We start from the raw sequence: 57,671 nt of genomic DNA on the forward strand, positions 1-57,671 counted from the left end.
ATTGCCCGCGTGCTGCACAACGACCCGGCCACCGGGGTGATGCGCCACGCCGACGCGGGGTACGACATCGCCATTGACTGCGCCAACGAGCAGGGTTTGAACCTGCCGATGATTAACGGCTAAGCCGTATGTTGATGACGCGCGTGCGCAGGCGTGGATGCGTCCCCCTGCGAGCACGTCAGCCCACAATAAAAACGTCATTTATCAACACGCGTGAAGGAGTATTAACGTGCTTGAGTTAAACCTGATTCCCGGCCAATTGAGCCTTGCCCAGCTGCGTGACATTTATCAGCAGCCAGTGGCCCTCACGCTGGATGAAAGCGCATCGGCGCAGATCGATGCCAGTGTTGCGTGTGTTGAACAGATCCTTGCGCAAAACCGTACCACCTACGGTATCAACACCGGTTTCGGGCTCTTGGCATCGACGAAAATCGCCAGTGATGACCTCGAAAACCTTCAGCGTTCTCTGGTGTTGTCCCACGCTGCGGGGATTGGCGAGCCGATCAGTGACGACCTGGTGCGCTTGATCATGGTGCTCAAGGTCAATAGCCTGAGTCGCGGCTTCTCGGGTATTCGCCGCGTGGTGATCAACGCATTGATCGCCCTGATCAACGCCGAGGTGTATCCGCACATTCCGCTCAAGGGATCCGTGGGTGCATCGGGCGACCTGGCGCCATTGGCGCACATGTCGCTGGTGCTGCTGGGCGAAGGCAAGGCGCGCTACAAAGGTGAGTGGCTGGACGCACGCACTGCCTTGAAACAGGCCGGTCTGGAGCCGCTGACGCTCGCTGCCAAAGAAGGGCTGGCGTTGCTCAATGGTACGCAAGTGTCCACCGCATTTGCGTTACGCGGCTTGTTTGAAGGCGAAGACCTGTTTGCCGCTGCCATGGCCTGTGGCGGCCTGACGGTTGAAGCGGTGTTGGGTTCACGCTCGCCGTTCGACCCGCGCATTCACGCAGCGCGTGGCCAGCGTGGGCAAATAGATGCAGCAGCCATTTATCGCGACCTGCTGGGTGAAAGCAGCGAAGTGTCGCTGTCCCACAAGAACTGCGACAAGGTCCAGGACCCGTACTCGCTGCGCTGTCAGCCGCAGGTCATGGGCGCTTGCCTGACCCAGTTCCGTCAGGCGGCCGAAGTGCTGGGCATCGAAGCCAATGCGGTTTCGGATAACCCGCTGGTGTTCGCCGAGCAGGGCGACGTGATTTCCGGGGGTAATTTCCATGCCGAGCCCGTGGCCATGGCTGCCGACAACATGGCGCTGGCCATCGCTGAAATTGGCTCGCTGAGCGAGCGTCGCATCTCGCTGATGATGGACAAGCACATGTCGCAATTGCCGCCGTTCCTGGTGGCCAATGGCGGGGTCAACTCCGGTTTTATGATTGCTCAAGTGACCGCCGCCGCGTTGGCCAGCGAGAACAAGGCGTTGTCCCACCCCCACAGTGTCGATAGCATTCCGACGTCGGCCAATCAGGAAGACCACGTGTCTATGGCTCCTGCTGCGGGCAAGCGTTTGTGGGAAATGGCTGAAAACGTGCGCGGTGTATTGGCTGTTGAGTGGCTGGCGGCCTGTCAGGGGCTCGACTTGCGCGATGGCCTGAAAACCTCTCCGAAGCTGGAAATCGCACGCACCACGTTGCGTGAAAAAGTGGCGTTCTATGAAAAAGACCGTTTCTTCGCCCCTGACATTGATGCAGCCATGCAATTGCTGGCGTCGCGTTGCCTGAACGCGCTGGTGCCTGCGCGGATTCTGCCAAGCCTGTAATCACGTCGCCGCAGAGGGCGTTTAGCCCTCTGTGCGGTGGTGTGCGCCGACAAAAATAATTAAGGACGCGCGAAATGCACAAGCAAGCTCAAGGTTTGAAGCGCGGGCTGACGGCTCGCCACATCCGTTTCATGGCGCTGGGTTCAGCGATCGGGACGGGTTTGTTTTACGGTTCGGCGGCGGCCATTCAGATGGCCGGCCCAGCGGTTTTGCTGGCGTACCTGATAGGTGGCGCGGCCGTGTTCATGGTTATGCGCGCATTGGGCGAAATGGCCGTGCGCGATCCGGTTTCAGGGTCGTTTGGCCATTACGCCAGTACTTATTTGGGACCGATGTCGGGGTTTATCCTTGGCTGGACCTACGCATTTGAAATGATCATCGTGTGCCTGGCCGACATCACGGCGTTCGGCATTTACATGGGGTTCTGGTTCCCCGACGTGGCGCGCTGGATCTGGGTGCTGGGCATCGTGCTGCTGATTGGCGGCCTGAACCTGTGCAGCGTCAAAGTCTTTGGTGAGATGGAGTTTTGGCTGTCGCTGCTCAAGGTTGCCGCTATCGTCGCGATGATCCTGGCCGGTTTCGGCATCATGCTGTTTGGCATCGGCAGCGCGGGCAGTGCAGACGCCGCAGCTACCGGGATCAGCAATTTGTGGTCGTTCGGCGGGTTTATGCCCAACGGCGTAGGCGGGTTGATTGCCTCGTTTGCCGTGGTGATGTTTGCCTTTGGCGGTATTGAAATCATTGGCATCACAGCTGGCGAGGCCAAAGACCCGCAACGTGTCATCCCGAAAGCCATCAATGCTGTGCCGTTGCGTATTTTGCTGTTCTACGTGCTGACCCTGTTCGTGCTGATGGCCATTTACCCTTGGACGCAGATCGGCAGCCAGGGCAGCCCGTTTGTACAAATTTTCGACAGCCTGGGCATCAGCTCGGCAGCGACGATCCTGAACATTGTGGTGATTACAGCGGCGGTGTCGGCAATCAACAGTGACATCTTCGGGGCGGGTCGCATGATGTTTGGCCTGGCCCAGCAAGGCCAGGCACCCAAAGGCTTCGCGCAGATCTCGCGCCATGGCGTGCCGTGGATGACTGTGCTGGTGATGGGTGTGACGTTGCTGGCCGGTGTGGTGCTGAACTACCTGATCCCGGAAGACATCTTCCTGGTGATTGCCTCGATTGCGACGTTCGCCACGGTGTGGGTGTGGCTGATGATTCTGGTCACGCAAATCGCCATGCGCCGCTCGATGACGGCCGAAGAAGTGGCACAGCTCAAGTTCCCGGTGCCGTTCTGGCCGTATGCTCCAATCGCGGCCACCGTGTTTATGGTGTTTATCTTCGGCGTGTTGGGCTATTTCCCTGACACCCGTGCGGCACTGATTGTGGGCGCAGTCTGGATTGCATTCCTGGTCGTGGCGTACCGGTTGTGGGTAAAACCGTTGGCTGCGCATGCGGTCAAACCCCAGCCTGAGTTGTCCTGATCCCAACGATTAACTGCGGAGTGAGTGAATGAAAACGCTTTGGCAACACTGCAATGTCGCAACCATGGCCGGTGGTGCGTACTCGATCATTGAGGACGCAGCCATTGTTACCTGTGAAGGCTTCATTGAGTGGATCGGCCCTCGGTTGCACGCTCCGCAAGGTGCGTACAGTCACACCTATGGCCTAGAAGGTGCGTGGGTGACACCGGGGCTGATCGATTGCCACACGCACACGGTGTTTGGCGGTAACCGCAGCGGCGAGTTCGAACAGCGCCTGCAAGGCGTGAGTTATGCCGAAATTGCGGCAGCAGGGGGCGGAATCGCCAGCACTGTGCGTGCAACCCGTGCAGCCAGCGAGGAGGAATTGTTCGCCAGCGCACGTCAGCGGCTGATGTGTTTATTGCGCGAAGGGGTGACCAGCGTCGAAATCAAATCCGGCTACGGCTTAAGCCTTGAAAGCGAGCGCAAAATCTTGCGGGTGATTCGCCGCCTGGGCCAAACGCTGCCGGTCACGGTACGCAGCACCTGTCTGGCGGCGCATGCGTTACCGCCGGAGTTCAAGGACCGCGCGGACGACTACATTGACCTGATCTGTAATGAAATGCTGCCCGCGTTGGCGGCCGAAGGGTTGGTGGACGCGGTGGATGCGTTCTGTGAATACCTGGCGTTTTCCCCGGCGCAGGTGGAGCGTGTGTTCAAGGTTGCGCAGGCCTTGGGATTGCCGGTCAAGCTGCATGCAGAGCAACTGTCGTCGCTGCACGGTTCCAGCCTTGCAGCACGTTATCAGGCGTTGTCGGCGGATCATCTGGAGTTCATGACCGAAGAAGACGCCATGGCCATGGCCGCGTCCGGTACGGTCGCGGTGCTGCTGCCGGGTGCGTTTTATTTCCTGCGTGAAACCCAGCTGCCGCCGATGGAAGCTCTGCGCAAGCACGGTGTGAGCATCGCCATTGCCAGCGACCTCAACCCCGGCACCTCGCCTGCGTTGTCATTGCGTTTGATGATGAACATGGCCTGCACGCTGTTTCGCATGACGCCTGAAGAAGCGTTGGCCGGCGTCACGTTGCACGCGGCCACGGCGCTGGGCATGGGCGAGACCCATGGTTCGCTGGAACCGGGAAAAGTGGCCGATTTCGTGGCCTGGAACATTGATCGTCCGGCGGATCTGGCGTACTGGCTGGGTGGCGATCTGGACAAACGTGTCGTGCGCAACGGCGCCGACGTAGTGCTTTAGGAGAAAGGCGTGTGGAGAAGGTTCTGACATTCAAACAAGGCCGCGTGCCATTGCTGATCAGCATGCCCCACGCGGGGCTGTGCCTGATGCCTGCGGTCCAGGCCGGGTTGATCCCCGAGGCGCTCAGCCTGCCGGACACGGACTGGCACATCCCCAAGCTCTATGAGTTTGCAACCGAGCTGGGGGCCAGCACGCTGGCGGCCGAGTATTCGCGTTTCGTGATTGACCTCAACCGCCCGCAGGACGATGCGCCGATGTACGTTGGCGCGACCACGGGTTTGTTTCCGGACACGCTGTTTACCGGAGTGCCGTTGTTTCGCGAAGGGCTGGCGCCTTCAAAGACAGAGCGGGCCACGTACCTTGAGCAGATCTGGAAGCCCTATCACCAGACCTTGCAGCAAGAGCTGGCGCGGCTGAAGGACGAGTTTGGCTATGCATTGCTGTTTGATGCGCACTCGATCCGTTCATTTATCCCGCACTTGTTTGACGGCAAACTGCCGGATTTCAACCTGGGAACATTTAATGGCGCCAGTTGTGATCCGCAACTGGCCAGCGATCTGGAAGCAATTTGCGCGCAGCACCCTCAATACAGCCATGTGCTGAACGGGCGCTTCAAGGGAGGGCACATCACCCGCCATTACGGGAACCCGGCTGCCAACATTCATGCCGTGCAACTGGAGTTGGCCCAGAGTACGTATATGGAGGAGTTTGAACCGTTTGATTACCGCGAAGATCTGGCGAAGCCCACGCAGGTGGTGCTGAGGCAATTGCTGGAGCGGATTATTGCGTGGGGACAGGCGCGCTATGGGCGTGCCTGAATTCACAGGGCCTCAGCCACAAGCATCAGGAAGATAGACGGGGTTGGGGAGCGCGGCAGGGAAACGCCGCTGATCTTCAACCCTTGTTTCTATAAGGACATGCTCATTGCCGCGAATCGGGTTTATGATGCCGGACGGCAACATTTTTGAAGTCCCCCCAGGGATGACCTCAACCCCATGGAGTGCGCAATGCAGACCTTGTTCCCGCAGATCAAACCCTACGCCCGGCACGATCTGGCTGTCGATGAGCCGCATGTTCTTTATGTCGATGAAAGCGGCACGCCAGATGGCCTGCCGGTGGTCTTCATCCATGGGGGCCCGGGCTCGGGCTGCGATGCCAACAGTCGTTGTTATTTCGACCCCAACAAGTACCGCATCATCACGTTCGACCAGCGCGGGTGCGGGCGCTCCACACCGCACGCCAGCCTTGAAAACAACACCACGTGGGATTTGGTCGCCGACATGGAGCGTATTCGCTCGCATCTGGGGATCGACAAATGGGTGCTGTTCGGTGGTTCGTGGGGCTCTACGCTGGCACTTGCCTACGCCCAAAGCCACCCGGACCGAGTGCATGGGCTGATTCTGCGCGGAATCTTTCTGGCCCGGCCACAAGAAATTGAATGGTTCTACCAGGCAGGGGCTAGCCGACTGTTTCCCGATTATTGGGAAGACTACCTGGCGCCTATCCCTGAAGACGAACGCCATGATTTGCTCTCGGCTTATTACAAGCGCCTGACCGGCAATGATCAGATCGCGCAACTGCACACCGCCAAAGCCTGGTCGACATGGGAAGGGCGCACGGCCACCCTGCGGCCCAATCCGCAGGTAGTAGACCGTTTTTGTGAGACCCAGCGCGCGTTGTCGATTGCGCGCATTGAATGCCATTACTTCACCAACAACGCCTTCCTTGAACCCAACCAACTGATTCGCGACATGCACAAAATCGCGCATTTGCCCGGTGTGATCGTGCATGGCCGTTATGACGTGATCTGCCCGCTGGATAACGCATGGGCGCTGCACCAGGCCTGGCCGGACAGCGAGCTGCAAATCATCCGCGAAGCAGGGCATTCGGCCACTGAACCTGGTATTACCGATGCACTGGTCAGGGCCACCGATGAGATGGCGCGTCGTTTGCTCAACCTGCAACCGGATGAAGCATGAAGGGGCTTTTACAACGGGTTACCGGCGCGCGGGTTGACGTGGCGGGGGAGACAGTCGGTTCGATTGATCAGGGTTTGATGGTGCTGGTGGCCGTCGAACCCGGCGACACCGAGGCCAATGCCGCCAAGCTGTTGCACAAGCTGCTCAATTACCGCGTGTTCAGCGATGCCGAAGGCAAAATGAACCTGTCACTGATGGATATCGGTGGCGGTTTGCTGCTGGTGTCTCAGTTCACACTGGCCGCCGACACCAAAAGCGGGCTGCGGCCGAGTTTCTCTACGGCCGCGCCGCCAGGCCTGGCCGAGTCGTTGTTTAACCACCTGCTGGACGAAGCAAAGCGGTTGCACACGAACGTGGCATCAGGACAATTTGGTGCCGATATGCAGGTCCATTTGGTCAATGATGGCCCTGTGACATTTCTGCTACAAACCTAAAACCCTGAAAAAACGCGTTTTCGTCAGAAAACAGGGTTTTTTAAGCACAAATACTTGCTGACACTAGATGCGTTGTAACGCGGCCTACTAGATAATCGCGCGCTACACAGAGACTAATCCGATGCGTTCGGGGAATCATTCATTCCTTTGAAGGTCGGAACAGTGCTCGCCAACCCGGCATTCAATCGCTGGCGGTTGGTTTCATCATCTGTATTCGGCGAGGTTTGCTCGTGATTGTTAGTCCCTTTAATGCACCAAAAAAGTCTGCCAAGCGGTTACGCAACGCACTGGTGACGGGCTCTGCGCTCTTTTGCTTGTTCGGTGCGGGTCAACTGTGGGCATTCAGTCTGGATGACGTGGCGGCGGAGGCTAAAACCCTCGCCGAGCAGAAGTACCAGGCTCCGCGCAGCAATCTGCCTAACGAATTCCGCGACATGAAGTTCGCGGACTACCAGAAGATTCGTTTCCGCAACGAGAAAGCGCAGTGGGCTGACGACAAAACGCCTTTCAAATTGTCGTTCTATCACCAGGGCATGCATTTCGACACACCGGTGAAAATCAACGAAGTCACCGCCACCAAGGTGGAAGAGATCAAGTACGACGCCAGTCGTTTCGATTTCGGCGATGTGCAATTTGACCCTAAAGCCACCGAGAACCTCGGTTGGGCAGGCTTCCGTGTCCTTTATCCACTGAACAAAGCCGATAAGCAGGACGAAGTCCTGACCATGCTCGGCGCCAGTTATTTCCGTGTTGTCGGTAAGGACCAAACCTACGGCCTGTCGGCCCGTGGTCTGGCGATCGACACGGCCTTGCCGTCCGGCGAAGAATTTCCGCGTTTCACCGAGTTCTGGATTGAACGCCCGAAAGCCGGTGACAAGCACTTGGTGATTTTCGCCCTGCTGGATTCGCCACGTGCGACCGGCGCATATCGCTTCACACTGCGCCCGGGTGTCGACACGGTGGTCGACGTCAAAGCGCAAATGTTCCTGCGTGACAAAGTCGGCAAGCTGGGCATCGCTCCGTTGACCAGCATGTACCTGTTCGGCGCCAATCAGCCGTCGAAGGTCCTCAACTACCGCCGCGAACTGCATGACTCGTCGGGTCTGGCCATTCATGCCGGTAACGGTGAGTGGATCTGGCGTCCGCTGAACAACCCGAAACATTTGTCGGTGAGCAACTTCTCGGTTGAAAACCCGCTGGGCTTTGGCCTGCTGCAACGCGGCCGTGATTTCAGCCATTACGAAGACCTTGACGACAACTACCACAAGCGTCCAAGTGCCTGGATCGAGCCACAGGGTGACTGGGGCAAAGGTACGGTGGACCTGGTCGAAATTCCGACCGCTGACGAGACCAACGACAACATCGTTGCTTTCTGGAGCCCGGAAACCCAGCCTGAGCCGCTCAAGCCTTTCGATTTCGCCTATCGCCTGCACTGGACGATGGACGAAGCCGCCCTGCACCCTAAAGACAGCGCCTGGGCCCAGCAAACGCTGCGTTCGACCGGTGACGTCAAGCAGTCCAACCTGATCCGTCAACCGGACGGCAGCGTGGCGTACCTGATCGACTTCGAAGGCCCGTCCCTTGAGAAGCTGCCTGCAGACGCCGCCGTACGCAGTCAAGTCAGCGTGGGCGACAACGCCGAGCTGGTGGAAAACAACCTGCGCTACAACCCGGAAACCAAGGGCTGGCGTTTGACGCTGCGCCTGAAGGTCAAAGACCCGGGCAAATCCACCGAGCTGCGTGCCGCGCTGGTCAAAGACGAAGAGCCTGCCCCGGCGGCTCCGTTGACCAAGGCTGAAAAAGCCGCCGCCAAGGCTCAGGAAAAGAAAGACCAGCAAAAAGCCAAAGACGCCAAAGCGCCTGCGGCCGAGGCTGCCCCTGCCACCCCAGCGCCAGTCAAGACTGAAAAGGTTTTGACCGAGACCTGGAGCTACCAGTTGCCAGCCGATGAGTAATGCTCAAGCACAGTCAGTCTCGCTCAGCGAGTACCTGGCGCACCTTCCGCTGAGCGATGAGCAGCGCGCCGAACTGGCGAACTGCGCATCCTTCGAGGAGTTGCATGAGCGCCTCTCGGCCCGTCCTGACGCGAACACCGCCGAGGCCGCTCAGGCGTCGGTGGGTTCGCGCTTGAAGCTCAGCACGGCTCAAGCCCTGGAAGACGCCGAAATGCTCGGCGTCGATGCCAGTGGCCGGGTCATGCTCAAGGCCACGCCGCCGATTCGTCGTACCAAAGTGGTGCCCGAGCCGTGGCGCACCAACATTCTGGTCCGTGGCTGGCGGCGTCTGACCGGGCGCAGCAACCCACCCGCACCGCCGAAAGATGAACGCGTGTTGCCCAAGGCGCGCTGGCGTACGGTGGGGTCTATCCGCCGTTATATCTTGCTGATCCTGATGCTCGGCCAGACCATCGTCGCTGGCTGGTACATGAAAGGCATCATGCCGTACCAGGGCTGGTCGTTTGTCGATCTGGACGAAGTGATTCATCAGCCGTTGCTGCAAACCGCGCAACAGGTGCTGCCGTATGCGCTGCAAACCAGCATCCTGATTCTGTTCGGGATTCTGTTTTGCTGGGTGTCGGCGGGTTTCTGGACGGCCCTGATGGGTTTTCTGGAACTGTTGACCGGTCATGACAAGTACCGCATCTCGGGCGCCAGCGCCGGCAATGAGCCGATCCCGCAAGACGCCCGCACCGCCTTGGTCATGCCGATCTGTAACGAAGACGTGACCCGCGTGTTTGCCGGTTTGCGTGCGACCTACGAATCAGTGGCGGCCACCGGTGACCTGGACCGTTTCGATTTCTTCGTCCTCAGTGACAGTAACGACCCCGACATCTGCGTGGCTGAACAGCAAGCCTGGCTTGACGTGTGCCGCGAGACCGAAGGCTTCGGGCGGATTTTCTATCGCCGTCGCCGTCGCCGTGTGAAACGTAAAAGCGGCAACCTCGACGACTTCTGCCGTCGCTGGGGCGGCGATTACAAGTACATGGTGGTGCTCGACGCGGACAGCGTGATGAGCGGCGAATGCCTGACCAGCCTGGTGCGCTTGATGGAAGCCACGCCGGACGCGGGCATCATTCAGACCGCGCCACGGGCGTCGGGCATGGACACGCTGTATGCGCGCATGCAGCAGTTCGCCACGCGGGTCTACGGCCCTCTGTTTACGGCCGGTCTGCACTTTTGGCAGTTGGGTGAATCCCACTACTGGGGCCACAACGCCATCATCCGCATGAAGCCTTTTATCGAGCATTGCGCCCTCGCGCCATTGCCGGGTAAAGGCGCGTTTGCGGGTGCGATTCTGTCCCACGACTTTGTTGAAGCCGCGTTGATGCGCCGTGCGGGTTGGGGCGTGTGGATTGCCTACGACTTGCCGGGCAGTTATGAAGAATTGCCGCCGAACTTGCTGGACGAACTCAAGCGCGACCGTCGCTGGTGCCACGGTAACTTGATGAATTTCCGTCTGTTCCTGGTCAAAGGCATGCACCCGGTTCACCGGGCCGTGTTTCTGACGGGCGTGATGTCATACCTGTCGGCGCCGCTGTGGTTCTTCTTCTTGCTGCTGTCGACAGCGTTGTTGGCGGTCAACACGCTGATGGAACCGCAGTACTTTATGGAGCCGCGTCAGTTGTATCCGTTGTGGCCTCAATGGCACCCGGAAAAAGCCGTGGCGTTGTTCTCGACCACCATCGTGCTGCTGTTTTTGCCCAAGTTGCTGAGCATCATCCTGATCTGGGCCAAAGGCGCGAAGCAGTTTGGCGGCAAGTTCAAAGTCACGCTGTCGATGCTTCTGGAGATGTTGTTCTCCATGCTGCTGGCGCCGGTGCGCATGATCTTCCACACCCGTTTCGTATTGGCCGCTTTCTTGGGCTGGGCCGCGACGTGGAACTCGCCACAACGTGACGATGACTCTACGCCCTGGAGCGAAGCCGTGCGCCGCCATGGTCCGCAAACCCTGCTGGGTGCGGCCTGGGCAGCGTTGGTGTTGTGGTTGAACCCGAGCTTCCTGTGGTGGCTGGTGCCGATTGTGGGCTCGTTGATGTTGTCGATTCCGGTGTCGGTGATTTCCAGCCGGGTGAAGCTGGGCCTCAAGTCCCGTGACGCCAGCCTGTTCCTGATCCCTGAGGAATATGCGCCGCCCCGTGAATTGTCGGCCACCGCCGAATACACCCACGAAAATCGTTACCACGCGTTGCACGACGGGTTTATCCGTTCCGTGGTGGACCCGCAGCAGAACGCGTTGGCTTGTGCACTGGCGACCTCGCGTCACCGTCAGGCCGAACCGATTGAGTGGTTGCGTGCCGAGCGGGTGCGTCATGCCTTGAAAGTGGGGCCTGGCGGGCTTAACAACAACGAGCGCATGGCGCTGCTGAGCGACCCTGTTGCTCTGGCACGCTTGCACGCGTTGGTGTGGGACGAAGGCCACGAAGACTGGCTCAATGCCTGGCGCGAGTCGATCGCCGCCGACCCTCATGCGCCGCTGTTGCCGTTACAACCGGCCGCCTGATGCAGACAAACCCCACTTCGGTGGGGTTTTTTTTGGTTATCGCACAGGCCATGGCGCTATGTTCAACAGCAATCGCGGATATATATCCCGATGCGCACAACGCTTTTCTTACGCAAAACCTTTGTGCTCCCTCTGCTCTGAGTTAGCATCCGTCTCCGAGTGGGCGAATGCCCGGCTGTGTTGGCTTTGAGTATCGGGCCCGCCGTTGGCCAACGCCTTTTTTAAGTAGTTTCCGGGGAGTTGATGATGAAGAAGTTTCTGTCGAAACTGATGTTCGGTGTCACTGCACTACTGGCGGTCAGCGCAGCCCACGCAGGCGCTATTGATGATGCGGTCAAACGCGGTACGTTGAAGGTGGGCATGGACCCGACTTACATGCCGTTCGAAATGACCAACAAACGCGGTCAGATCATTGGTTTCGAAGTCGACTTGCTCAAAGCCATGGCCAAGTCCATGGGCGTCAAGCTGGAGCTGGTTTCCACCGGCTATGACGGCATTATCCCGGCGTTGATGACCAATAAGTTCGACATGATCGGCAGCGGCATGACCCTGACTCAGGAGCGCAACCTGCGCCTGAACTTCAGCGAACCCTTCATCGTGGTCGGTCAGACCCTGCTGATCCGCAAGGAACTGGCTGACAAGGTCAAGAGCTACAAAGACCTCAACGATCCGCAATACCGCCTGACCTCGAAGTTGGGCACCACGGGCGAAATGATCGCCAAAAAGCTGATGTCCAAGGCCCAGTATCACGGCTATGACAATGAGCCTGAAGGTGTGCTGGACGTGGTTAACGGCAAGGCCGATGCCTTTGTTTACGACGCCCCTTACAACGTGGTGGCCGTTAACAAGTTCGGTGACGGCAAACTGGTGTTCCTCGATCAGCCCTTCACCTACGAGCCGTTGGCCTTCGGCCTGAAGAAAGGCGACTACGACAGCATCAACTTCATTAATAACTTCCTGCACCAGATCCACGAAGACGGCACCTACGATCGTATCCATGACAAGTGGTTCAAAGACACCACTTGGCTCAAGGACATGGAATAAACGCGGTCTCCTGTAGTCGCTGCCCAAGGCTGCGATAAGGCCCGAGGGCCTTCTGACACCTGGGCTGGCGCGCAGCCCATCGCAGCATGCGGCAGCGACTTCACACAGTCTGCCGCGCTGACCTCGACGGAAATATTGCAACGTGATCAAACAAAAAAAAGCACAGTGGCCCTGGCATGTGTTGACCGTGCTGGTGCTTATCGGCCTGGCTGGCGCGCTGTATTACGCCACCTCGCTGATGTCCTACGAGTGGCGCTGGAACCGAGTCCCGCAGTACTTCGTCTATCAGGCGGAGGAAGCTCAGCGGGCAGCTGAAACCTCGACGGTGATTGAACTGGTACGCAAAGGCGATCAGGCCGAAGTGGTCTTGCGCGCCGACGATGGCACCGAACAACGCCTGACGGTGGCCGATAACAGCGTGCAACTGGCTGAGGGCGACGACGTTGCCGAAGGCGATGTGATTGGCGTCACCCGACATTGGGCCGCTGGCCCTTTGCTGCTGGGGTTGTGGACCACGGTGTGGTTGTCGCTGGTCTCGGGGGTGCTGGGGCTGATCATTGGCCTGACCACCGGCCTGTGCAGGCTGTCGAATAACCCGACCCTGCGCGACCTGTCGACGCTGTATGTCGAGCTGGTACGTGGTACGCCACTGCTGGTGCAGATTTTCATCTTCTACTTCTTCATCGGCACCGTACTCAACCTGTCCCGCGAGTTCGCCGGGATTGCAGCGCTGTCGCTGTTCACGGGCGCGTACGTGGCTGAAATCATACGTTCTGGCGTGCAGTCCATTGCCCGCGGGCAAAACGAAGCGGCGCGTTCATTGGGGCTCAATGCCACCCAGTCGATGCGTTACGTGGTGTTGCCGCAAGCCTTTAAACGCGTGCTGCCTCCGCTGGCCGGGCAGTTCATCAGCCTGGTCAAGGACACTTCGCTGGTGTCGGTGATCGCGATTACCGAGCTGCTCAAGAGCGGGCGCGAAGTCATTACCACCTCGTTCTCGCCGTTCGAGATTTTGTTCTGTGTGGCGGGCCTGTACCTGTTGATCAACCTGCCGCTGTCCAACCTGGCCAGCCGTCTTGAGCGGAGGCTCGCGCAAAGTGATTGAAGTCCGCGAACTGGTAAAAGTCTTCGACACCCGTGGGCAGATTGTCCACGCGGTGGATAACGTCAGCACCACGGTCGCCAAGGGCGAAGTGCTGGTGGTGATTGGCCCGTCCGGGTCGGGCAAGTCGACGTTTTTGCGGTGCTTGAATGGCCTGGAAGATTTCGACTCGGGCTCGGTCAGCATTGACGGGGTCGACCTCGCCAACCCCAAAACCGACGTAAATGCTTACCGCCGAGAAGTCGGCATGGTGTTTCAGCATTTCAACCTGTTTCCACACATGACCGTGCTTGAAAACTTGTGCCTGGCACAGAAAGTCGTGCGTAAGCGGGGCAAGGTCGAGCGCGAAGCCAAGGCCCGTGCACTGCTGGAAAAGGTCGGTATCGGCCAGAAAGCCAATGAATACCCGTCGCGCCTCTCGGGTGGGCAGCAGCAACGGGTGGCGATTGCCCGGGCGCTGGCGATGGAACCCAAGGTTATGCTGTTTGACGAGCCCACCTCGGCGCTCGACCCGGAGATGGTAGGCGAAGTGCTGGACGTGATGAAAACCTTGGCGTTGGAAGGCATGACCATGGTCTGCGTGACCCACGAAATGGGCTTTGCCCGGGAAGTGGCGAACCGCGTGCTGTTCTTTGACCATGGCAAGTTGCTGGAAGATTCTGCCCCGGAGGACTTCTTCAATTCGCCAAAAGACCTGCGTGCCCAAGCGTTTTTGCGGCAGGTGCTGTAAGTACACGTTGCCCTCTGCCCGTGACAGCGGCAGAGGGCAAGCGGCCTACACTTTGAAACGGCCCACCAACCCTTGCAAATGCGTGCCCAGTCGCGCCAATTCAATGCTCGAAGCAGCCGTTTCCTCACTGGCTGCCGAGGTCTGCTCTGACACGTCGCGCACGTTCAAGACGCTGCGGTTGATCTCCTCGGCCACTGCACTTTGCTGCTCGGCCGCTGCGGCGATCTGCTGGTTCATGCCTTGAATCGTCGAGACCGTACGTGTGATGTTGCCCAGCGACTCACCCGCGCGGCGGGTCAGCTCGACACTGCTGTCGGTCAGGCTGCGGCTGCTGTCCATGCTATTGGCGACTTGCAAGGTGCCACTTTGCAGGCCCGCAATCAGTTCTTCGATTTCTTCGGTTGATTGCTGGGTGCGTTGCGCCAGGCTGCGCACTTCATCGGCCACCACGGCAAAACCGCGTCCCGCTTCGCCCGCCCGGGCCGCCTCAATGGCTGCGTTGAGGGCCAGCAAGTTGGTTTGCTGGGCCACCGATTTGATCACGTCCAGCACGCTGCCGATCTTGTCGCTTTCGCGTTTGAGGTGGCCCATGGCCTCGGTGGAGTGACCGACTTCAATCGCCAGTCTCTCGATCTGGGCGATGGCTTCTCCCACCACCTTGTCACCTTCACGCGCCTGTTGATCGGCGGCAACAGCGGCTTCTGATGCCTCTTCGGCATTGCGCGCTACTTCCTGCACGGTAGCGGCCATTTCATGCATCGCGGTGGCCACTTGATCGGTTTCGACCTTTTGGCTGTTGACCCCGGCGCTGGTCTGTTCGGTGACGGCGGACAGTTCCTCGGCCGCACTGGCGATTTGCGTCACGCCATCGGTAATGCCGCTGATCAACTCCCGCAGGCCCACGGTCATGCGCTGAACGGCGCGTTGCAACTGGCCCATTTCGTCGCGACGCGGTGTGTCGTAGTTGTGTGTCAGGTCGCCTGCGGCCACGCGCTCTACGGTTTCCAGGGTCTGGCGTAGCGGAATCACAATCTGGCGCGTGATGCTCCAGGCCGCGATAGCACCCAGTAGCAGCGCCAGCACGGTGCAGCCGAACAACAGGTTTTTCGCGTGCTGGCTGTCACTGTCGCGCTTGGCAGTTTGCATGCCCGAGAGTTGCTTGCTCAAGTCGATCAGCGTGTTGCCCAGAGCGTGCATGCGCTCGAGCACTTGAGTATTGGCGACCTGAGCGTCACGGAAGCTGGCAACGGCCGCGCGGTAACTTTGCAGCGACTGGCTGGCCTGTTGCAGGTTGGCGATGTGTTCGCCTGGAAGCCGCGCGGGCAGGCTGTCGATTTCTTTGAGGGCGTTGTCGATTGCGTCCAGCGCCGGTTGTTCGGCCTCCGGTTTTGCGCTGTAGGTGTAACCGCGCACTTGGAAACGGGCTTGTTGCAGCAGTCTGCTCAGTTCAACCACGCTGTTGAACTGCGCCACGCTGTCGCCTTGCAGCAGGGCTTTTTCGATGTCTGCCACTTTGGCTACCGCGTTGTCAGCGGTCGCTCCCAGCTGGGTTCGGCTGTTCTCGCGCGCCTGGGTGGCCTGGGTGATGTCAGCCACGGCGCGGCGATAGTCAGCCACGGCTGCCAATTGCTGTTGCACCAGTTCGATATCTGCTGGCTGCGTCAGTTGCCGACGCGACGTCTCCAATGCGTCGTCCAGCCCGGCCAGGCTGGCGTTGAGTTCGCCAGGGCCATGTTCGCCCCTGTCTCGCTCGTAATCCAGCCGCGCGATGCGCAAGTCTTTGGTCAGCGCGATGATTTTAGAAATATTCGCCAGCTTATCGCCGCGGTCGATCACAGACACCAGACCGTTCCAGCCTGTGGCGGTAATCAGCAGCGTCAATAGCAACACCAGGCCGAAGCCCAGACTGAGTTTACGATTGACGCTGACATTGCCTAGCGTGTGGGCTAACCAACGGTACATGGCGCAGCTCCTTTTTTTTGACCGACTCGACTCCATAAGAGGCTGTCCCATGTATCGCGGTCTTTTTATTGGTTATCAGGCCATCGGCGCCGCGCCCCATAACTGAAGGCGCAGTTGCTCAGAGTGTGATGGACATCGCAGGCTTTATGCCATCACGCAGTGTAGTTGCTGCCGAACAGCAGCGAGGTTGCGAGTAGGCCGCTGCAAGCAGCCCCTCGCGGCAGGATTTAAACCTTGAACCGGCGTACCAGCCCTTGCAGGTGAGTACCCAGCCTCGCCAGTTCGACACTGGAAGAGGCGGTTTCTTCGCTGGCGGCGGCCGTTTGCTCAGACACGTCGCGCACGTTGAGCACGCTGCGATTGATCTCTTGCGCCACGCTGCTTTGCTGTTCGGCGGCGGCGGCGATTTGTTGGTTCATGCCCTGAATGGTCGACACCGTGCGGGTGATGGTGCTCAGCGATGCACCGGCGCGGCGCGTCAGTTCGACACTGTTGTCGGTCAGCACGCGGCTGTTGTCCATGCTTGCAGACACCCGCTGTGTGCCGTTTTGCAGGCCAACGATCAGCTCTTCGATCTCCTCTGTGGAGGCCTGAGTGCGTTGGGCCAGGCTGCGCACCTCATCGGCCACCACGGCAAAGCCGCGCCCGGCCTCGCCTGCACGGGCGGCCTCAATCGCCGCATTAAGCGCCAGCAGGTTGGTCTGTTGCGACACTGACTTGATGACATCAAGCACGCTGCCGATCTTGCCGCTTTCCTGGCGCAGGTGCGTCATCGCCTCCGTGGATTTCTCGACTTCGGCGGCCAGATGTTCGATTTGTTCCATGGCCTGAGCCACGACCGTGTCCCCTTCACGCGCTTGCTGGTCGGCTGCGACGGCGGCAACCGACGCGTCTTCGGCATTGCGGGCCACTTCGTGCACGGTGGCGGCCATTTCATGCATCGCCGACGCGACTTGGTCCGTTTCGATTTTCTGACTGTTTACCCCGGCGCTGGTCTGTTCGGTCACGGCGGACAACTGTTCGGCGGCGCTGGCGATCTGGGTCACGCTGTCGCTGATGCCGCCGATCAGTTCACGCAGCTCGCCGGTCATGCGCGCAATGGCGTGTTGCACCTGCCCCAGCTCGTCGCGGCGTTGGGTCGGGTGATCCTGGGTCAGATCGCCAGCGGCCACCGCTTCGACAATGCGCAACGTGTGTTGCAGCGGGTTAACGATTTGCCGGGTAATCAGCCACGCCGCCAGCGAGCCGAGCACCAGCGCCAGGACGGCGCACAGCGCCAGCGCGGTTTTGGCATATTGCGCGTCGCTGTCACGTTTTTCGGTTTGTGATTGAGCCAATTGATTGCTCACGTTCACCAGGCTGTCACCCAAGGCTTTGAGCTTGTTTTGTTGTTGGTCGCTGAGCACTTGTGAGTCACGAAACTGCACAAATGTGTCGCCATAGCGAGTCAGCGCTGTTTTGACTTGTTGCAGCTGCGGGGCGTATTCGGTTGGCAGGGTGCTCGACAGGCGGGTGAGTTCACTTTGGGCGCGGCTGATGGCGTCCAGTGCGGGTTGAGCCGCCTGTGCTTCACCACTGTGGGTGTAGCCGCGCACTTGATAGCGCGCGTTTTGCAGTTGGCGCAGCAACTGATCGACCCGGTTGAGCATGGCCAGGTCATTGCCCTTGAGCACGTCCTGCTCAATGGTGTCGATATGCGCGACGGCACTGTCGGCGCTGGTGCCCAGCAGCGCACGGCTCACTTCACGGGCCTGAGTGGCCTCGTCGATCTGGCTGAAGATTTTTTTGTATTCACCGATGGCTTTCACTTCTTGAGTGATCATCGCCACATCTTGAGACAAGACCAGTTGTGTCCTGGCTTGCTTGAGGTTGTCTTCGATCCGGTTCAACAGATCGTTGACCTCGGTGGGGCCATGTGCGCCATTGTCGCGGTCATAAGAGACGCGGGCGATTCGCAGGTCTTTGACCAGTGCGACGGTGTCGGAAATGGTGCTGAGCTTGTTGCTGCGATCAATGATCGATGCCAGCCCGAGCCAGCCTGTGACAGTAATCAACAGCGTCAGCACCAGCACCAGGCCGAAGCCGAGGCCAAGTTTACGATTGACGCTGATATTGCCCAGCGTGGTAGTCAACCAAGTGTTCATGGTGATGCTCCTTATCTGATCGATTCACATCGATACAAGCCGTCCATGGCCACTGAGTATCTTTTTGCGGAGCCTGTCTATCGGCTGCCTGCGGGGCAACTTGAGGGATATGTACGAATTGTATTTATTGCAGGATGTTTTCCAGCAAACGAAACCGTGTTGGATGCCGCTGCATGGGCAGGAGCTGCAATCGGGTGCGAGGCACCCGCAAACAGTGATGAACGCCTTAAAAAAGACGGGCGAGGAGGGCGGTGACGGCTGTTTCGACCCGCAGGATGCGCGGCCCCAGTTGCACCGGTTGCAGGCCGGCGTTGGTCAATAAATCAATTTCGTAAGGGATCCAGCCACCTTCCGGACCGATGGCCAGGGTCACGGCTTCGTCCAGCCCGCGCGGGCATTCAGGGTAATTGCCCGGATGGCCCACCAGCCCCAGCGTGCCTTGCACCAGGGCGGGCAGGCGATCCTCGACGAAGGGTTTAAAGCGCTTTTCGATGATGACTTCAGGCAGCACGCTGTCCCTGGACTGTTCCAGCCCGAGGATCAGTTGCTCGCGAATTGCGTCAGGCTCTAGGAACGGGGTCTGCCAGAAGCTTTTTTCAACCCGGTAACTGTTCACCAGTACCACGTTGGGGACGCCCATCGACGCCACGGTTTGCAGCACACGGCGTAACATTTTCGGGCGAGGCAGGGCCAGCAACAGGGTCAGGGGCAGTTTGGCCGGTGGCGGCTGGTCGAGACGGTGGATGACCAGCTCCGCCTCTTTGGCTTCAAGGCGCACCAACTCGGCAGTGCCCATCAACCCGCCAATCCGACCGACTCGCAGGCTGTCGCCAACAGCAGCGCGGTGAACGTCTTGCATGTGTGTCAGACGTCGATCGCGCAGGATCACGCGGTCGGCGGCGATGAAATCAGCCTCTTCGAGGAGCAGCAGGTTCACGCGTGTGGCGCTGGCGGTTGGGCGTTTTGATCGGCCGGTTGATCGTCTGCGTCGCCGCGTGTGTTTTTGCTCACGAGGCTGCCGAACAGAATGCCGATTTCAAACAGCATCCACATCGGGATCGCCAGCAGGGTCTGGGAGAAGATGTCCGGCGGGGTCAGGATCATGCCGACCACAAAGCAGCCGATGATCACGTATGGGCGGATCTTGCGCAGGTAGCTGACGTCGACGATGCCGATCCACACCAGCAGCACCACGGCCACCGGGATTTCAAAGGCGACACCGAAGGCGAAGAAGAGGGTCATGACGAAATCGAGGTAGCTGCTGATGTCGGTCATCATGGCCACGCCTTCCGGGGTGGCGGCGGCGAAGAACTTGAACACCAGCGGGAACACCAGGAAGTAAGCAAAGGCCATCCCGGCGTAGAACAAAAAAATGCTGGAGATCAGCAGCGGCACGGCGATGCGTTTTTCGTGCTTGTACAGGCCGGGCGCAATGAAGCCCCAGATCTGGTGCAGGATCACAGGGATCGCAATGAACAGCGAAACCATCATGGTCAGCTTGAGCGGCGTCAGGAAGGGCGAAGCCACGTCGGTGGCGATCATCGTGGCGCCAACCGGAAGGTATTCGCGCAGCGGCGTGGAAACCAACGTGTAGATCTGCTGCGTGAAGGCGAACAAACCGGCGAAGATGATGAAAATCGCCGCGATGCAGCGCAACAGGCGGGTGCGCAGCTCGGTCAAGTGCGAGACCAGCGGCATCGGCTGGTCATTTTCAGGAATGTCGCTCATGCGCTTAAGGGGCTCGCGGTGGCAGGGTTGGGTCGTGTGGCGCTGCCGGTTCAGGCGCAGGCTCGGACGCGGTTTTGCTCAGGCTCACAGGCGCGGGGCTGGCGGGTTCGGCAGGCGGCGCGGCCGCCACGGGAGTCGCAGGCGGCTCCACCGGTGTGACCGGCTTCACCGCGTCTTGCACAGGCGCCATGATCTTCTTGGCTTCCTCTTCCATCGACAGGATATGTTCGTTGTGCAGTTGCCGACGGATTTCGTCGGCCCCGATTTCACGTTCAACTTCCTGTTTTATCGCGTTGAAACTGCGTTTCAGGCGCCCGACCCACAGACCTGCCGTGCGTGCGGCCCCCGGCAGCCGCTCGGGACCGAGCACCAGCAAGGCCACGAGGCCGACGAGCAGCAGTTCACTGAAGCTGATACCGAACATGGGTTTTGGCTCACACGTCTTTGCGGGTTGGCTCTTCGACTTTTTGTGCCTGCACGTCGATGGTGTGCGGCTCGCTCAAGGTCGACGTGGTGTGCGGCTGCGGCGCGGCAGTAGGCTGCGCAGGCGGCACCACAGGCTCGGCCGGCTTCTCGTCATCGTTCATCGCCTTGCGAAAGCCTTTGATCGACTCGCCGACGTCAGTGCCCAGGTTTTTCAGTTTTTTGGTGCCGAAGACCAGTACCACGACTACCAGAATGACGATCCAGTGTTTCCAGTCAAAAATGCCCATGATCTGTTCCTTTGCAAAAGAGGTTAGGCGGACGGCCGCGAGGCTTTTTCCACGTGGCCGGAGGTGCCGATGCGACGCTCCAGTTCATCCAGCACAGCCTGGGGATGCTGCCCCAATTGGGCGAGCATGATCATGCTGTGGAACCACAAGTCAGCGGTTTCGTAGATCACATCGCTGCAATCGCCGCTGATGGCGGCGTCTTTGGCGGCAATGATGGTCTCTACCGATTCTTCACCGACCTTTTCCAGAATCTTGTTCAAGCCCTTGTGGTACAGGCTGGCGACATAAGAACTGCCCGGTTCGGCATTTTTACGTTCTTCAATGACCTGGGCAACGCGGCTCAAGGTGTCAGTCATGGGAGTGCCCTGCTTGGTAAATGGCGTGCGGGTCTTTAAGGACCGGATCAACGGTCTTCCACTCAGCGTTTTCATACACGCGGTAGAAGCAACTCTGACGTCCGGTGTGGCAGGCGATGTCGCCGATCTGCTCAACCATCAAGATGACGACGTCGGCGTCGCAGTCCAGGCGCATCTCGTGCAACTTTTGCACATGCCCTGATTCTTCGCCCTTGCGCCACAGCTTGCCACGGGAACGTGACCAGTAAATGGCACGGTTCTCGGCCGCAGTCAGGCTCAGTGCTTCGCGGTTCATCCAGGCCATCATCAAGACGCGCCCGGTTTTATGGTCTTGGGCAATCGCCGGCACCAGGCCGTCGCTGTCCCATTTGATCTCGTCCAGCCAGTCTTTCATGTTTGACTCCGACAACGGGCCCGAACCTGATGGCCCGGACCGGCGAATGCACAGTTTGCCAGCCTCACCTGGGGCTGGCTATCGGCGCACGATCAGATACAAGCCCACGGCCAGCATGATGCCAGCGGGCCAATAGCCGAGGGCGTGCAGGGGGCCAACGGAGGCCAGCAAAGCACCTGCGGCCAAATGTCCCGCCCCGAGCAAGCGCAAGAACCAGCTATCCCGAGGTTCAGTGACCACCAGTTTCTGGTTTTTCGCGTGAGGCTGCGAGAGGCGCTCCAGTAGGTCGCGGGTCATGCCAGCCAGATGCGGAATTTGCTCGACCTGGCTGTGCAAGTTGCGCAACAGGGTTTTGGGGCTGACGCGTTCACGCATCCAACGCTCAAGGAAGGGTTGCGCCGTGCTCCACAGATCGAGGTCGGGGTAAAGCTGACGTCCGAGGCCCTCGATGTTGAGCAGGGTTTTTTGCAGCAACACCAACTGCGGCTGGACTTCCATGTTGAAACGTCGCGCCGTCTGGAACAGGCGCATCAGCACCTGACCAAAGGAAATTTCTTTCAGCGGTTTTTCGAAAATCGGTTCGCACACCGTACGTATGGCCGCTTCGAACTCATTGAGTTTGGTGTGTGCTGGCACCCAGCCCGAATCAATGTGCAATTGCGCCACACGGCGGTAGTCACGCTTGAAGAACGCGAACAAGTTGCGTGCCAGATAGTCCTGATCTTCAGGCGTAAGGCTGCCGACGATGCCGCAGTCGATGGCAATGTACTGCGGGCTCCAGGGGCTCACAGTGCTGACGAAAATATTGCCGGGATGCATGTCTGCGTGGAAGAAGCTGTCGCGGAACACCTGGGTGAAGAAAATCTCGACGCCGCGTTCAGCCAGCAGTTTCATGTCGGTGCGCTGATCGGCGAGGGCGGCCAGGTCCGTGACCTGAATCCCGTAAATGCGCTCCATGACCAAAACTTTCGGGCGACACCAGTCCCAATAAATTTGCGGTACATACAACAGTGGCGAGCCTTCGAAATTACGCTTGAGCTGACTGGCATTGGCCGCTTCGCGCAACAGGTCGAGTTCGTCGTAAATGGTTTTTTCGTAATCGCTGACCACATCCACCGGGTGCAACAGACGGGCATCTGCGCTCAGACGCTCGGCGGTCTTGGCCAGAATGAACAGCCACGCCAGATCAGAACCGATGATCGGCTTGAGACCCGGGCGAACGACCTTGACCACCACTTCTTCGCCGGTCTTGAGCTTGGCGGCGTGCACCTGCGCGACGGATGCCGAAGCCAGCGGTTCGATATCGAAGCGGCTGAACACGTCACTGATTTTGGTCCCCAACTGCTCCTCGATCAGTTTCACGGCCAATTGCGGGTCGAACGGCGGTACGCGGTCTTGCAGCAGCATCAACTCGTCCGCGATGTCGGGCGGCAGCAAATCGCGACGGGTGGAGAGGATCTGCCCGAATTTGATAAAAATCGGCCCCAAATCCTGCAACGCCAGGCGCAACGCAGCGCCTCGGCTGAGTTCAAGCTTTTTGCGCGGGAACCAGCGCCACGGCAACACATAGCGCAGCGACAGCATCCACCATGGCAACGGCAGGGCGAACAGCAGGTCATCCAGTCGGTAACGAATGACAACGCGCTGGATGCGAAACAGACGACGAATGGCAAGCAGCTTCATGCGGGATCGCTGGAATTGAGGGATCGAGAAAGGCGCTCAACGCGCGCTTCCAGTCGGTCCAGGTCGAGTTTGAGTTGGTCCAGTTCGTTAAAGCGCGCTTGCGCTTCACGTTCTCCGACCAACGTGCGGGCTTCTTCGCTCAGGTATTCGGCCAGGTTCTGATTAAGGCTGGCGAACCCGTGTTGATACCAGTTGGCGCGGCTGCGCACATGACCGGCGATCAGGGCGGTCGCGACCGGGCCGATCCAGCGTGAGAGCTCGAACTCCCAGTTCAGCTCCAGATCTTGAAGGATTGCCGCCAGTTCCATCAGCACGTGGCTGTCGCCTTCGAGGTCGACCTGCGGGCCATGTAACACAGCGGTTTTGTCTTTGCTCAAGGCCAGACGCAGCAAGCTGGACGCCGGGGCGCGCAGGGTGCAATCGGCGTCAGCGGCCCATTGGCCAGCCAGCAGCAATCCTTCATCGCTGGGCAGGATGAACAGCTGCAGCGCGGGGCTCGCGCATTCAACCGCAATAACCTTGCCGGTCAAAGGTCGCATGCGCGCCAGTGCAGTGCTGTCCAGGCGCAAGACACGGTTTACACCGCTCTCGACGCTGGCGAGAAGGCCGCTGAGCAGCATCAGGGCTTGATGCCGCGGTGCAAGGCAACAATGCCCGAGGTCATGTTGTGGTACGTCACGCGGTCAAAACCGGCTTCGACCATCATTGACTTCAGGGTCTCCTGATTCGGGTGCATGCGGATCGATTCAGCCAGGTAGCGGTAGCTTTCCGGGTCGTTGAGCACCAGCTTGCCGACCATGGGCATGAACGCAAACGAATAGGCGTCATAGACCTTGGACATCAGGGCGTTGGTCGGTTTCGAGAACTCCAGCACCAGCAGGCGACCACCGGGTTTGAGTACGCGCAGCATCGAGCGCAGGGCGTCCTCTTTGTGGGTCACATTGCGCAAACCGAAAGCGATGGTCACGCAATCGAAGTAGTTGTCCGGGAACGGCAGCTTTTCAGCGTCGGCCTGAACAAACTCGATATTGCCGGCCACACCTTTGTCCAGCAGGCGGTCACGGCCGACTTTGAGCATCGAGGCGTTGATATCGGCCAAGACCACCTGACCGGTGGGACCGACCAGATGCGAAAACTTGCGCGCCAGATCGCCCGTGCCGCCAGCGATGTCGAGCACCTTGTTGCCCGGACGAACACCCGACAGCTCGATGGTGAAACGCTTCCACAGGCGGTGCATGCCGCCTGACAGAACATCGTTCATCAGGTCATATTTGCCAGCTACGGAATGGAATACCTCGGCGACTTTTTCCGCTTTCTGGCTTTCCGGAACGTTTTTGAAGCCGAAGTGTGTGGTGGGTTCGGCATCGCTGCCTTTGCGCTGATCAGTCATATCGCTGTCACCAAAAGAGAATGCTGGCCATTCTAATCCCGGAGGCTGACTTTGTCTTGGCGAGGGTCAATGTAAGTATAGTGAGCGGCTTATTTATGAGGAGAACCGCCATGGCGCACATCAACGTTGAACGCACCCATACCCTTGGCCTGGAGGTCGCACGCGTGAAGGCGCGGGACGTGGTTGCCAAGCTTGAGTCGCAATACGGGCTCAAGCCTCAATGGTCGGGAGACAAGGTCGCCTTCAAGCGCTCAGGTGTGGATGGTGTGCTGGAAATCAGCGAGAACACCGTCAAGGTCGATGTGAAACTGGGCATGTTGATGTCAGCGATGAGCGGCATGATCAAATCTGAAATCGAGCGTTCGCTGGATAAGGCGCTGGCGTGAATTGACATCAGGCTTGCTGCCCCTGCCGTTCCCACTCGGCTGGGTGGCAAGTGGAAGTAAGGGGTGTGAACGCATGTGTTGGAGGCAGTCACTTTATTGTGTGCGAGGCGTCGGCGCTTGACGCTGATGACGTAAGCCATTGAGCGGGAAGTTTCTTAAGTTGTTTATTTGTATAGGGTTTAGTTGAAGGGAGTAGAGGTTTTCTTATTTTTTATAATTTCATGTTTGTGGGTATTGTTTGGCCAGAATTAACAAAGCCAACAGGGAATTATTGAATGTCTGTTTATCGCTATATGGTTGTGCATGCCCCTAAAGTTGATCACAAAGAAGCGGTTGAAAAGGCGCGAGCCGTGATCCATGCCTTCGTCAAAAATCGTGAGTCTCTAATCGTCGATGAACAGCAACAGGACGAAGACCTTACCCGGTTTGCCATTCAGGATACGAGCGAGCTGAATGTCGGTTGTATTATTGTCTATCGCAACAGTGTGATGTTCACATTGATGGGGGAAGTTGCAGAGAAAGACAGTTGGAGCATGGAGATTGATGCAGTTGATTTAATGGAAGAAGCCTTCCCCGAGTCGCGTCTGCAATAAGTATTGCCTCCGTACGGTACGCATTGTCGATAACGTCATCCCTTCCAGAAAGGGATGGCGTTTTTGCCTTGCGTGGAACCTGCGTACATGAAATGTGCTGCCTCGGCGGTTTTTTTAGCAGATGAACGGCTTGATTCCTCGACTGTTTGGCAATGCCAGGGCAACAGGGCGTTGGGGCCAGGCGTTCGCTCAAGAACAGGTCGGCGCATAGACGGTATTGACCGCGGTTCAAAAGCAAGCAGGGTACGCTGCCCGAAGGTTTATTTGGCATGAGTAACGCATCCCGTCGAATGCTCGCCATACGACGTGCTGGTCTGAAAAGATCAATCCTTGTTTGATTTGTAGTGGTTTATCACTCTTTAAGTACGCTTGGGTGCTCTAAGGTGTAGGGATTTTTACTTTTGTGCGCTTCAAAGTATGAAGTTAAATGAGCGAAAGATTTGTTAGGTGCATGTTAGAGCGCTTGCATTAAGAGTCGATAACTAGATCGGCAGGGTTGTGGGTTCTATGGAGAGCGCTATAGTTATTTATAGCGAATAAAGAAGTGGTTATTGATGAGTGCTGCTTTATTCGCTGGCAGTCTTGCTTGGAGTTGTCCGGTACTCGGTTCTTCATATTATGTGTGTCAGTGCTGTTCGCCCGAATTGGCGAGAGACTGATTTAATTAAATCAACGAGATGATGTGTTTTTAACAAGCGCCTGGATGGCGTTTGATCTTGGTGATCAACCCCTGATATTAAAAGGATTTATTTGATGGCGGATATAAAGATTACACGTGAGCACAATTTGGGCCTTGATAAGGCGTTGGCGCACGCGCGCGGCCTAGTCGATGGTTTGGCTGAAAAGTATGGTTTGACAACCTATTGGTCTGATACGGGCGTGACGGTTAAACATGGGCTGAGCGGGATTACCGGTACGCTGGAAGTCACAGACAAAGTGGTGACGGTATTCGTGGAGCTGAATTTTTTACAAAGCGCATTCAAGGGCGTTATTGAGTCCACGATCAATTCGATCCTGAACAAAGAATTGGGTTGAGGCCTGGCGCCTCAAGCTCATACTTCTCGAAAACCATGGCCTCCGCAGGCCATGGTTGTATCTGGCGTAGCCGCCCCTTGAATTACACGGCTTTAGCGTCTAAACCTGATGGAGGTGAACATTTTGTTCATCTTGATGATTCGACAGTTTGGCTACGTATGTCGCGACTGAACATTGAGGGGAACACGATGGCTGCTAAAAAACCGGCTGCACCTGCTAAAGAAAGCCATTCATGGGTAGGCAAAGTAGAAGAGTATTCGCGCAAAATCTGGCTGGCAGGTCTGGGTGTGTATTCGAAAATTGACACCGATGGCAGCAAGCTTTTTGACAGTTTGGTCAAGGATGGCGAGAAGGCCGAGAAACTGACCAAGGCCGCTGAACCTAAATCAACCAAATCGGCCACCCGTTCCAAGGTCGAGGATGTAAAAGAGTTGGCCTTGGGTAAATGGGGTGAGCTGGAAGAAGCGTTCGACAAGCGCTTGAGCAATGCCATTTCTCGCTTAGGCGTGCCAAGCCGTGATGAAGTTAAAGTCTTGCAGGCTAAAGTTGAGACGCTGACCAAGCACATTGAAAAGTTGTCGACAGCAGCTGCCAAAGTAGCGGCAACCAAAACGCCAGCAGCCAGCAAGTCTGCACCGGCCAAACCGGCGGTCAAGCCTGCTGCAGCGAAAGCAGCGCCAGCCAAACCTGTCAGCAAACCTGCGCTCAAGCCAGCAACTAAACCTGCAGCCAAGCCAGCGGCCAAAAAAACACCTGCTGCGGCCAGCAAATCTGCGGCTAAACCGGCAGCTCCCAAATCCGCCACGCAAAAGCCAGCAGCAAGCAAAAAGCCGACGCCACCCAAGACCACAGCAGCCACCCCTCCAGCAGCCACCCCGCCTAAAACTGAAACACCGGCGTCCTGACGAACGCTAAGCTTCGCAGCCGCTGACGAGCAGCACGAGATTGCGCCTGGCGTATGACCCCGCTACGGCGCACCCTCGCAATTAGCCGATGAAAGCCGTTTGGTGTGAGTCGTCAATCACAGCCAGTGTGCAAAGCAGGCAGCCAAGCCTCTCACAACATTAATTTGACGATTGACTCGGACGGATCGCGAGACTTTCCGGCTTTTTTCAGTTCAGCCAGGTAGTCGTCCCAAAGCTCACTCTGACGCCGACCCAGCTCATACAAGTATTCCCACGTGAACAGCCCGCTGTCGTGCCCGTCATCAAAGGTGATCTTTAGCGCGTATTGGCCTGCGTGCTCAACTTTGTTGATCCCCACATTGATCTTGCCCGTTTGCAGGATTGGATTGCCGTGGCCTTGAACCTCGGCGGACGGTGAGTGCACACGCAAGAACTCGGCAGGCAGATGGTATTCCTCGCCTGAGTGGTACTTGAGCGTGAGTGTTTTCGAGGCTTTATGCAGGTTGATGGCGTTCGGAATCATGGTCATAACCGTTGGTCTCCATAAACACCGTAGCCGCGGGTGCAGGTCACGAACAGGCTTCAGTCCTCTTCGCAACCTGCGCCAGCGGCTACAGGTGTCATGTTTGCCCTTGCGGGCACGTGGCTTACAAGATGTAGCGCGACAGGTCTTCGTTTTCTGCCAACTCGCCCAAGTGGCTGTTGACGTACTCGGCATCGATCCGGATCGGCTCTTCTTGTTGCGCGCTGGCGATGTCGCCTGCGCTGAAGGACACCTCTTCCAGCAAGCGCTCAAGCAGCGTGTGCAAACGGCGCGCACCGATGTTTTCGGTTTTCTCGTTCACTTTCCAGGCAATTTCGGCCAGGCGCTTGATCCCTTCAGGCATGAACTCGATGTTCAGGCCTTCAGTTTTCAGCAACTCGCGGTATTGCTCGGTCAATGAGGCGTGCGGCTCGCTGAGGATACGTTCGAAGTCTTCAGGCGACAACGCTTTGAGCTCGACACGGATCGGCAAACGGCCTTGCAGCTCAGGCACCAGGTCGCTTGGCTTGCTCAGGTGAAATGCGCCCGAAGCAATGAACAGGATATGGTCAGTTTTGACCATGCCCAGCTTGGTGTTGACCGTGCAGCCTTCGATCAGCGGCAGCAAGTCGCGCTGTACGCCTTCACGGGAAACATCGGCGCCGCCCACGTTGCCGCGCTTGGCCACTTTGTCGATTTCGTCGATGAACACAATGCCGTGTTGCTCAACAGCTTCCAGCGCTTTGGCTTTGAGCTCTTCGTCATTGACCAGACGGCCGGCTTCTTCGTCACGCACCATTTTCAGGGCTTCTTTGACTTTCAGCTTGCGGCTCTTGCGCTTGCCTTTGCCCATGTTGGCAAACAGGCTCTGCAATTGGTTGGTCATTTCTTCCATGCCTGGCGGCGCGGAAATATCGACGCCAACGGCATCAGCTACTTCGATTTCGATCTCTTTGTCGTCCAGCTGGCCTTCACGCAGGCGTTTGCGGAACAGCTGGCGAGTGTTTGTATCCTGCGGGGCAGCAGCTTCTTCACCAAAGGTACGCGCCGGTGGCAGCAATGCATCGAGGATGCGCTCTTCGGCAGCGTCTTCGGCACGGTGGCGAACTTTGACGATTTCCTGTTCGCGCAACAATTTGATTGCAGCGTCTGCCAGGTCACGAATGATCGATTCGACGTCGCGGCCCACATAGCCCACTTCAGTGAACTTGGTGGCTTCTACCTTGATGAACGGTGCATTGGCAAGTTTGGCCAGGCGACGGGCAATTTCGGTTTTACCGACACCGGTCGGGCCGATCATCAGGATGTTCTTGGGCGTCACTTCAACGCGCAGCTCTTCAGGGAGCTGCATGCGGCGCCAGCGGTTACGCAGCGCAATAGCGACGGCACGCTTGGCATCGTCCTGGCCGATGATATGGCGATTGAGTTCGTGGACGATTTCGCGGGGGGTCATGGACATAGTAGTTGGCGTTCCTCTAGCTGAATGAAGGGCACGAACGGGTCGATGAATTGACCCGCCAAGCGGTTTATTCAGCGAGGTCCTGCTCCTCAATAGTGATGTTGTGGTTGGTGAATACACAGATGTCGCCAGCGATGCCCAAAGCGGTTTCGGCAATTTCGCGGGCCGACAGCTCGGTTTTCATCAGCAGGGCGCGTGCAGCGGCTTGAGCGAATGCACCGCCCGAACCCATGGCGATCAAGCCGTCTTCAGGCTCAACCACGTCACCGTTGCCGGTGATGATCAATGAGGCATCTTTGTTGGCAACGGCCAGCATGGCTTCAAGGCGGCTCAGCGAGCGGTCGGTACGCCATTCTTTGGCCAACTCGACAGCAGCGCGAACCAAATGACCCTGGTGTTTTTCCAGTTGTCCTTCAAAACGTTCGAAGAGGGTAAATGCATCAGCGGTGGCGCCAGCGAAACCGGCAATGACCTGACCGTGATAGAGACGACGGACTTTTTTCGCATTGCCTTTCATGACGGTGTTGCCAAGTGAAACCTGGCCGTCGCCAGCCATGACAACTTTGCCGTGACGGCGTACTGAAACGATGGTGGTCAAGGGAAGAGTCTCCACGCAGCGGGGCGAAAATGCCTGTTGGAGATACATATGGGGGTGCAGTCGAGTATTTCAACTGCGAGAAGGGAATGTGGATGAGCGGTGAAACAACAATCGCCAGCCAACCTGTGCCTGAAGATCCTGAGTGGGATCTGCAAGCACGGCGGGCTGACGAGGGTTAGCGGCGCTGCTGTAGCAACAGGTTACTAAAGCCGCTGCCCGCCAATTGCTTTTGCGCAACGGTGAGCTGGTCGCGGTTGCTAAACGGCCCCACCAGCACGCGGTACCAGGTTTCATCCTTCACTGTCCCGGCTTCGACCGTGGCGGTCTGGCCGAGCAGGATGATCTGGGCGCGCACTTTTTCTGCGTCCGCTTGTTTGCGGAACGAGCCCGCCTGCAAGAAGAACTTGGTGACCGGTGCTGCTTTGGCCACCGGTGGCGCAGGCGGTGGTGTGATGCCGCTCAATGCCGCCTGGGCACGCGCGGTGTCGATCTTGGCCGCTTCAGCCGGAGTCACGGGTGCCAGCGGCGCGGTTTGCGGCGTCGGCGGGGTTTTCTCCGGCACGGCTTCTGGCGGCACGATCACTTCAGATTCAGGCAGCAACGTGTAGAAGTCGTACTTAGGCTTGGCCGGTTGCGTCGGGCTTGGCGGTGTTTTATTGGCTTGCGCCGTTTGCGAAGCCTTCTGCTGCTCTTGCTTGACCCGTTTGACGTCGTCGCCCTTGCCGGGTTCGAGTTTCATCAGAAACACGATAAATGCGCCCACGGTCAGGCCGATGGCCATCCACAGCCAACCGGGAATCGGTTGCTTGGCGGGCGCCTGATACCGACTGGCGCCGCGCTTGGGTGCAGGTTTTTTCTTGGCGGCCAACTTACATGCGCTCCAGAGTTTCCAGGCCCAGCAATTCCAGACCTTGCTTGAGGGTACGGCCCGCCAGGGCTGCCAGGCGCAGGCGGCTTTGCTTTTGTGTTTCGTCTTCTGCATTCAGGATCGGGCAGTTCTCATAGAAGCTGGAGAACAGGCCGGCCACTTCGTACAGGTAGGTACACAGAATATGCGGCGTGCCTTTCTCGGCAACGTTGTTCAGCACTTCGCCGAACTGCGCCAGCTTGGCTGCCAGCTCGAGCTCTTGAGGCGCTTGCAGTACGATGTGACCTTCAACTTCGTTGAAGTTTTTGCCCAGTTTGCGGAACACGCCCGCCACACGGGTGTACGCGTACAGCAAGTAAGGCGCGGTATTGCCTTCGAAGTTCAACATCAGATCGAAGTTGAAGCTGTAGTCGCTGGCACGGTGCTTGGACAAGTCGGCGTATTTGACCGCGTCGATGCCGACCACTTTGGCGATGGCGCGCAGTTCTTCTTCCGGCAGCTCCGGGTTTTTCTCTTTAACCAGCGTGTAGGCGCGCTCTTTGGCTTCGTTGAGCAGGTCGATCAGTTTGACCGTGCCACCGTCGCGGGTTTTGAACGGGCGGCCGTCAGCGCCGTTCATGGTGCCGAAGCCCATGTGCTCCATGTCCATCGGGTGCGTCACGAAACCGGCCTTGCGCGCTACGGCGAACACTTGCTGGAAGTGCAGGGCCTGACGCTGGTCGACGAAGTACAACGCGCGGTCGGCTTTGAGGACGCCGCTGCGGTAGCGGATGGCCGCCAAGTCAGTGGTGGCATACAGGTAGCCGCCGTCGGCCTTGACGATGATCACAGGCAGCGGCTCGCCTTCAGCGTTTTTAAACTCATCGAGGAACACGCATTGTGCGCCGTTGCTCTCGACCAGCATGCCTTTGGCCTTGAGGTCGTTGACCACGTTGATCAAGTCGTCGTTGTAGGCACTTTCGCCCATGACGTCGGCCATGGTCAGTTTGACGTTCAGCAGTTCGTAGATTTTCTGGCAGTGTGACAGCGAGATGTCCTTGAACTTGGACCACAGCGCCAGGCAATCCGGGTCGCCGGCTTGCAGCTTGACCACCAGGCTACGGGCACGGTCGGCAAACTCGGGCGACTCGTCAAAACGCTGTTTAGCGGCACGGTAGAAGTTTTCGAGGTCAGACAGCTCGTTGCTGGTGATCGGGTTCTCTTCCAGATAGGCCATCAGCATGCCGAATTGGGTGCCCCAGTCGCCTACGTGGTTCTGACGGATCACTTCGTCGCCCAGGAACTCCAGCACGCGGGCTACGCCGTCGCCAATGATGGTCGAACGCAGGTGGCCAACGTGCATTTCTTTGGCCAGGTTGGGGGCGGACATGTCGATGACGGTGCGCATGGCCGGGGTGGCCTTGCGCACGCCGATTTTTTCGTCGGCCAGCGCGGCATCGAGACGCGATGCCAGCGCCTGGGTGTTCTGGAAGAAGTTCAGGAAACCGGGGCCGGCGATTTCAGTCTTGCTGATTTGTTCATCGGCCGGCAGGGCAGCGATGATTTTTTCAGCCAGGTCACGCGGCTTCATGCCCGCAGGCTTGGCCAGCATCATGGCGATGTTGCTGGCGAAGTCACCGTGGGTTTTGTCACGGGCGTTTTCCACCTGAATCGCTGGCGTCAGGCCTTCAGGCAACACACCTTCTGTGACGAGTTGAGCAAGGGCTTGTTGAATAAGCTGGCGAATGGTGTCTTTCATGGTCTTCTCTTTCGACCGCAAGCGCGGTAGCGCTTCATTGCGCAGGTGGAAAAACTGGGCATTATCCGTTGCCGGGTCGGCCTTGCCAACCTTGGCAGTCGGGTAATGGATCTGTGGTGGCGATCCCTTCGTGATCCGGGATCCGTTCACACCTTCAAGGGTGCCTATATAGATAGGGGCGCAGTTGCTCTCGATCAACAACTGTGCGGTCAATAGAGGTCAACCGGATCAACGTCCAGCGACCAGCGCACTTGTCGTCCGCCAGGCATTTGTTCGAGCACCAACAGCCATTGACTTAGCAACCGGTGCAACGGCGCACGGGCATTGGCCTGCAACAATAATTGAGCGCGGTAGCGCCCGGCACGGCGCTCCATTGGCGCGGGCACTGGGCCAAGCAGTTCGACGCCGGTCAGGTTCAGTTCGCCCAACAGGCGTTCGGCCTCGCTGCACGCTTCATCCAGAAACCCTTCGGCCTGCCCCGGTTTATGGGCTTCGGCCCGCAGCAAGGCCAGGTGCGCGAACGGTGGCAACCCGGCCGCGCGGCGTTCACTGAGCGCTTGCTCGGCAAAGGCGAAGTAGCCTTGCTCCGTCAGCTGGATCAGCAGCGGGTGGTCGGCCAGGTGGGTCTGGATAATCACCTTGCCCGGCTCTTCGGCGCGCCCGGCACGTCCGGCCACCTGCACAATCAACTGCGCCATGCGCTCGCTGGCGCGAAAATCACCGGAAAACAGACCACCATCGGCGTCCAGAATTGACACCAGTGTGACCCGCGGGAAGTGATGGCCCTTGGCGAGCATTTGCGTGCCGATCAAAATGCACGGTTTGCCTTTCTGGATGGTGGCGAACAGTTGGTTCATCGCATCTTTGCGTGAGGTGCTGTCGCGGTCGACACGCAGCACCGGGTAGTCCGGGAACAAAATCCCCAGCCGCTCTTCGGCGCGCTCGGTGCCCGCGCCAACGGGGCGTAAGTCAACCTTGCCGCATTGCGGGCAATTGCGCGGGACACGTTCGACATAGCCGCAGTGGTGGCAGCGCAACTCCCCCGAGCGCTGATGAACGGTCATGCGCGCATCACAGCGCTGGCACTCCGACATCCAGCCGCAGTCATGGCACAGCAACGTGGGTGCAAAACCCCGGCGATTGAGGAACACCAACACCTGCTGACCTGCTGCCAGCGTCTGACCAATCGCTTGTTGCATCGGCCCGGAAATGCCGCTGTCCAGCGGACGACTTTTTACATCGAGCCGCAGGAAGCGTGGCTGTTTGGCTCCACCAGCGCGTTCATTCAGGCGCAGCAAACCATAACGGCCGGTGTAGGCGTTATGCAGGCTTTCCAGAGACGGGGTGGCAGATCCGAGCACGATCGGGATGTTTTCCTGTCGTGCTCGCACCAGTGCCAGGTCGCGGGCGTGATAACGCAAGCCTTCCTGCTGTTTATAAGAGCCGTCGTGTTCTTCGTCGATGATGATCAGCCCCGGGTTTTTCATCGGGGTGAACAGTGCCGAGCGGGTGCCAATAATAATGTCGGCTTCGCCATCCCGGGCGGCCAGCCAGCTTTCAAGGCGTTCACGGTCATTGACCGCCGAATGCACCAGCGCGATGCGTGCATTGAAGCGCTGCTCGAAGCGGGCCAGGGTTTGCGGGCCGAGGTTGATCTCCGGGATCAGCACCAGCGCTTGCTTGCCGGCTTCCAGCGTCTCGCGGATCAGTTGCAAATACACTTCGGTCTTGCCGCTGCCCGTTACCCCGGCCAACAAAAATGCGTGAAAGCTGCCGAGCCCGGCGTGGATGGCCTCATACGCGGCCCGCTGTTCACTGTTGAGTGGCAGTTCGGGCTGCGCCAGCCAGTGCTCGTGGCGCTCGCTTGGGGCATGACGGCGGATTTCCACGGTGACCAGCTCTTTGGCCAACAACAGGTCCAGGCTGTCTTTGCTCAGCATCAGCTTGCTCAACAACTGATGTGCAACGCCATGCGGATGCTGCGACAAGGTCGCCAGCGCCTCCCGTTGACGGGGTGCACGGGCGATGCGCGGGTCGTCCAGGCGAGCGCCGGGAGCCACCTGCCAAAAGCGTTCCTGACGCGCTTCGGCCAATTCGCCCTGACGCAACAGAACCGGCAATGCCCAACTCAGGGTGTCGCCCAGGCTGTGCTGGTAATACTGCGACGTCCACAGGCAAAGTTTGAACAGCGAAGGGGGCAGGGGCGCGGTGGTATCAAGCAGTGCAATCGCGGGCTTGAGTTTGTCGGCGGGCACATCGCTGTGATCGACCACTTCTACCAACATGCCAATCATCTCGCGTCGACCGAACGGCACCCGCAAGCGCATGCCCGGCTGCAGTTGATCGCGGCGTACGCCCGCAGGCGCCCGGTAATCAAACAAGCGGCGCAAGGGGGAAGGCAGGGCAAGGCGCAAAATGGCGTCGGGCACGCGGGGCTCTCAAGTGATGAACGGCAAAGATGGCCCGGAGACTAGCAGACAAAGCACTTCGGGACTAAAAGGCAGGCCGTTTAAAGATGAATGATTTTGGAGGGAGCATGCTTGGCCGCTTGCGTCAATGCAAAGGTCTGGTATTATCGGCGCCCTAAATTTACGTGCGGTATTCAACAATGGTGTTGAGTGGCGGCACGCTAGCCTGAGGAATACCCATGAAAGCCGATATCCATCCAGCGTACGAAGTCATCGAAGTAACTTGCAGCTGCGGCAACAAGTTCGAAACCCGTTCGAACCTGTGCAAGCCACTGAACACTGACGTATGCAACGAGTGCCACCCGTTCTACACCGGTAAGCAGAAAACTCTGGACGTTGGCGGTCGTGTTGATCGTTTCAAAACTCGTTTCGGTGCTTTCGGTACTACCAAAAAAGCCGCCGAGTAAGGCGTATGACTCTGGACAGGCTCTTGGGTCTGACCGGGTTATTGAAAAAGGCGTCCCTTGCGGGCGCCTTTTTTGTGCCCGCGATTTGGCTTTCTTGCGTTCAGGCCGAGGTATTGTGCCCGGCGGCGCGTGCTGTAACGCCAGCTCAGGTGGAGCGCGTGGTCGACGGCGACACCCTGCGGCTCAAAGACGGTCGCAGTGTGCGGATGATCGGCCTCAATGCGCCGGAAACCGGTAAAAAAGGCCAGAGCGCCGAGCCCTATGCTGATGCTGCCCGCAAGCGTTTGCAGGCCTTGGTAGCACGTAGCGACGGACGCGTCGGGTTGCTGATGGGCAAGCAGGCCAAAGACCGCTACGGTCGCACGCTTGCCCACGTGTTCGGCGCGGATGGCAGCAATTTTGAAGCGCAACTGCTGGCCGACGGCCTCGCCTATCAGGTCGCAATTGCGCCCAACGTAGAACTGCTGGCGTGCCAACAAACGGCCGAACAGCGCGCGCGTTCGGCCGGGGCGGGGTTGTGGCGGCATTCGCCAGTGCTGGCGCCGTCGCAAATCAGCCGCTCGGGCTTCGTGCTCGTGAGCGGTACGGTGCGCAACGTTCAACGCAATCGCGGTGGATTTTGGATCGACCTTGATGGGGGTTTGGTGTTGCACATTGCACCCAATCATTTGGCCAGTTTCGACCCAAAAACCCTATCGCGATTGCAGGGAAGGCAGCTAGAGGCGCGCGGTTGGGTGCTTGATCGCTCGCGCCGGGGTAATTTGAAAGCGGGGCAGGCACGCTGGATGTTGCCTTTGACGCATCCGGGAATGCTAAAAGTCGGTTTTCGCTAAAAATTGTAGACAATTTTAAATGTAGATTGTGAACACTCAAGCCCTTGCTGGCTGCGGGTCTTGGCCCAAAGTCGTAGGGTAAAGCCCTTGACACTGCTGACCGGCCAGTCTTGTCGGGACTTTACGACACGCGTATGCTCGGCGATCCGTCTGTCCAACAGCAAAAAAGCGGAATGCCCACATGTCTGATTTGAAAACCGCCGCTCTCGAATATCATGCCCAGCCCCGTCCAGGGAAACTGAGTGTCGAGCTCACCAAAGCCACCGCAACTGCCCGCGATCTCGCGTTGGCATACAGCCCGGGTGTAGCCGAACCAGTGCGCGAAATCGCCCGCGATCCCGAGCTGGCCTACAAGTACACTGGCAAGGGCAACCTGGTTGCCGTTATTTCCGACGGTACCGCCATTCTGGGCCTGGGTAACCTCGGTCCATTGGCTTCCAAACCTGTGATGGAAGGCAAGGGCGTACTGTTCAAGCGCTTCGCCGGTATCGATGTGTTCGATATCGAAGTCGATTCCGAGAGCCCTCAGGCTTTCATCGACACGGTTAAACGCATTTCCATCACCTTCGGCGGTATCAACCTCGAAGACATCAAGGCCCCTGAGTGCTTTGAGATCGAACGTGCTCTGATCGAGCAGTGCGACATCCCGGTATTCCACGATGACCAGCACGGTACTGCGATCGTGACCGCAGCCGGCATGATCAATGCCCTGGAAATCGCCGGTAAAACCCTGTCTGACGCCAAAATCGTCTGCTTGGGCGCTGGCGCTGCAGCCATCTCCTGCATGAAGTTGCTGGTGAGCATGGGTGCAACCATCGAAAACATCTTCATGGTTGACCGTACCGGCGTGATTCACTCCGGCCGTGATGACTTGAACCAGTACAAGGCAGTGTTTGCCCACGCCACCGAGAAGCGTTCCCTGGCTGACGCCCTGGAAGGCGCTGACGTGTTTGTCGGCCTGTCCGGTCCAAACCTGCTGAGCGCTGAAGGCCTGAAATCCATGGCGGCCAACCCGATCGTGTTCGCATGCTCGAACCCGGACCCGGAAATCGCCCCGGAACTGGCGCACGCCACCCGTGACGACGTGATCATGGCCACCGGCCGTTCGGACTACCCGAACCAGGTCAACAACGTGCTGGGTTTCCCGTTCATCTTCCGTGGGGCACTGGACGTTCGCGCCAAGCGCATCAACGAAGAGATGAAGATCGCTGCGGCCAACGCCCTGCGCGAACTGGCAAAGCTGCCAGTGCCACAGGACGTGTGTGACGCCTACGGCGGTATCAAGCTGGAATTCGGTCGTGAGTACATCATTCCGAAACCAATGGACGCTCGCCTGATCACCGTGATCTCCGACGCTGTGGCCAAAGCTGCCATCGAGACCGGTGTTGCAACCCTGCCGTACCCGAAGAACTACCCGCTCAAAAGCGTGGATGACGTGTTCAACGGCTAAATTGCGACAGCGCTAAACAAAAAGCCCCGGCACGCGAGTGCCGGGGCTTTTTTGGTTCTGCAGAAGGGGCATCCCAGCGTGCAGTGTTTAAGCGTGAGAGGCCGATCCCTTGGGGCTCAGCCTCTGGTGGGTGCGATACGTCAGAACAGGTCGATCGGGGCGCCATCTTCAGCGGGCAGCGGGCTGCCCGGTGCAACGCCATTGCCCAGCTCGCTGTTGGACGGTGGCGTGTCTTCACTTTTGAACAGTTCAAAGTACGCACCCGGTGTGCCCGGTGACGCGACGCGGCCGCTGATTGGGTCAACCCGCAGGCTGAGAATTCCTTCGGGCTCGGCCTGGGTATGAGCCGGTTTGCCTTTCAGCGCGCCACCCATGTAGTTGATCCAGATCGGCAGCGCTACCGTGCCGCCATATTCACGGCGTCCAAGACTTTCGGGCTGGTCGAAACCGGTCCATACCGTGGTCACGTAATCTGCGTTATAGCCCGAGAACCACGCATCCTTGGATTCGTTGGTCGTACCGGTTTTACCGGCCAGATCAGTGCGGCCCAGTGACAAGGCGCGACGGCCGGTACCGAGCTTGATCACGTCCTGCAGCATGCTGGTCAGGATATACGTGGTGCGCCCGTCGACGATGCGCTCGGCCACGGCCTGGGTTTCAGTCGTTGGCAGGCCCGGCGCGACATTGATCGTGTCGATGGTCAGTTCTTCGGCTTCAGGCGGTACATCCTTGCTGGCGTTTTTCGGTACGCTCGGCGGGTTGGCCACGAACAGGGTCTCGCCGTTACGGCTTTCTATCTTGTCGATCAGGTAAGGCGTGATTTTGTAACCGCCGTTGGCAAAGGTGCTCCAGCCCATGGCGATCTCCATGGGCGTCAAGGTCGCGGTCCCCAGCGCCAGCGACAGGTTGCGCGGCAAGTCCTGTTTGCTGAAACCAAATTTGCTGATGTAGTCGACGGTCTTGTCGACGCCCAGGCTCTGCAGCAGGCGGATAGACACCAGGTTGCGCGACTTGTACAGCGCTTCGCGAACACGGATAGGGCCGAGGAACGTGTTGTTGTCGTTTTTCGGCCGCCAGACTTTGTCCTGGTAGTCGTCAACAAATACGATGGGCGCATCGTTCACCAGCGTGGCAGCGGTATAGCCGTTATCCAGTGCCGCGCTGTAAATGAAAGGCTTAAAGCTCGAACCCGGCTGACGCTTGGCCTGCATTGCACGGTTGTAGTTGCTCTGCTCAAACGCGAAACCGCCCACCAATGCGCGGATAGCCCCATTGTTCGGGTCAAGTGAGACCAGCGCGCCTTGTACTGTCGGCACCTGGCTGAACTTGAAACTGCCATCGGGTTGTGGCTGGACGCGAATCAGATCGCCCACCTGCGCCACGTCGGCTGGCTGCTTGGGCATCGGGCCCATGCTGTTGGTGTTCAGGAAGCGTCGTGCCCACTTCATGCTGTCCCAGCTCACGCGGCCTTCACCCGTGCGGGTCAGGACGTGCAGGCCATCTTTGTCGACCTCGGTCACGATGGCAGGCTCAAGCCCGCTAATCGGGCGCTGCTTGGCCAGCTCTTGCTTCCATACGGCCAGCGTCTTGCCCGGGAAGCGTGATTCAGGGCCGCGATAGCCGTGGCGCTGGTCGTAGGTAATCAGCCCGTCTTCGACAGACTTGTTGGCCAGTTCCTGCAAGTCGCTCGGCACCGTGGTGGTGACGCGATAACCTTCTGTGTAGGCCTCGCTGCCATAACGACCGACCATTTCGGCGCGGGCCATCTCGGCAATGTAAGGGGCGTTCACTTCCGGTGTCGGCACGTGATAACTGGCGTTGACCGGCTCGGCAATGGCAGCTTCGTAGCTGGCCTGATCGATTTTGCCCAACTTGTACATGCGGCCCAGAATCCAGTCGCGGCGCTCTTTGCTGCGCACCGGGTTAGCCAGCGGGTTGAAGCGCGAGGGGGCTTTGGGCAGGCCTGCGATCATGGCCATTTGCGCCAGGCTCAAATCGCGGATCGATTTGCCGTAATACACCTGGGCGGCCGATTCGATGCCGTAGGCGCGATTACCCAGATAAATCTTGTTCACGTACAGCTCAAGGATTTCGTCCTTGGTCAGCTCGCGTTCGATTTGCAGTGCCAACAGGATTTCGTTGGTTTTGCGGGAAAAGCTCCGCTCACTGGATAGGAAATAGTTCTTCGCCACCTGCATCGTGATGGTGCTACCACCCGATTGTATGTGTCCGCTTTTTACCAACTGGGTGGCGGCACGCATCAGGCTGCTGGGGTCGACCCCGTAATGATTGGCGAAGTTGTCATCTTCAGCCGACAGTAAGGCATTAATGAAATTGGGGGGAATGTCGGCGAACTTGATCGGAGAGCGGCGCATTTCGCCAAACTCTGCAATCAACTTGCCGTCGCTGGTGTAGACCCGCAAAGGAATCTGCAACTGGATGCTTCTCAACGACTCTACAGACGGCAAGCCAGGACTAAGATAGAGAAACGCGCCGCTTAACCCGAGCACGAGCCCGCAGATCACAGCAACGAATGACCACCCGAAAAACTTCAGCAGACGAATCAAGGCTTTTGGATTTCCAGATTAAGAAATGGGTTGCACGTCAGGGTTGTGCGCAGGCGCGCCGGGTCGACAATGCGGAAAAAAACGCCCGGCATTATAAGCATTTTTCGGTCATGGGCGTCAGGGACCTCATGTCGGAACGGATTATGAACGGATCTCATTTTTCACCCTCCGTAAGCCACGGATTGCATTAGGGAAAATAGCTGTGCCCGGATTGTTCACAAAAAAACCTCAGCGTTACGCGGGTGTCGAGGTTGGACCAGACTCGATCAATATCGTCGAATTAAGCCGCTCACGCAGTGGCTATCAGCTTGAAGCCTATGCCATGGAGCCCTTGCCAGTCATGCCGTTGCACGATCTGACAGGTCTTACGGCAAAAAGTGTCGCGCAGGTTGTGTCTATCGCGTTGAACAAAGCGGGCATACAGGCACGCAGCGCTGCGATATCAATGCCCGACACGCAGGTGATTTGCAAAATCATCGAGGTGGAACCGGGCCTGAGCGAGCAGGACCTCGAACTGCATGTGCGCCTTGAGGCCGAACAGTACGTTCCGTATGACCTTGATGACGCCGCACTTGATTTCCAAGTGCTGGGGCCTTCACTCGAGAACCCGCACCGCATCAGCGTGTTGCTGGCTGTGTGCCGCCAGCAAGCGCTTGAATGGCATCAATCGGTGCTGGCGGGTGCCGGCTTGCAGGCGAAGGTCATTGAGGTGCGCGATCACGCCCATGCCCGGGGCGTGCAATGGTTGAGTGGCTTGCCCGGTTATCAGCCTGACAACCCGCTTGCCGGGGTGAACGTGAATCCTCGCCTCGCACCCGAAGCGCTCTTCTGCGATGCTGCGCAGCTGTTGACAGCCTGTGGTCTGGCCTTGAGGGGGTTCGATTGATGGCGCGAATCAATTTGTTGCCATGGCGTGAGTGGCTGCGCGAAAAGCGTCGCAAAAGGTATGTGGGCATGCTGGTGGCGTTGCTGGTGGTGACGGCTGCCGGGTTGTTTGTGCTGGATCATTTCGTCGACCGCGCTGTGGAGCGACAGTTGGCGCGTAATGATCTGATCCGAAGTTCAATGGTCCAACTGGATGGACGTGCGCAGCAGATCGATCAGTTAAAAGTGCGCCGTGAGCAATTGTTGGAGCGCATGCAAACCATCGAAACACTGCAAGGCAATCGCTCCGGCAGCAGCATCGTGTTCGATCAACTGGCGCGCAGTTTGCCGGAAGGTGTGTATTTCACCGACGTGAAGATGGTCGAACGCACCATTGCGATTACGGGGGTGGCGCAGTCCACTGCACTGGTTGCCGAGTTGATGCGCAATCTGGACGCCTCCCATTGGCTGGAGGCTCCCACGCTGATTGAGGTGCGGGCCAAAGATGGGCAGGGGGACAGCCAGGCACGGTTATTTCAGATGACCGTGCTGCAATCCCAAAACGGCCATGATGGCGGGCAGTTTTGATGGGCGCGCAATGGCTGGAGAGCCTGCGTACTTTTGACCTGCAAGAATTGAATCTCAAACACGCCGGGATGTGGTCGCCCCGGCGTAAAGCAGTCGTGGCAGCGGGTCTCGTGGCGCTGCTTCTGCTGACGGGGTATGGGCTCTGGCTGAAGCCGGGGCTGGCCCGGTTCCATGAGCAGCGCAATGCCGAGCCCGAACTCACTGCTCAATTGGCGACCCGTGCCCGTGAGGCTGCGTCACTGGTTGACCATCACCGGCATCTTGAAGCGCTACAAGTGGCCTTCGACGATGTAATGCGGCAACTGCCGCGTCAATCCCAAGTGCCGGGTTTGCTGGACGAAGTGTCCCGGCTCGCCCAGAACAGCGGCCTGATCATCGAACAGATCCAGTGGCTGCCTGAAACACTACAACCCGTTTATAGCGAACTTCCCCTGCAATTGATGGTGGTGGGCGGGTATCACGACCTTGGGGTTTTTCTCAGTGGTATTGCGGATTTACCCCGGATCGTCACCGTGCATGATTTCACCCTGACGGCAGCCACCCCGGCAGCGAATGGCCCATTGCGCATGACGTTACTGGCCAAAACCTATCGCGCCAATGATCAAGGACTGATCCCGTGAGAGTGATGTATCGATGTGTGCTGGCCGGTGCGCTGGCAAGCCTCGCGGGTTGCGACAATCCGCAGGGTATTGAGACGCTGGAGCGTGAACTGCATGCGCTTCAAGCCATTGATGGCATTCCCGTGCCCCCCCCTGCCAACCCGTGTGCAGCACCGAGCGTTTATCTACGAAGCCACTGCACTGCGCAGCCCTTTTCAGGGGGCGTTCGGGGTGGAAGGGGCTCGCTGGCAGGTGAGTGATGCAGACCACAGTGACCATGAGGGACGCAGCAAAAGCGTTTTGGAAGACATTGATCTTGAGCAGTTCGAGATGGTTGGCACCCTGTCGGACCTGTATCAGGACAACGTCCTGTTACGCGCCAAGGGTGTCGTGCATCGTTTGCAGTCCGGTGACTATTTGGGTCGTCATAACGGCCGGATTGTCGCGCTTAACCCGCAGCACGTTGAAGTGTTTGAAGTGATTTCTGATGGTCGGGGCGGTTGGCTGGAAAGAACCCTGACGATTCCTTTGAAACAGCAGTCTTAACGGAAATAAACCATGAAAAGGATTTTCCCGGTCTGTGGACTGGCGCTATGGAGTGCGCTGAATTCACAGGCAGTGTTGGCCAGTGCGCCTTTGATACTCCCTGATGCGTCGACGCCTTGGGTTGTTCAGCCTGAGCAGGCCAAGGCTCAAACCTACGAGGGCGACCTGCTGTCGCTCAACTTTCTGGACATTGAAGTGCGCACGGTGCTGCAGATTCTTGCGGACTTTACCCGGTTCAACCTGGTGGTCAGCGATGGCGTTGAAGGCAATGTCACGCTCAACCTGCAAGACGTGCCCTGGGATCAGGCGCTGGACCTGGTACTCAAAAGCAAAGGCCTGGATAAACGCATGGAAGGCAATGTGATGTTGATTGCGCCAGCGGATGAAATAGCCGCCCAGGCGCGTCAGGCGCTGGAGGCACGTAACCAGATAGCCGACCTTGCCCCCTTGCGTCGGGAGGTGGTGCAGGTCAATCACGCCAAGGCTGCGGACATCGCCAAGCTGTTTCAGTCTGCGACCGGCCATGCCTCAGGCGTGGAAGGGCAAGGCTCGATCACTGTGGATGAGCGCACTAACCACATCATCGCGTTCCAGACTGCCGAGCGGCTCGGCGAACTACGGCGCATCGTGGCGCAACTGGATGTACCCATGCGTCAGGTGATGATTGAGGCGCGTATTGTCGAAGCAGGGGTAGATTTTGAAAAGAAACTGGGCGTGCGATGGGGTGGCGAGATTCGTAATGCGGGCAATTGGAAAGCAGGAGGCATCAACAAGCCCGTTGTAGAGGGCGCCGCTGAAGTCAGCGCACCGTTCGTTGACTTGGGCGTTGCCAATCACACCTCAGGGTTGGGCATCGCTTTCATCACCAACAATGTCTTGCTGGACCTCGAATTGAGCGCCATGGAAAAGACGGGCAATGGCGAAATCATCTCGCAGCCCAAGGTGGTTACTTCTGACAAGGAGACCGCAAAAATTCTGAAGGGCACTGAAATTCCCTATCAGGAATCCACCTCCAGCGGCGCCACCTCCGTGTCGTTCAAAGAAGCCTCGCTGTCACTGGAAGTGACCCCGCAGATCACACCGGACAACAGCATCCTCATGCAGGTGGTGGTGACAAAAGACGAGCCGGACTACATGAACATGGTCAACAACGTACCGCCCATCAAGAAGAACGAAGTGCGCGGGAGGGTGCTGGTCAAAGACGGAGAAACCATCGTGATTGGGGGCGTGTTCTCAAATACGCAAAGCAACGTGGTAGATAAAGTGCCATTTTTGGGCGATCTGCCGTATGTTGGCCGACTTTTCCGTCGGGACCTTGTCCTCGAAAAAAAATCCGAGCTGCTGGTGTTCTTGACTCCGCGTATCATGAACGACCTGGCGATTGCTGCGAGTCATTGATTCTGTGCGAAATTTGATTCTTGTTGGGCCGATGGGCGCGGGTAAAAGCACCATTGGACGTTTGCTGGCCAAGGAACTGCGGCTGCCGTTCAAAGATTCCGACAAGGAAATCGAACTGCGCACCGGCACGAATATCCCGTGGATCTTCGATAAAGAAGGTGAGGCGGGGTTTCGTGATCGTGAGACGGCCATGATTAAAGCGTTGTGCCATGAAGATGGCATTGTGCTCGCAACTGGGGGCGGGGCCGTGATGCGGCCTGAAAACCGTAAGTTCCTGCATGCAGGTGGGCGCGTGGTGTATCTGCATGCTTCCATCGAGCAGCAGGTGGCGCGTACGTCGCGCGATCGTAATCGCCCCCTGTTGCGCAATGCGAATCCGGAGAAAATCCTGCGCGATCTGCTGGCCATTCGTGATCCGCTTTATCGTGAAATCGCCGATGTGGTGGTCGAAACCGATGAACGGCCGCCGCGGATGGTGGTTTTGGACATTTTGGAGCGTCTGGCCCAGCTTCCTCCTCGTTAAAGCTTGGTACAAAATGCGCTATCCTCGGCGCCGGTCCTGCCCGCAAGCGGTATGACCCAAAGCTACTGGGCAGCGTCCCCACCGGCGCTGCCAACACTTGATAATTGCGAAACAGGGCGCCAGCCGTCCTTTTTCAATGCGGGGATTCATGCAGACACTGAAGGTTGATCTAGGCGAGCGCAGCTACCCGATTCATATTGGCGAGGGTTTATTGGATCAGCCTGAGCTGCTGGCGCCGCACATCGCCGGGCGCCAGGTGGCAATTGTGACCAACGAAACCGTAGCGCCTCTGTATCTCGAGCGTCTGACCCGCAGCCTGGCGGCTTATTCGGTGCTGCCGATCATTCTTCCCGATGGCGAATCATTCAAAAATTGGGAAACCCTGCAGCTGATTTTCAATGGCTTGCTCACGGCGCGCCATGATCGGCGCACCACGGTCATTGCACTGGGTGGTGGCGTGATCGGTGACATGGCCGGTTTTGCCGCATCGTGTTACCAGCGCGGGGTCGACTTCATTCAGGTGCCGACCACTTTGCTGTCGCAAGTGGATTCGTCCGTAGGCGGCAAAACCGGCATCAATCACCCGCTGGGCAAAAACATGGTGGGCGCGTTTTACCAGCCAAATCTGGTACTCATCGACACCACCAGCCTGAACACCTTGCCAGCACGCGAACTGTCGGCAGGGCTGGCGGAAGTGATCAAGTACGGCCTGATTTGCGACGAGCCTTTTCTGACCTGGCTGGAAGAAAACGTTGACGCCTTGCGCGCCCTGGATCAGGCCGCGCTGACCACGGCCATTCAGCGTTCCTGCGCAGCCAAGGCCGCCGTGGTGGGTGCCGATGAACGTGAGTCGGGCGTGCGCGCCACCCTCAACCTGGGCCACACCTTTGGCCATGCCATCGAAACCCACATGGGCTACGGGGTATGGTTGCATGGAGAGGCTGTGGCGGCTGGCACGGTGATGGCGCTGGAGATGTCGGCGCGTCTGGGCTGGATCACCGAGGCCGAACGTGACCGTGGCATTCGCCTGTTCCAGCGTGCGGGTCTGCCGGTGGTGCCGCCCACCGAGATGACGCCTGCCGATTTCATGGAACACATGGCAATAGATAAAAAAGTGATCGACGGCCGCTTGCGCCTGGTGCTGTTACGCCGCATGGGCGAAGCCACAGTGACCGACGATTATCCACAAGAGGTTCTACAGGCCACGCTGGGTGCGGATTACCGCGCGCTGGCTCAGCTCAAAGGTTAATAAGATCCCGATGACTAGTTTGCATGCCGACGAGGCGTTTCTCGGTCACTTTCAACTCAACCACGACCCCTTTGCTCCACGGGTGCCAGGGTTCAAGTTCTTCCCGGCCCAGCGCAAGCCGGTGCTGGGGCAGTTGCACCACCTCGCCCGTTACAGCCAGCTGCTGCTGGTAGTCACCGGGCCTGAAGGCAGCGGCAAGACGTTGTTGCGTCAGGCGCTGGTCGCCAGCACCAACAAACAGTCGGTGCAAAGTGTCGTGGTTTCAGCGCGTGGCGCCGGTGATGCGGCCGGTGTGATGCGCCAGATTGCGCAAACCCTGAATGTCGCCAACCCCGACATCGGCTCAATTCTGGCGCAAGTGGTGCAACTGGCCCTGACCGGCCAGGAAGTTTACTTGCTGATCGATGATGCCGAGCAGCTTGACGACTCGGCGCTCGAAGCCCTGCTGGCGCTGGCGGCCGGGACGCCTGAAGGCCGACCGCATGTGTTCCTGTTTGGCGAGCCTTCGATGATCGCCGGTCTTGAGCAGCTCAGCGCGGACGAAGAGCGCTTCCACGTCATCGAATTGCAGCCGTATAGCGAAGAAGAGACCCGCGAATACCTGGCGCAGCGTCTTGAAGGCGCCGGGGCCGGAATCGAACTCTTGAGCGCGCAACAGATCTCAGATATTCACGAGAGCTCCGACGGCTGGCCTGGGAACATCAACCAGGTTGCCCGCGATGCAATGATCGAAGCCATGATTGCCAGCCGCACTGCGGTCAAGCGTCCAAGTATGGGGTTCAACATGCCGAAAAAACACGTATTGGCCATTGGTGCCGTAGTGGTAGTGGCCGTCGCCGCTGCCATCCTGATTCCGGGTCGCGGCAAAACGCCGACCACCCCAAATGCTGAACAGGCCCAGTTGCCGCTGGGGCAAGCCGCGCCGAATGCTGGCGCTAACCCGTCGGTAGATTTCGCCGGTTCTTCGCAGCCCATGCCGCTGCCGCTGGTCGGTCAGTCGCAGCCGGTGATGCGCGGTCCGCTGGCCGAGGCGGCCGGTGGTATTTCTGAAGGCGATGACGGTGGCGTGCCTGCGGTTGAAGGGGGCGCTGATGTGCCACCTACCGTGACCACCACGGCACCACCTGTCGGCGTTCCTGCGGGCGCTGAGCCCGTGCCGGCACCTGCTCCGGCACCACGTCCGGTACAGCAAGCGCCAGTGGCTGCGGCCAAGCCGACCCCCGCCCCGACCCCGGCTGCCAAGCCAACCCCTGCGCCTGTGGCCAAACCCGCAGCCAAACCGGCAGATAAACCCGTCACCCTGGCCAAGGCCGCACCGGGCAGCAGCTGGTACTCCAGCCAGCCAGCGGGCAACTATGTGGTGCAGATCGTCGGCACCAGCTCTGAAGCCTCTGCGCAAAATGTCGTCAAAGAAGTGGGCGGTGAATCGCGCTACTTCAAAAAAATGCTTAACGGCAAACCGTTGTATGTCGTGACCTACGGCAATTTCCCAAGCCACGCCGCGGCCACTGCCGCCATCAAGAACTTGCCAGCGAAGATTCAGGCTGGTAAACCTTGGCCTCGCACTGTCGCCAGCGTCCAACAAGAACTGGCAGCAGCTCGCTGATGCTCCGGCGACCTTACCCAGGTCGCCGTGCTTCACACCTAACATTCCTGCTTGAGCATGCGGCTTTTTGGCCGTGTGCCTTGTGGTGTCTGCGCCTTGTGGCGGTCAACATCAAAAATGTTTTGACTAGCACAAGTAATCTCTTTAAACCTTTCACAAATGCGACACGAATTTACGGTTAATCGCCGCTTAATTTGTGGGCGTTTCTGGCGGTGTGTAGAATGACCACCCTTTTGCCCCTGCCAAGCTGGCGTACGTTCAGCGCGGGAAGCAAGTGGTTGAATTAAAAAGAAATTTGCCCCTTTTTGGGGCAGCCTGGTGAGAAAGTGTCTATGAAAGCAGGTCTGTACCACCCCGACGAATTCAAGGATAACTGTGGTTTCGGCCTGATTGCCCACATGCAGGGCGAACCCAGTCATACCCTTCTACAAACAGCCATTGAGGCACTGACCTGCATGACCCACCGCGGTGGGATCAACGCAGACGGCAAGACCGGCGACGGTTGTGGCCTGCTGATTCAAAAACCTGATCTGTTCTTGCGTGCAGTCGCCAAGCAACAGTTCGGCAGCGATTTGCCCAAGCAATACGCGGTCGGCATGGTGTTTTTCAACCAGGACCCGATCAAGGCCGAAGCGGCCCGCAACAACATGAACCGCGAAATCCTTGCGGCCGGCCTGCAATTGGTGGGCTGGCGCAAGGTGCCCATCGACACCAGCGTGCTGGGTCGTCTGGCGCTGGAGCGTTTGCCGCAGATTGAACAGGTGTTCATCGCCGGTGAAGGCCTGAGCGATCAGGACATGGCGATCAAGTTGTTCAGCGCACGTCGTCGTTCGTCAGTAACCAATGCTGCCGACACCGACCATTACATCTGCAGTTTTTCCCACAAGACCATCATTTATAAAGGCCTGATGATGCCGGCGGACCTCACCGCCTTTTATCCGGACCTCAGTGACGAGCGCCTGCAAACCGCCATCTGTGTGTTTCACCAGCGCTTCTCCACCAACACCTTACCGAAATGGCCGCTGGCCCAGCCGTTCCGCTTTCTCGCCCATAACGGCGAGATCAACACCATCACGGGCAACCGCAACTGGGCATTGGCCCGTCGCACCAAGTTTGCCAACGACCTGATCGGTGATCTGGACGAACTCGGCCCGCTGGTTAACCGCGTGGGCTCTGACTCCTCAAGCATGGACAACATGCTGGAATTGATGGTCACCGGCGGCATCGACCTGTTCCGTGGCGTGCGCATGCTGATTCCGCCTGCCTGGCAAAACGTAGAAACCATGGACCCCGACCTGCGGGCGTTCTATGAGTACAACTCCATGCACATGGAGCCGTGGGACGGCCCGGCAGGTGTGGTGATGACCGACGGCCGCTACGCCGTCTGCCTGCTCGACCGCAACGGCCTGCGCCCGGCGCGCTGGGTCACGACCACCAACGGCTACATCACCATCGCCTCGGAAATCGGCGTGTGGAACTACCAGCCTGAAGACGTGATCGCCAAAGGCCGCGTAGGGCCGGGCCAGATTCTGGCTGTCGACACCGAAACCGGTCAGGTGCTGGACACCGACGCCATCGACAACCGCCTGAAGTCGCGTCATCCGTATAAGCAATGGCTGCGCAAGAATGCCCTGCGCATCCAGGCCACCATCGATGACCACGACCACGGTTCGGCGTTCTACGACGTCGATCAGCTCAAGCAATACATGAAGATGTATCAGGTCACGTTCGAAGAACGCGATCAGGTGCTGCGCCCACTGGGCGAGCAGGGCTACGAAGCGGTCGGCTCCATGGGCGATGACACGCCAATGGCCGTGCTGTCCCAGCGCGTGCGTACGCCGTACGACTACTTCCGCCAGCAATTTGCGCAGGTCACCAACCCGCCCATTGACCCGCTGCGCGAAGCCATCGTCATGTCGCTGGAAATCTGCCTGGGTGCAGAGCGCAACATTTTCCAGGAATCCCCTGAACACGCCTCGCGCGTGATCCTCAGCTCGCCGGTCATCTCGCCTGCCAAATGGCGCTCGTTGATGAACCTCGACCTGCCGGGCTTTGAGCGTCAGATCATCGACCTCAATTACGACGAGAGCCTCGGGCTCGAAGCGGCTGTGCGCAACATCGCGGATCAGGCCGAAGAGGCTGCCCGCGCGGGCCGTACGCAAATTGTCCTCAGTGACCGTCATATCGCGCCAGGCAAGTTGCCGGTTCACGCTTCGCTGGCGGTCGGCGCGGTTCACCACCGCTTGACAGAAAAAGGCCTGCGGTGTGACAGCAACATCCTGGTCGAAACCGCGACCGCCCGTGACCCGCATCACTTTGCGGTGCTGATCGGCTTTGGTGCGTCGGCGGTGTATCCGTTTTTGGCCTACGAAGTACTGGGCGATCTGATCCGCACAGGCGAAGTGTTGGGCGACCTTTACGAGGTGTTCAAGAACTACCGCAAAGGCATCACCAAAGGCCTGCTCAAAATCCTTTCGAAGATGGGTATTTCGACCATCGCGTCGTACCGCGGCGCGCAGTTGTTCGAAGCCATCGGCTTGTCTGAAGAAATCTGCGAGCTGAGCTTCCGTGGCGTGCCGAGCCGCCTTAAGGGTGCACGTTTTGTCGACCTTGAAGCCGAGCAAAAACTGCTGGCCGCCGAAGCCTGGAGCGCGCGTAAGCCGATCCAGCAAGGCGGGCTGCTCAAATACGTGCATGGCGGCGAATACCACGCCTACAACCCGGACGTGGTTGCTACCCTGCAAGCCGCTGTGCAGCAGGGCGACTACAACAAGTTCAAGGAATACACGTCACTGGTCGACAAGCGCCCGGTGTCGATGATCCGCGACCTGTTGCAGGTCAAAACACTCGATACGCCGCTGGCCATCGAAGAGATTGAACCGCTGGAATCCATCCTCAAGCGTTTCGACTCTGCCGGTATCTCGCTGGGCGCATTGTCGCCCGAGGCGCACGAAGCGTTGGCTGAAGCCATGAACCGGTTGGGCGCACGTTCCAACTCCGGTGAAGGCGGTGAGGACCCGGCGCGGTACGGCACGATCAAGAGCTCGAAAATCAAGCAAGTGGCCACTGGCCGTTTCGGTGTCACGCCGGAATATCTGGTCAACGCCGAAGTGCTGCAAATCAAGGTAGCCCAGGGCGCCAAACCGGGTGAGGGCGGGCAACTGCCGGGCGGCAAGGTCAATGGCCTGATCGCCAAGCTGCGTTATGCCGTACCGGGCGTGACCTTGATTTCGCCTCCGCCGCACCACGACATCTATTCGATCGAAGACTTGTCGCAGCTGATCTTTGACCTCAAGCAGGTCAATCCCAAAGCGCTGGTCTCGGTCAAGTTGGTGGCGGAAGCCGGGGTCGGCACGATTGCAGCCGGTGTGGCCAAGGCCTATGCCGACCTGATCACCATTTCCGGTTATGACGGCGGCACCGGTGCTTCGCCGCTGACCTCCATCAAATACGCGGGCGCACCGTGGGAACTGGGGCTGGCTGAAACCCACCAGACCCTGCGCGGCAACGACCTGCGCGGCAAAGTGCGGGTACAAACCGACGGCGGCCTGAAAACCGGCCTCGATGTGATCAAAGCGGCAATCCTGGGTGCTGAAAGCTTCGGCTTCGGCACCGCGCCAATGATCGCCCTGGGCTGCAAATACCTGCGAATCTGCCACTTGAACAACTGCGCCACGGGTGTGGCGACGCAGAACGAATCCCTGCGTAAAAACCACTACATCGGCACTGTCGACATGGTGGTCAATTTCTTCACCTATGTGGCCGAAGAAACCCGCGAGTGGCTTGCCAAGCTCGGCGTGAGCAGCCTTGAACAGTTGATCGGTCGTACCGACCTGCTGGACATCCTGCCGGGCGAAACCGCCAAGCAGCATCACCTCGACCTGACCCCGTTGCTGGGCAGCGACCACGTGCCTGCCGACAAGCCGCAGTTCTGCGAGGTGGACCGCAACCCGCCGTTCGACAAAGGCCTGCTGGCCGAGAAAATGCTCGACATGGCACGCCCGGCGATCAACGACCTGAGCGGTGCCGAGTTTGAACTCGATATCTGCAACTGCGACCGTTCGATTGGCGCGCGGATCTCCGGTGAAATCGCCCGTACCCATGGCAATCAGGGCATGGCCAAGGCACCGATCACGTTCCGCTTCAAAGGGACGGCAGGTCAGAGCTTTGGTGTGTGGAACGCCGGTGGTTTGAACCTCTACCTGCAAGGCGACGCCAACGACTACGTAGGCAAAGGAATGACTGGCGGCAAGCTGGTAATCGTGCCGCCGACTGGCAGCGTCTACAAAACCCAGGACAGTGCGATCATCGGCAACACCTGCCTGTACGGCGCCACGGGCGGCAAGTTGTTTGCCGCTGGTACGGCGGGCGAGCGTTTCGCTGTGCGCAACTCGGGCGCCCACACCGTTGTGGAAGGCACGGGCGACCATTGCTGCGAATACATGACGGGCGGCTTTGTCTGCGTACTGGGCAAAACCGGTTACAACTTCGGTTCGGGCATGACCGGCGGTTTCGCCTACGTGCTGGATCAGGACAACACGTTCGTTGACCGGGTGAACCACGAGCTGGTTGAAATCCAGCGCATCAGCGGCGAAGCGATGGAAGCCTACCGCAACCACCTGCAACACGTGCTGGACGAATACGTCGAGGAAACCGACAGCGAGTGGGGCCGCAACCTCTCGGAAAACCTTGATGATTACCTGCGTCGTTTCTGGATGGTCAAGCCCAAGGCTGCCAGCTTGAAATCGTTGCTTTCCAGCATCCGTGCCAACCCGCAGTGATATGCGCCTGAAGAGTGTGATGAGGTTTTAACCATGGCTGAACGTCTGAGTAACGACTTCCAGTTCATCGATGTCGGGCGCAAAGATCCGAAGAAGAAACTGTTACGTCAACGCAAAAAAGAGTTCGTGGAAATCTACGAACCGTTCAAACCCCAGCAGTCAGCCGAGCAGGCTCACCGTTGCCTGGGTTGCGGTAACCCGTACTGTGAATGGAAATGCCCTGTGCATAACTTCATTCCCAACTGGCTCAAACTGGTGGCCGAGGGCAACATCCTCGCCGCCGCCGAGCTGTCGCACCAGACCAACACCCTCCCTGAAGTGTGCGGCCGGGTGTGCCCGCAAGACCGTCTGTGCGAGGGGGCCTGCACCCTAAACGACGGTTTTGGCGCAGTGACCATCGGTTCGGTCGAGAAGTACATCACCGACACCGCTTTCGCCATGGGCTGGCGCCCGGACATGTCCAAGGTCGTGCCCACCGGCAAGCGCGTAGCCATTATTGGCGCCGGGCCTGCGGGCCTGGGCTGCGCTGACGTATTGGTACGTGGCGGCGTAACCCCGGTGGTTTTTGACAAGAACCCGGAAATCGGCGGTCTGCTGACCTTCGGTATTCCCGAGTTCAAACTCGAAAAAACCGTGCTCAGCCACCGCCGTGAAGTCTTTACCGGCATGGGGATCGAGTTCCGCCTCAACACCGAAATCGGCAAAGACATCAGCATGCAACAGCTGCTGGACGAGTACGACGCGGTCTTCATGGGCATGGGCACCTACACCTACATGAAAGGTGGCTTTGCCGGTGAAGACCTGCCAGGCGTGCACGATGCGCTGGACTTCCTGATTGCCAACGTCAACCGCAACCTGGGCTTTGAAAAGTCGCCGGACGATTTCGTCGACATGAAAGGCAAAAGGATCGTGGTTCTCGGGGGCGGTGACACGGCCATGGACTGCAACCGCACCTCCATCCGCCAAGGCGCCAAGTCCGTGACCTGTGCGTACCGTCGTGACGAAGCCAACATGCCGGGTTCGCGTAAAGAGGTGAAAAACGCCAAGGAAGAAGGCGTGAAGTTCCTCTACAACCGTCAGCCAATTGCCATTGTGGGCGAAGGTCGGGTGGAAGGCGTGAAAGTGGTCGAAACGCGTCTGGGTGAGCCTGATGCCCGTGGGCGCCGCAGCCCTGAGCCGATTCCGGGTTCTGAAGAGATCATCCCGGCGGATGCCGTGATCATCGCGTTCGGATTTCGCCCGAGCCCGGCACAGTGGTTTGAACAATTCGACATCCAGACCGACAGCCAGGGCCGCGTCATTGCGCCCGAGCAGTCGTCGTTCAAACACCAGACCAGCCACCCGAAGATCTTCGCCGGTGGTGACATGGTGCGTGGATCAGACCTCGTAGTGACCGCAATCTTTGAGGGCCGTACAGCGGCCGAAGGGATTCTGGATTACCTGGGCGTCTGACCCGGCATTCACCTGCCCCTTTCTCTGCGGGAGAGGGCGCGGGTTGAGGGAAAAGTGCTCGCCCTTGCGCGTCAAATCGCCTCGATAGATAAAAGGCACGGCTCTTGCCGTGCCTTTTGTGTCCGTCTCTGAGAAAATGCCCGCACTTTTTTTCCGGATGCTGACATGACTGATCTCAAGAATGACCGTTTCCTTCGCGCTTTGCTCAAGCAACCCGTTGACGTAACGCCTGTGTGGATGATGCGTCAGGCCGGTCGCTACTTGCCGGAATACCGTGCCAGCCGCGCCAAGGCCGGTGATTTCATGAGCCTGTGCAAGAACGCCGAGTTCGCGTGCGAAGTCACCATGCAGCCTCTGGACCGCTTCCCGCAGCTTGATGCGGCGATCCTGTTCTCCGACATTCTGACCATTCCGGATGCCATGGGGCAGGGGTTGTATTTTGAAACTGGCGAAGGCCCACGCTTCAAAAAGGTGGTCAGCACCCTGGCCGACATCGAAGCTTTGCCGATTCCGGACCCGCAAAAAGACCTCGGTTACGTAATGAACGCGGTCAGCACCATCCGCAAGGAACTCAACGGCCGCGTGCCACTGATCGGTTTCTCCGGTAGCCCGTGGACGCTGGCCACCTACATGGTCGAAGGCGGCTCGTCCAAAGACTTCCGCAAAACCAAAGCCATGCTCTACGACACCCCTCAAGCGATGCATTTGCTGCTCGACAAGCTGGCGCAGTCGGTGACGTCGTACCTTAACGGCCAGATCCTGGCGGGCGCACAAGCGGTGCAGATCTTCGACACGTGGGGCGGCAACCTGTCCTCGGCGGCCTATCAGGAGTTCTCCCTGGCCTACATGCGCAAAATCGTCAGCGGCCTGATCCGTGAACATGAAGGCCGTAAAGTGCCGGTCATCCTGTTCACCAAAAACGGCGGCCTGTGGCTCGAAAGCATTGCCGACGCAGGTGCGGACGCATTGGGTCTGGACTGGACCTGCGACCTGGGCGAAGCCCGCCGTCGCGTTGGCAACAAAGTTGCCTTGCAGGGCAACATGGACCCGACCGTGCTGTACGCCAACCCGGAAGCCATCCGCACTGAAGTCAAACGTATTCTGGCCAGCTACGGCAAGGGTTCTGGGCACGTGTTCAACCTCGGTCATGGCATCACGCCTGAAGTGAAACCCGAACACGCTGGCGCCTTTATCAGCGCAGTGCACGAGTTCTCGGCGCAATACCACGTTTAAGTATTTCGCTAACTTCCAATGCCCGGCTAATGCCGGGCATTTTTGTTAGTGGTGACTTTGGAATGCAGTGCCGATGTGGGCGTACATATAAATAGCGCTGATTGCATTAAAGTCATGGATTAAAAACTTCAAAGCCTAAGACTTTTCCTACTTGAAATAGCGTGACCGCTTACAGATTAATCGTTGTAAGACGGTAAAATCTCCCACCTCTCGGGTAGGTGTTGACTGAACTTAAACTGCAATTAAGGAAAATATTGAAGGAATTTTCTTTGTGTTATGTAGTTTTGGTTTTGAGCGGTAAATGTTCATCGTGTTGAGTTATTCGTGGTCGTGCATTGAATATATGCGCGCCATTTTTTGTCTTAATAATAATTAAGAGGGGATTTAATATGATGTCTTCACGCTCCAGGTCTTTGACGTTGACCGGCTGCGTTTCTTCGTTAACGCTGATGGCGGCGATGTTTGCATCGCAGCAAGTAGCGGCGCATGGCTATATGGACAGCCCGCCTTCCCGCGCTTACGCCTGCAAGCAAAAGCTGAATGCAAACTGCGGCCCCGCCGAATATGAGCCTCAAACCGTTGGCGAAGCGCCTAAAGGCTTTCCGGCATTGGGCCCGGCTGATGGCAAGATTGCCAGTGGCGAAAACGCCATGTTTGCAGCGATGGATGCCCAGTCCCCGGATCGCTGGCATTTGACCGAAATCAGCGACCGCAATACCGAGTTCAGCTGGTTTTTCACAGCGGCCCACAAAACCACCAAGTGGGAATACTTCATTACCAAAACCGGCTGGAACCCCAACCTGCCGCTGACCCGTGATGCCTTCGAGCTGACGCCGTTCTGCAGCGTAGAGGGCGGCGGCGCTGTGCCGATCGAAGGTGCGGCGGGTGGCAATGGCCAGATCAAGCAGAAGCACGCGTGCACCATTCCGGGCGATCGTAGCGGCCATCACATCATCTTGGGTGCCTGGACAGTTGATGACACCGGCGCATCGTTCTACGACGTTGTTGACGTGAATGTCACGGCCGAAGCCGAGCACGAGCCCGACCCTGATGGCTGGAAGCGTGTCAGTGAGCTGGCCCCAACCCAGGCACTGTTGCCAGGTGATTCGGTCAAGGCTCGTGCGTTTACCGGGAGCTCCGAAAGCGCTGAGTACAGTTTCTCGGTAGGCATCGATTCGGTTGAAGAAGGCAAGCCGCAAAACTGGTCGCTCAAATTGGCTCAGGCAATCAATGCGGCTGACAAATCGGTGCGTGCAGGCATTCGTAATGCTGAAGGCAACATTGAACCGATCAAGGGCACCAACATCTTCTACGTTAAACCGGAAACGGGCGTGACCAGCTATCAAATGCTGACCACCATGGTTCCGGACCCTGCTGCGTACATGCATGTGCATGACGTTAAACCGGAGTATGCGCTGGAAAAAGGCAAAGGCAATGTAGGCTTCACATTGATGACCAACAAGGATATCAACGTTGATGCCACCGTTTACGATGCCAACAACAAATCCGTCGGCACCGTCAAACAGACCCTGAATGCATCCACCGAACAAGTCATTGTCCCTGTGATTAGCGCACCGGGCGTGCATACCTTGAAGTTGATCGCCAGCAGCCAGGACGGTCGTGAAAACTTCCAGGAAGCCAAGTCCCTTAACCTGACGGGCGATGGCGCCGAGCACGACTTCGATGCTGTATTCCCTGAAGGTATGAAGGACTACAAGGCAGGGATTAAAGTGTTGCATCCACGAACCAATAAGGTCTACGAGTGCAAGCCTTTCCCTTTCTCCGGGTATTGCTCTCAGTATTCGAAGACGGCCAATGGCTTTGAGCCGGGTGTCGGATCGAATTGGGCTGATGCCTGGACGGAACTGAAGTAAAGCGGTTGAAGACCGGGCCGTTTTACAAGGCGGCCTGGTCTTCTTATTCGCGATTAAGATGAAAGAGAGCGAGAATTTTTTTAAATTTTCGAGGCTGACGCTGTGAATCATTCGACGTATTCATATTTACAGAAATGGTTACATGCTATTTCGATGATTATTAGTGCGTGGTTGATGTCGTCGGGGTATTACGCGGCGTTGATATCCCGTTCCGTAGACGTTAAAGGTGCCATCAGTACTTTTAATGTCGCGTTGGCCACCCTGTTTGCTCCTGTGTTCTTTTTTCGAATGTATTTATCGTTCGGTCAAGGGTACGCCGATGTTTTCAGATCAGGAGATGCCATGCGTTATGCGGCGTTTCTTGTTCACAACCTGATGTATTTAACGACCTGCGTCGTCATCGTCTCGGGATTTCTGATGATGAATCGCGAGATCGATATATTCGGCCTGTTTTACCTGCCTGCCGTAATAACAGACCTGCAACTACGTGGATGG

The 57,671-nt window shown here is 58.3% G+C and carries 50 protein-coding genes and 2 pseudogenes (1 of these 52 running past the window's edge); 32 read left to right on the forward strand and 20 right to left on the reverse strand.

Going from position 1 to position 57,671, the window contains the following annotated elements; all coding sequences use genetic code 11:
* From HBN61_RS11055 to HBN61_RS11110, 12 genes are all read left to right on the forward strand, one after another.
* A partial coding sequence (locus tag HBN61_RS11055) for a urocanase-related protein (RefSeq protein WP_170046775.1) occupies positions 1 to 123 on the forward strand: 123 nt, incomplete at its 5' end.
* 106 nt (positions 124 to 229) lie between these two features.
* Entirely contained in the window at positions 230 to 1,762 is a 1,533-nt protein-coding gene (hutH, locus tag HBN61_RS11060) for a histidine ammonia-lyase (protein ID WP_094993724.1), read from the forward strand.
* A gap of 74 nt (positions 1,763 to 1,836) precedes the next feature.
* Positions 1,837 to 3,240, forward strand: a complete 1,404-nt coding sequence (hutT, locus tag HBN61_RS11065; RefSeq protein ID WP_094993723.1) for an L-histidine transporter HutT — start codon at positions 1,837 to 1,839, stop codon at positions 3,238 to 3,240.
* 28 nt (positions 3,241 to 3,268) lie between these two features.
* Positions 3,269 to 4,474, forward strand: a complete 1,206-nt coding sequence (hutI, locus tag HBN61_RS11070) for an imidazolonepropionase (RefSeq protein WP_094993722.1) — start codon at positions 3,269 to 3,271, stop codon at positions 4,472 to 4,474.
* 11 nt (positions 4,475 to 4,485) lie between these two features.
* Positions 4,486 to 5,292: an N-formylglutamate deformylase gene (gene hutG, locus HBN61_RS11075; protein ID WP_170046776.1), complete on the forward strand. Its 807-nt coding sequence runs from the start codon at positions 4,486 to 4,488 to the stop codon at positions 5,290 to 5,292.
* A gap of 189 nt (positions 5,293 to 5,481) precedes the next feature.
* The gene (gene pip / locus HBN61_RS11080) at positions 5,482 to 6,453 is read left to right on the forward strand and encodes a prolyl aminopeptidase (protein ID WP_094993720.1); all 972 of its coding nucleotides are present in this window, start codon (positions 5,482 to 5,484) and stop codon (positions 6,451 to 6,453) included.
* The gene (gene dtd, locus HBN61_RS11085) at positions 6,450 to 6,887 is read left to right on the forward strand and encodes a D-aminoacyl-tRNA deacylase (protein ID WP_094993719.1); all 438 of its coding nucleotides are present in this window, start codon (positions 6,450 to 6,452) and stop codon (positions 6,885 to 6,887) included. The genes pip and dtd overlap by 4 nt, the downstream gene beginning before the upstream one ends.
* A gap of 287 nt (positions 6,888 to 7,174) precedes the next feature.
* A complete protein-coding gene (locus tag HBN61_RS11090) occupies positions 7,175 to 8,842 on the forward strand; it encodes a glucan biosynthesis protein G (RefSeq protein ID WP_169965917.1) in 1,668 nt (555 codons plus the stop codon).
* Complete coding sequence (gene mdoH / locus HBN61_RS11095; RefSeq protein ID WP_169965824.1) at positions 8,835 to 11,387, forward strand: glucans biosynthesis glucosyltransferase MdoH; 2,553 nt, start codon at positions 8,835 to 8,837, stop codon at positions 11,385 to 11,387. The genes HBN61_RS11090 and mdoH overlap by 8 nt, the downstream gene beginning before the upstream one ends.
* Positions 11,388 to 11,633: 246 nt before the next feature.
* A complete protein-coding gene (locus tag HBN61_RS11100; protein WP_094993717.1) occupies positions 11,634 to 12,431 on the forward strand; it encodes a transporter substrate-binding domain-containing protein in 798 nt (265 codons plus the stop codon).
* Positions 12,432 to 12,576: 145 nt separating this feature from the next.
* Positions 12,577 to 13,536, forward strand: coding sequence for an amino acid ABC transporter permease (locus tag HBN61_RS11105; RefSeq protein ID WP_524539073.1), 960 nt, complete (start codon positions 12,577 to 12,579; stop codon positions 13,534 to 13,536).
* Positions 13,529 to 14,263: an ATP-binding cassette domain-containing protein gene (locus tag HBN61_RS11110; RefSeq protein WP_170046777.1), complete on the forward strand. Its 735-nt coding sequence runs from the start codon at positions 13,529 to 13,531 to the stop codon at positions 14,261 to 14,263. The genes HBN61_RS11105 and HBN61_RS11110 overlap by 8 nt, the downstream gene beginning before the upstream one ends.
* Before the next feature lie 45 nt (positions 14,264 to 14,308).
* On the opposite strand, the gene HBN61_RS22960 is transcribed toward HBN61_RS11110, so the two are convergent.
* From HBN61_RS22960 to ubiE, 13 genes and pseudogenes are all read right to left on the reverse strand, one after another.
* On the reverse strand, positions 14,309 to 15,172 hold the full coding sequence (locus HBN61_RS22960) for a methyl-accepting chemotaxis protein (RefSeq protein ID WP_524539074.1): 864 nt from the start codon (positions 15,170 to 15,172) through the stop codon (positions 14,309 to 14,311).
* Positions 15,167 to 16,276: pseudogene (locus HBN61_RS22965) on the reverse strand (methyl-accepting chemotaxis protein); the annotation flags it as partial. The pseudogene HBN61_RS22965 and the gene HBN61_RS22960, both read right to left, overlap by 6 nt.
* Before the next feature lie 176 nt (positions 16,277 to 16,452).
* Complete coding sequence (locus tag HBN61_RS22970; protein WP_524539075.1) at positions 16,453 to 17,316, reverse strand: methyl-accepting chemotaxis protein; 864 nt, start codon at positions 17,314 to 17,316, stop codon at positions 16,453 to 16,455.
* Positions 17,308 to 18,369, reverse strand: a pseudogene (locus tag HBN61_RS22975) (methyl-accepting chemotaxis protein); the annotation flags it as partial. The gene HBN61_RS22970 and the pseudogene HBN61_RS22975, both read right to left, overlap by 9 nt.
* A gap of 226 nt (positions 18,370 to 18,595) precedes the next feature.
* The gene (locus tag HBN61_RS11125) at positions 18,596 to 19,306 is read right to left on the reverse strand and encodes a 16S rRNA (uracil(1498)-N(3))-methyltransferase (protein WP_094993712.1); all 711 of its coding nucleotides are present in this window, start codon (positions 19,304 to 19,306) and stop codon (positions 18,596 to 18,598) included.
* Positions 19,303 to 20,097: a twin-arginine translocase subunit TatC gene (tatC, locus tag HBN61_RS11130; protein ID WP_170046779.1), complete on the reverse strand. Its 795-nt coding sequence runs from the start codon at positions 20,095 to 20,097 to the stop codon at positions 19,303 to 19,305. Before tatC ends, HBN61_RS11125 begins: the two co-directional genes overlap by 4 nt.
* Before the next feature lie 4 nt (positions 20,098 to 20,101).
* Positions 20,102 to 20,521: a Sec-independent protein translocase protein TatB gene (gene tatB, locus HBN61_RS11135; RefSeq protein ID WP_170046780.1), complete on the reverse strand. Its 420-nt coding sequence runs from the start codon at positions 20,519 to 20,521 to the stop codon at positions 20,102 to 20,104.
* Positions 20,522 to 20,531: 10 nt separating this feature from the next.
* Positions 20,532 to 20,810 carry a twin-arginine translocase TatA/TatE family subunit gene (locus tag HBN61_RS11140; protein WP_170046781.1) on the reverse strand — a complete coding sequence of 93 codons (279 nt, stop codon included), beginning with the start codon at positions 20,808 to 20,810 and terminating at the stop codon, positions 20,532 to 20,534.
* 23 nt (positions 20,811 to 20,833) lie between these two features.
* The gene (locus HBN61_RS11145) at positions 20,834 to 21,166 is read right to left on the reverse strand and encodes a phosphoribosyl-ATP diphosphatase (RefSeq protein WP_048364568.1); all 333 of its coding nucleotides are present in this window, start codon (positions 21,164 to 21,166) and stop codon (positions 20,834 to 20,836) included.
* Positions 21,159 to 21,560 (reverse strand): phosphoribosyl-AMP cyclohydrolase, encoded by a 402-nt coding sequence (gene hisI, locus HBN61_RS11150; protein ID WP_170046782.1) that lies wholly within the window; start codon positions 21,558 to 21,560, stop codon positions 21,159 to 21,161. Before hisI ends, HBN61_RS11145 begins: the two co-directional genes overlap by 8 nt.
* Before the next feature lie 78 nt (positions 21,561 to 21,638).
* Entirely contained in the window at positions 21,639 to 23,243 is a 1,605-nt protein-coding gene (ubiB, locus tag HBN61_RS11155; RefSeq protein WP_170046783.1) for a ubiquinone biosynthesis regulatory protein kinase UbiB, read from the reverse strand.
* Complete coding sequence (locus tag HBN61_RS11160) at positions 23,240 to 23,863, reverse strand: ubiquinone biosynthesis accessory factor UbiJ (protein WP_170046784.1); 624 nt, start codon at positions 23,861 to 23,863, stop codon at positions 23,240 to 23,242. Before HBN61_RS11160 ends, ubiB begins: the two co-directional genes overlap by 4 nt.
* Positions 23,863 to 24,633, reverse strand: coding sequence for a bifunctional demethylmenaquinone methyltransferase/2-methoxy-6-polyprenyl-1,4-benzoquinol methylase UbiE (gene ubiE / locus HBN61_RS11165; RefSeq protein ID WP_047272976.1), 771 nt, complete (start codon positions 24,631 to 24,633; stop codon positions 23,863 to 23,865). The genes HBN61_RS11160 and ubiE overlap by 1 nt, the downstream gene beginning before the upstream one ends.
* Positions 24,634 to 24,743: 110 nt before the next feature.
* Between ubiE and HBN61_RS11170 the strand changes: the two genes are divergently transcribed.
* From HBN61_RS11170 to HBN61_RS11185, 4 genes are all read left to right on the forward strand, one after another.
* Positions 24,744 to 25,019 (forward strand): polyhydroxyalkanoic acid system family protein, encoded by a 276-nt coding sequence (locus HBN61_RS11170; RefSeq protein WP_047272977.1) that lies wholly within the window; start codon positions 24,744 to 24,746, stop codon positions 25,017 to 25,019.
* 275 nt (positions 25,020 to 25,294) lie between these two features.
* Positions 25,295 to 25,612 carry a hypothetical protein gene (locus HBN61_RS11175; RefSeq protein WP_170046785.1) on the forward strand — a complete coding sequence of 106 codons (318 nt, stop codon included), beginning with the start codon at positions 25,295 to 25,297 and terminating at the stop codon, positions 25,610 to 25,612.
* 753 nt (positions 25,613 to 26,365) lie between these two features.
* Positions 26,366 to 26,647, forward strand: coding sequence for a polyhydroxyalkanoic acid system family protein (locus HBN61_RS11180; RefSeq protein WP_170046786.1), 282 nt, complete (start codon positions 26,366 to 26,368; stop codon positions 26,645 to 26,647).
* A gap of 188 nt (positions 26,648 to 26,835) precedes the next feature.
* Positions 26,836 to 27,552: a phasin family protein gene (locus HBN61_RS11185; protein WP_170046816.1), complete on the forward strand. Its 717-nt coding sequence runs from the start codon at positions 26,836 to 26,838 to the stop codon at positions 27,550 to 27,552.
* 151 nt (positions 27,553 to 27,703) lie between these two features.
* Here HBN61_RS11185 and HBN61_RS11190 read toward each other — a convergent pair whose 3' ends face one another.
* From HBN61_RS11190 to HBN61_RS11215, 6 genes are all read right to left on the reverse strand, one after another.
* Positions 27,704 to 28,075 carry a gamma-butyrobetaine hydroxylase family protein gene (locus HBN61_RS11190; protein ID WP_432760243.1) on the reverse strand — a complete coding sequence of 124 codons (372 nt, stop codon included), beginning with the start codon at positions 28,073 to 28,075 and terminating at the stop codon, positions 27,704 to 27,706.
* Positions 28,076 to 28,199: 124 nt separating this feature from the next.
* Complete coding sequence (gene hslU / locus HBN61_RS11195) at positions 28,200 to 29,534, reverse strand: ATP-dependent protease ATPase subunit HslU (protein ID WP_094993702.1); 1,335 nt, start codon at positions 29,532 to 29,534, stop codon at positions 28,200 to 28,202.
* A gap of 67 nt (positions 29,535 to 29,601) precedes the next feature.
* Entirely contained in the window at positions 29,602 to 30,132 is a 531-nt protein-coding gene (hslV, locus tag HBN61_RS11200) for an ATP-dependent protease subunit HslV (protein ID WP_016783176.1), read from the reverse strand.
* A gap of 175 nt (positions 30,133 to 30,307) precedes the next feature.
* Positions 30,308 to 31,000, reverse strand: a complete 693-nt coding sequence (locus tag HBN61_RS11205) for an SPOR domain-containing protein (RefSeq protein WP_047272983.1) — start codon at positions 30,998 to 31,000, stop codon at positions 30,308 to 30,310.
* A gap of 1 nt (position 31,001) precedes the next feature.
* Positions 31,002 to 32,738, reverse strand: coding sequence for an arginine--tRNA ligase (argS, locus tag HBN61_RS11210; protein WP_094993701.1), 1,737 nt, complete (start codon positions 32,736 to 32,738; stop codon positions 31,002 to 31,004).
* Between the two features lie 209 nt (positions 32,739 to 32,947).
* Positions 32,948 to 35,167: a primosomal protein N' gene (locus HBN61_RS11215; protein WP_094993700.1), complete on the reverse strand. Its 2,220-nt coding sequence runs from the start codon at positions 35,165 to 35,167 to the stop codon at positions 32,948 to 32,950.
* Between the two features lie 218 nt (positions 35,168 to 35,385).
* On the opposite strand from HBN61_RS11215, the gene rpmE reads away from it, so the two are divergent.
* From rpmE to HBN61_RS11230, 3 genes are all read left to right on the forward strand, one after another.
* The gene (rpmE, locus tag HBN61_RS11220) at positions 35,386 to 35,613 is read left to right on the forward strand and encodes a 50S ribosomal protein L31 (protein ID WP_047272986.1); all 228 of its coding nucleotides are present in this window, start codon (positions 35,386 to 35,388) and stop codon (positions 35,611 to 35,613) included.
* Positions 35,614 to 35,618: 5 nt separating this feature from the next.
* Positions 35,619 to 36,446, forward strand: a complete 828-nt coding sequence (locus HBN61_RS11225) for a thermonuclease family protein (RefSeq protein WP_094993699.1) — start codon at positions 35,619 to 35,621, stop codon at positions 36,444 to 36,446.
* A gap of 181 nt (positions 36,447 to 36,627) precedes the next feature.
* Positions 36,628 to 37,896, forward strand: coding sequence for a malic enzyme-like NAD(P)-binding protein (locus HBN61_RS11230; protein ID WP_094993698.1), 1,269 nt, complete (start codon positions 36,628 to 36,630; stop codon positions 37,894 to 37,896).
* A 140-nt stretch (positions 37,897 to 38,036) separates the two neighbouring features.
* Here the strand turns inward: HBN61_RS11230 and HBN61_RS11235 are convergent, their stop codons facing one another.
* Positions 38,037 to 40,460, reverse strand: a complete 2,424-nt coding sequence (locus HBN61_RS11235; RefSeq protein ID WP_524539076.1) for a penicillin-binding protein 1A — start codon at positions 40,458 to 40,460, stop codon at positions 38,037 to 38,039.
* 205 nt (positions 40,461 to 40,665) lie between these two features.
* Between HBN61_RS11235 and pilM the strand changes: the two genes are divergently transcribed.
* The 13 genes from pilM to HBN61_RS11300 all read left to right on the forward strand — a co-directional run.
* Positions 40,666 to 41,349 (forward strand): type IV pilus biogenesis protein PilM, encoded by a 684-nt coding sequence (gene pilM, locus HBN61_RS11240; protein ID WP_094993696.1) that lies wholly within the window; start codon positions 40,666 to 40,668, stop codon positions 41,347 to 41,349.
* Entirely contained in the window at positions 41,349 to 41,915 is a 567-nt protein-coding gene (locus HBN61_RS11245) for a PilN domain-containing protein (RefSeq protein ID WP_094993695.1), read from the forward strand. Before pilM ends, HBN61_RS11245 begins: the two co-directional genes overlap by 1 nt.
* A complete protein-coding gene (gene pilO / locus HBN61_RS11250) occupies positions 41,915 to 42,535 on the forward strand; it encodes a type IV pilus inner membrane component PilO (protein WP_170046788.1) in 621 nt (206 codons plus the stop codon). Before HBN61_RS11245 ends, pilO begins: the two co-directional genes overlap by 1 nt.
* A gap of 93 nt (positions 42,536 to 42,628) precedes the next feature.
* Complete coding sequence (locus HBN61_RS11255) at positions 42,629 to 43,060, forward strand: pilus assembly protein PilP (RefSeq protein ID WP_170046789.1); 432 nt, start codon at positions 42,629 to 42,631, stop codon at positions 43,058 to 43,060.
* A 12-nt stretch (positions 43,061 to 43,072) separates the two neighbouring features.
* Positions 43,073 to 44,458, forward strand: coding sequence for a type IV pilus secretin PilQ (locus tag HBN61_RS11260; protein ID WP_170046790.1), 1,386 nt, complete (start codon positions 43,073 to 43,075; stop codon positions 44,456 to 44,458).
* Between the two features lie 4 nt (positions 44,459 to 44,462).
* Positions 44,463 to 44,981: a shikimate kinase AroK gene (gene aroK / locus HBN61_RS11265; RefSeq protein ID WP_094993727.1), complete on the forward strand. Its 519-nt coding sequence runs from the start codon at positions 44,463 to 44,465 to the stop codon at positions 44,979 to 44,981.
* A gap of 148 nt (positions 44,982 to 45,129) precedes the next feature.
* Positions 45,130 to 46,230: a 3-dehydroquinate synthase gene (gene aroB / locus HBN61_RS11270; RefSeq protein ID WP_094993691.1), complete on the forward strand. Its 1,101-nt coding sequence runs from the start codon at positions 45,130 to 45,132 to the stop codon at positions 46,228 to 46,230.
* Between the two features lie 10 nt (positions 46,231 to 46,240).
* Positions 46,241 to 47,836 carry an AAA family ATPase gene (locus HBN61_RS11275; protein ID WP_169965856.1) on the forward strand — a complete coding sequence of 532 codons (1,596 nt, stop codon included), beginning with the start codon at positions 46,241 to 46,243 and terminating at the stop codon, positions 47,834 to 47,836.
* Between the two features lie 332 nt (positions 47,837 to 48,168).
* A complete protein-coding gene (gltB, locus tag HBN61_RS11280) occupies positions 48,169 to 52,617 on the forward strand; it encodes a glutamate synthase large subunit (RefSeq protein WP_170046791.1) in 4,449 nt (1,482 codons plus the stop codon).
* 33 nt (positions 52,618 to 52,650) lie between these two features.
* Positions 52,651 to 54,069, forward strand: coding sequence for a glutamate synthase small subunit GltD family protein (locus HBN61_RS11285; RefSeq protein WP_169965861.1), 1,419 nt, complete (start codon positions 52,651 to 52,653; stop codon positions 54,067 to 54,069).
* 165 nt (positions 54,070 to 54,234) lie between these two features.
* Entirely contained in the window at positions 54,235 to 55,302 is a 1,068-nt protein-coding gene (hemE, locus tag HBN61_RS11290) for a uroporphyrinogen decarboxylase (RefSeq protein ID WP_047279886.1), read from the forward strand.
* Between the two features lie 389 nt (positions 55,303 to 55,691).
* On the forward strand, positions 55,692 to 57,176 hold the full coding sequence (gene gbpA / locus HBN61_RS11295) for an N-acetylglucosamine-binding protein GbpA (protein ID WP_170046792.1): 1,485 nt from the start codon (positions 55,692 to 55,694) through the stop codon (positions 57,174 to 57,176).
* A 102-nt stretch (positions 57,177 to 57,278) separates the two neighbouring features.
* A protein-coding gene (locus HBN61_RS11300) for a cytochrome b/b6 domain-containing protein (protein ID WP_346266456.1) crosses the window boundary here: on the forward strand, positions 57,279 to 57,671 show its 5' portion. The gene runs 120 nt beyond the window's last position; only the first 393 of its 513 coding nucleotides appear in the window; the start codon lies at positions 57,279 to 57,281; its stop codon lies beyond the right edge, outside the window.

The sequence above is a fragment of the Pseudomonas sp. WS 5071 genome (assembly GCF_012985765.1).
Classification (GTDB): Bacteria; Pseudomonadota; Gammaproteobacteria; order Pseudomonadales; family Pseudomonadaceae; genus Aquipseudomonas; species Aquipseudomonas lundensis_A.

Excerpts from the sequence above, each read along its gene's own strand:
- ubiE (WP_047272976.1), bottom strand. The coding sequence starts at position 24,633 with ATGACTGATCAGCGCAAAGGCAGCGATGCCGAACCCACCACACACTTC.
- HBN61_RS11170 (WP_047272977.1), top strand. The coding sequence starts at position 24,744 with ATGGCGCACATCAACGTTGAACGCACCCATACCCTTGGCCTGGAGGTC.
- gltB (WP_170046791.1), top strand. The coding sequence starts at position 48,169 with ATGAAAGCAGGTCTGTACCACCCCGACGAATTCAAGGATAACTGTGGT.
- HBN61_RS11185 (WP_170046816.1), top strand. The coding sequence starts at position 26,836 with ATGGCTGCTAAAAAACCGGCTGCACCTGCTAAAGAAAGCCATTCATGG.
- HBN61_RS11190 (WP_432760243.1), bottom strand. The coding sequence starts at position 28,075 with ATGATTCCGAACGCCATCAACCTGCATAAAGCCTCGAAAACACTCACG.
- HBN61_RS11230 (WP_094993698.1), top strand. The coding sequence starts at position 36,628 with ATGTCTGATTTGAAAACCGCCGCTCTCGAATATCATGCCCAGCCCCGT.
- aroB (WP_094993691.1), top strand. The coding sequence starts at position 45,130 with ATGCAGACACTGAAGGTTGATCTAGGCGAGCGCAGCTACCCGATTCAT.
- HBN61_RS22960 (WP_524539074.1), bottom strand. The coding sequence starts at position 15,172 with ATGACCGTGGGCCTGCGGGAGTTGATCAGCGGCATTACCGATGGCGTG.
- tatB (WP_170046780.1), bottom strand. The coding sequence starts at position 20,521 with ATGTTCGGTATCAGCTTCAGTGAACTGCTGCTCGTCGGCCTCGTGGCC.
- HBN61_RS11245 (WP_094993695.1), top strand. The coding sequence starts at position 41,349 with ATGGCGCGAATCAATTTGTTGCCATGGCGTGAGTGGCTGCGCGAAAAG.
- hisI (WP_170046782.1), bottom strand. The coding sequence starts at position 21,560 with ATGAAAGACTGGCTGGACGAGATCAAATGGGACAGCGACGGCCTGGTG.
- HBN61_RS11100 (WP_094993717.1), top strand. The coding sequence starts at position 11,634 with ATGAAGAAGTTTCTGTCGAAACTGATGTTCGGTGTCACTGCACTACTG.
- tatC (WP_170046779.1), bottom strand. The coding sequence starts at position 20,097 with ATGAGCGACATTCCTGAAAATGACCAGCCGATGCCGCTGGTCTCGCAC.
- hutI (WP_094993722.1), top strand. The coding sequence starts at position 3,269 with ATGAAAACGCTTTGGCAACACTGCAATGTCGCAACCATGGCCGGTGGT.
- HBN61_RS11255 (WP_170046789.1), top strand. The coding sequence starts at position 42,629 with ATGCGCTTCAAGCCATTGATGGCATTCCCGTGCCCCCCCCTGCCAACC.
- hemE (WP_047279886.1), top strand. The coding sequence starts at position 54,235 with ATGACTGATCTCAAGAATGACCGTTTCCTTCGCGCTTTGCTCAAGCAA.
- HBN61_RS11260 (WP_170046790.1), top strand. The coding sequence starts at position 43,073 with ATGAAAAGGATTTTCCCGGTCTGTGGACTGGCGCTATGGAGTGCGCTG.
- HBN61_RS11225 (WP_094993699.1), top strand. The coding sequence starts at position 35,619 with ATGACTCTGGACAGGCTCTTGGGTCTGACCGGGTTATTGAAAAAGGCG.
- HBN61_RS11285 (WP_169965861.1), top strand. The coding sequence starts at position 52,651 with ATGGCTGAACGTCTGAGTAACGACTTCCAGTTCATCGATGTCGGGCGC.
- dtd (WP_094993719.1), top strand. The coding sequence starts at position 6,450 with ATGAAGGGGCTTTTACAACGGGTTACCGGCGCGCGGGTTGACGTGGCG.
- HBN61_RS11175 (WP_170046785.1), top strand. The coding sequence starts at position 25,295 with ATGTCTGTTTATCGCTATATGGTTGTGCATGCCCCTAAAGTTGATCAC.
- hslU (WP_094993702.1), bottom strand. The coding sequence starts at position 29,534 with ATGTCCATGACCCCCCGCGAAATCGTCCACGAACTCAATCGCCATATC.
- HBN61_RS11140 (WP_170046781.1), bottom strand. The coding sequence starts at position 20,810 with ATGGGCATTTTTGACTGGAAACACTGGATCGTCATTCTGGTAGTCGTG.
- gbpA (WP_170046792.1), top strand. The coding sequence starts at position 55,692 with ATGATGTCTTCACGCTCCAGGTCTTTGACGTTGACCGGCTGCGTTTCT.
- hutT (WP_094993723.1), top strand. The coding sequence starts at position 1,837 with ATGCACAAGCAAGCTCAAGGTTTGAAGCGCGGGCTGACGGCTCGCCAC.
- pip (WP_094993720.1), top strand. The coding sequence starts at position 5,482 with ATGCAGACCTTGTTCCCGCAGATCAAACCCTACGCCCGGCACGATCTG.
- argS (WP_094993701.1), bottom strand. The coding sequence starts at position 32,738 with ATGAAAGACACCATTCGCCAGCTTATTCAACAAGCCCTTGCTCAACTC.
- HBN61_RS11180 (WP_170046786.1), top strand. The coding sequence starts at position 26,366 with ATGGCGGATATAAAGATTACACGTGAGCACAATTTGGGCCTTGATAAG.
- HBN61_RS11145 (WP_048364568.1), bottom strand. The coding sequence starts at position 21,166 with ATGACTGACACCTTGAGCCGCGTTGCCCAGGTCATTGAAGAACGTAAA.
- pilO (WP_170046788.1), top strand. The coding sequence starts at position 41,915 with ATGGGCGCGCAATGGCTGGAGAGCCTGCGTACTTTTGACCTGCAAGAA.
- rpmE (WP_047272986.1), top strand. The coding sequence starts at position 35,386 with ATGAAAGCCGATATCCATCCAGCGTACGAAGTCATCGAAGTAACTTGC.
- mdoH (WP_169965824.1), top strand. The coding sequence starts at position 8,835 with ATGAGTAATGCTCAAGCACAGTCAGTCTCGCTCAGCGAGTACCTGGCG.
- HBN61_RS22970 (WP_524539075.1), bottom strand. The coding sequence starts at position 17,316 with ATGACCGGCGAGCTGCGTGAACTGATCGGCGGCATCAGCGACAGCGTG.
- HBN61_RS11160 (WP_170046784.1), bottom strand. The coding sequence starts at position 23,863 with ATGCTGCTCAGCGGCCTTCTCGCCAGCGTCGAGAGCGGTGTAAACCGT.
- ubiB (WP_170046783.1), bottom strand. The coding sequence starts at position 23,243 with ATGAAGCTGCTTGCCATTCGTCGTCTGTTTCGCATCCAGCGCGTTGTC.
- HBN61_RS11275 (WP_169965856.1), top strand. The coding sequence starts at position 46,241 with ATGACTAGTTTGCATGCCGACGAGGCGTTTCTCGGTCACTTTCAACTC.